34 protein-coding genes are annotated in these 42,019 nt (G+C 64.4%); 22 read left to right on the top strand and 12 right to left on the bottom strand.

Annotation, left to right across the window (positions count from 1 at the left end; translation table 11 throughout):
- The first annotated feature begins 1,091 nt into the window (after nt 1–1,091).
- Entirely contained in the window at nt 1,092–2,345 is a 1,254-nt protein-coding gene (locus VFF99_RS15580; RefSeq protein ID WP_325019472.1) for a putative Na+/H+ antiporter, read from the top strand.
- Between the two features lie 120 nt (nt 2,346–2,465).
- Entirely contained in the window at nt 2,466–3,458 is a 993-nt protein-coding gene (locus tag VFF99_RS15575; protein ID WP_325019470.1) for an SDR family oxidoreductase, read from the top strand.
- A 15-nt stretch (nt 3,459–3,473) separates the two neighbouring features.
- Here the strand turns inward: VFF99_RS15575 and VFF99_RS15570 are convergent, their stop codons facing one another.
- Nucleotides 3,474–5,270, bottom strand: a complete 1,797-nt coding sequence (locus tag VFF99_RS15570; protein WP_325019468.1) for a glycoside hydrolase family 15 protein — start codon at nt 5,268–5,270, stop codon at nt 3,474–3,476.
- Nucleotides 5,271–5,285: 15 nt separating this feature from the next.
- Nucleotides 5,286–7,823 (bottom strand): NAD-dependent epimerase/dehydratase family protein, encoded by a 2,538-nt coding sequence (locus VFF99_RS15565; RefSeq protein ID WP_325019466.1) that lies wholly within the window; start codon nt 7,821–7,823, stop codon nt 5,286–5,288.
- Between the two features lie 203 nt (nt 7,824–8,026).
- On the opposite strand from VFF99_RS15565, the gene VFF99_RS15560 reads away from it, so the two are divergent.
- On the top strand, nt 8,027–8,548 hold the full coding sequence (locus VFF99_RS15560; protein ID WP_325019464.1) for a DUF2231 domain-containing protein: 522 nt from the start codon (nt 8,027–8,029) through the stop codon (nt 8,546–8,548).
- Here the strand turns inward: VFF99_RS15560 and VFF99_RS15555 are convergent.
- A complete protein-coding gene (locus VFF99_RS15555) occupies nt 8,545–9,018 on the bottom strand; it encodes a CopD family protein (protein WP_325019462.1) in 474 nt (157 codons plus the stop codon). The two genes, VFF99_RS15560 and VFF99_RS15555, sit on opposite strands and share 4 nt — an antisense overlap.
- A 61-nt stretch (nt 9,019–9,079) precedes the next feature.
- Here VFF99_RS15555 and coxB point away from each other — a divergent pair, with 61 nt between their 5' ends.
- From coxB to VFF99_RS15465, 18 genes are all read left to right on the top strand, one after another.
- Nucleotides 9,080–10,057: a cytochrome c oxidase subunit II gene (coxB, locus tag VFF99_RS15550; RefSeq protein WP_325019460.1), complete on the top strand. Its 978-nt coding sequence runs from the start codon at nt 9,080–9,082 to the stop codon at nt 10,055–10,057.
- A complete protein-coding gene (gene ctaD / locus VFF99_RS15545; protein WP_325019458.1) occupies nt 10,057–12,546 on the top strand; it encodes a cytochrome c oxidase subunit I in 2,490 nt (829 codons plus the stop codon). Before coxB ends, ctaD begins: the two co-directional genes overlap by 1 nt.
- Before the next feature lies 1 nt (nt 12,547).
- Nucleotides 12,548–12,895 carry a hypothetical protein gene (locus VFF99_RS15540; protein ID WP_325019457.1) on the top strand — a complete coding sequence of 116 codons (348 nt, stop codon included), beginning with the start codon at nt 12,548–12,550 and terminating at the stop codon, nt 12,893–12,895.
- Complete coding sequence (locus VFF99_RS15535; protein ID WP_325019455.1) at nt 12,883–13,746, top strand: cytochrome c oxidase assembly protein; 864 nt, start codon at nt 12,883–12,885, stop codon at nt 13,744–13,746. Before VFF99_RS15540 ends, VFF99_RS15535 begins: the two co-directional genes overlap by 13 nt.
- A gap of 168 nt (nt 13,747–13,914) precedes the next feature.
- Nucleotides 13,915–15,330 carry a nodulation protein NfeD gene (locus VFF99_RS15530; RefSeq protein ID WP_325019453.1) on the top strand — a complete coding sequence of 472 codons (1,416 nt, stop codon included), beginning with the start codon at nt 13,915–13,917 and terminating at the stop codon, nt 15,328–15,330.
- A gap of 2 nt (nt 15,331–15,332) precedes the next feature.
- Nucleotides 15,333–16,121, top strand: coding sequence for a slipin family protein (locus tag VFF99_RS15525; protein ID WP_325019451.1), 789 nt, complete (start codon nt 15,333–15,335; stop codon nt 16,119–16,121).
- Entirely contained in the window at nt 16,118–16,594 is a 477-nt protein-coding gene (locus VFF99_RS15520) for a Na+/H+ antiporter subunit E (RefSeq protein ID WP_325019449.1), read from the top strand. The genes VFF99_RS15525 and VFF99_RS15520 overlap by 4 nt, the downstream gene beginning before the upstream one ends.
- Nucleotides 16,591–16,869, top strand: a complete 279-nt coding sequence (locus VFF99_RS15515; protein ID WP_325019448.1) for a cation:proton antiporter — start codon at nt 16,591–16,593, stop codon at nt 16,867–16,869. The genes VFF99_RS15520 and VFF99_RS15515 overlap by 4 nt, the downstream gene beginning before the upstream one ends.
- Nucleotides 16,856–17,167: a cation:proton antiporter gene (locus VFF99_RS15510; RefSeq protein WP_325019446.1), complete on the top strand. Its 312-nt coding sequence runs from the start codon at nt 16,856–16,858 to the stop codon at nt 17,165–17,167. The genes VFF99_RS15515 and VFF99_RS15510 overlap by 14 nt, the downstream gene beginning before the upstream one ends.
- Nucleotides 17,164–17,418, top strand: coding sequence for a DUF4040 domain-containing protein (locus tag VFF99_RS15505; RefSeq protein WP_325019444.1), 255 nt, complete (start codon nt 17,164–17,166; stop codon nt 17,416–17,418). The genes VFF99_RS15510 and VFF99_RS15505 overlap by 4 nt, the downstream gene beginning before the upstream one ends.
- A gap of 26 nt (nt 17,419–17,444) precedes the next feature.
- Nucleotides 17,445–18,104 carry an MnhB domain-containing protein gene (locus tag VFF99_RS15500; protein WP_325019442.1) on the top strand — a complete coding sequence of 220 codons (660 nt, stop codon included), beginning with the start codon at nt 17,445–17,447 and terminating at the stop codon, nt 18,102–18,104.
- Nucleotides 18,101–18,406 (top strand): NADH-quinone oxidoreductase subunit K, encoded by a 306-nt coding sequence (locus VFF99_RS15495; protein ID WP_325019440.1) that lies wholly within the window; start codon nt 18,101–18,103, stop codon nt 18,404–18,406. Before VFF99_RS15500 ends, VFF99_RS15495 begins: the two co-directional genes overlap by 4 nt.
- The gene (locus VFF99_RS15490) at nt 18,399–19,844 is read left to right on the top strand and encodes a complex I subunit 5 family protein (protein ID WP_325019438.1); all 1,446 of its coding nucleotides are present in this window, start codon (nt 18,399–18,401) and stop codon (nt 19,842–19,844) included. Before VFF99_RS15495 ends, VFF99_RS15490 begins: the two co-directional genes overlap by 8 nt.
- Nucleotides 19,841–21,352, top strand: a complete 1,512-nt coding sequence (locus VFF99_RS15485; protein WP_325019436.1) for a complex I subunit 5 family protein — start codon at nt 19,841–19,843, stop codon at nt 21,350–21,352. The genes VFF99_RS15490 and VFF99_RS15485 overlap by 4 nt, the downstream gene beginning before the upstream one ends.
- A gap of 188 nt (nt 21,353–21,540) precedes the next feature.
- Entirely contained in the window at nt 21,541–21,963 is a 423-nt protein-coding gene (locus VFF99_RS15480; RefSeq protein WP_325019435.1) for a universal stress protein, read from the top strand.
- Nucleotides 21,964–21,971: 8 nt separating this feature from the next.
- Nucleotides 21,972–22,979 (top strand): sodium:calcium antiporter, encoded by a 1,008-nt coding sequence (locus tag VFF99_RS15475; RefSeq protein WP_325019433.1) that lies wholly within the window; start codon nt 21,972–21,974, stop codon nt 22,977–22,979.
- A gap of 177 nt (nt 22,980–23,156) precedes the next feature.
- Nucleotides 23,157–24,605 (top strand): GntP family permease, encoded by a 1,449-nt coding sequence (locus tag VFF99_RS15470; RefSeq protein WP_325019431.1) that lies wholly within the window; start codon nt 23,157–23,159, stop codon nt 24,603–24,605.
- Nucleotides 24,605–25,651, top strand: coding sequence for a patatin-like phospholipase family protein (locus VFF99_RS15465; protein ID WP_325019429.1), 1,047 nt, complete (start codon nt 24,605–24,607; stop codon nt 25,649–25,651). Before VFF99_RS15470 ends, VFF99_RS15465 begins: the two co-directional genes overlap by 1 nt.
- Before the next feature lie 5 nt (nt 25,652–25,656).
- Here VFF99_RS15465 and VFF99_RS15460 read toward each other — a convergent pair whose 3' ends face one another.
- From VFF99_RS15460 to VFF99_RS15450, 3 genes are read right to left on the bottom strand one after another with little or no spacing between them, the layout of a single operon-like run.
- Nucleotides 25,657–26,493: a GGDEF domain-containing protein gene (locus VFF99_RS15460; RefSeq protein WP_325019426.1), complete on the bottom strand. Its 837-nt coding sequence runs from the start codon at nt 26,491–26,493 to the stop codon at nt 25,657–25,659.
- The gene (locus VFF99_RS15455; protein WP_325019424.1) at nt 26,490–27,065 is read right to left on the bottom strand and encodes a DUF2062 domain-containing protein; all 576 of its coding nucleotides are present in this window, start codon (nt 27,063–27,065) and stop codon (nt 26,490–26,492) included. The genes VFF99_RS15460 and VFF99_RS15455 overlap by 4 nt, the downstream gene beginning before the upstream one ends.
- A 10-nt stretch (nt 27,066–27,075) precedes the next feature.
- Entirely contained in the window at nt 27,076–27,303 is a 228-nt protein-coding gene (locus VFF99_RS15450) for a hypothetical protein (RefSeq protein WP_325019422.1), read from the bottom strand.
- 372 nt (nt 27,304–27,675) lie between these two features.
- Between VFF99_RS15450 and VFF99_RS15445 the strand changes: the two genes are divergently transcribed.
- Nucleotides 27,676–28,338, top strand: coding sequence for a DsbA family protein (locus tag VFF99_RS15445; RefSeq protein WP_325019420.1), 663 nt, complete (start codon nt 27,676–27,678; stop codon nt 28,336–28,338).
- A gap of 165 nt (nt 28,339–28,503) precedes the next feature.
- Here VFF99_RS15445 and treY read toward each other — a convergent pair whose 3' ends face one another.
- The 6 genes from treY to VFF99_RS15415 all read right to left on the bottom strand — a co-directional run.
- Nucleotides 28,504–31,299, bottom strand: a complete 2,796-nt coding sequence (treY, locus tag VFF99_RS15440; RefSeq protein WP_325019418.1) for a malto-oligosyltrehalose synthase — start codon at nt 31,297–31,299, stop codon at nt 28,504–28,506.
- 1 nt (nt 31,300) lies between these two features.
- Entirely contained in the window at nt 31,301–33,403 is a 2,103-nt protein-coding gene (malQ, locus tag VFF99_RS15435) for a 4-alpha-glucanotransferase (protein ID WP_325019416.1), read from the bottom strand.
- Nucleotides 33,400–35,190 (bottom strand): malto-oligosyltrehalose trehalohydrolase, encoded by a 1,791-nt coding sequence (treZ, locus tag VFF99_RS15430; protein WP_325019414.1) that lies wholly within the window; start codon nt 35,188–35,190, stop codon nt 33,400–33,402. The genes malQ and treZ overlap by 4 nt, the downstream gene beginning before the upstream one ends.
- On the bottom strand, nt 35,177–37,288 hold the full coding sequence (gene glgX, locus VFF99_RS15425; protein WP_325019413.1) for a glycogen debranching protein GlgX: 2,112 nt from the start codon (nt 37,286–37,288) through the stop codon (nt 35,177–35,179). The genes treZ and glgX overlap by 14 nt, the downstream gene beginning before the upstream one ends.
- The gene (glgB, locus tag VFF99_RS15420; protein WP_325019411.1) at nt 37,276–39,546 is read right to left on the bottom strand and encodes a 1,4-alpha-glucan branching protein GlgB; all 2,271 of its coding nucleotides are present in this window, start codon (nt 39,544–39,546) and stop codon (nt 37,276–37,278) included. Before glgB ends, glgX begins: the two co-directional genes overlap by 13 nt.
- Nucleotides 39,539–42,019: putative maltokinase (locus tag VFF99_RS15415; protein WP_325019409.1), on the bottom strand; the 2,481-nt coding region annotated here is incomplete at its 5' end. The genes VFF99_RS15415 and glgB, both read right to left, overlap by 8 nt.

Raw genomic sequence — 42,019 nt, 5'->3', positions numbered from 1 at the left:
TTCCACCTGTCTAAGAGCCAATATGGACGACGTCAGCGTATCGCGTGCGTTCGCGCGATCTATGCCTTGCGGCAACATAGTAATGTGACAATGACGAAAATTATTCGTGCCGTCTCGTCCTTTTCTACTATTTCACACTTTTCACGCCTTTGAATCAAGGATGACCATGGCAAGTACCGCATCGCCATGGTCGTCCCGGATTGCTGCATGGCGTGATTGGGATTCCAAACTTTTTGGCAAACGTCGGGTAATGGCCCTCACTATGAGGCCGGCAGAAACTGTAGATTCAGGCAACGGTGCCAATCACGATAATAGCCGTTAGCTTAAACGGAAGGACAGGGTCAGTACGGGAAAGATTGTCAAAGTAATTCCTGAGAACCGTCCATGCGCCCTGAAGAGCGCGGAATTTTTGTCAAACTAATTCCCGGTTGTCAAACTTAATTCCTGCCTACCAGGCGGGCGGCGTGATTGGAAACGCCATGGATTTTATTTTACATAATGCGAATTATGCGAACAAAGCTTGTAGTGGCTAAATTAGAATGTCTCGGTCTGGTTAAGCGCGCCTTCGGGCTGAAGGTCCATCTGGCGTGGTGTCCCGCCAGCGCGGCAAGCGTGGACACCGCCAATTGGCGCCGGGCGTTGCCAATATGGCCCTGTCGATCATTCGTGACCGCTATCCCGATTTCGGGCCGACGCAACAAGCTGAGACATTTGAAAATGGCCGCAGCCAGGACATCTGAAAGCAGCTTGAACAAACCTGTGCGGGCAAGCGGCTTTCTCGTCCTGACTCTGGCGTTACGTTATACTAAAGACTGGGTGCTCACACTTTCAGTGTGGCAGGTTCATGCGATGGTCGGGCCGCCTCGCGGCTTTTTTTTCGCCCATATGAATACACCCGCAGTCAGTCGTCCGATGTGCTCGACACGTCCTCCTTCCCAAGCCCGTCCCCTTCAGGTATTTCGTTCAAGCCGCGACACCTCAACCGCTCGCCGTCATGGGGTGGCGATCCAATCTTTCGCATGTGAAATGCCGCTGAGCGGACAATTTGTACTTTCATCCACAACTAATATAGAAAAAAAGGCATGTTTCTCATGGCAAATATCGACATGATCGCGGCTGCAATATTCGGTTTGGCCCTCATTCACACCTTTGCTGCGAAGTCGTTCGAACGTATTGCAGACAGGAGCCCGCGCCACGCGGGCCTGTTTCACCTGTTGGGAGAAATCGAGGTGGTCTTCGGGTTCTGGGCGTTTGTACTCATGATCATCATGGCGTTCGTGTCAGGCGCCGAACAGGCCGTCGAGTACCTGGAATCACGGCAATACACTGAGCCCTTGTTCGTTTTTGTCATTATGGTGGTGGCGGCCTCACGGCCCGTGCTCGAGGCGGTCAAGGCTTTTATCGCGGCGGCGGCCAGGCTTGCGCCGGCCGATACCTTGCTGGCGCGGGTCTGGCTTTGTTTTGCCCTTGTCCCACTCATAGGGTCGCTGATTACCGAACCGGCTGCCATGACCCTGGCAGCCCTGATGCTGGCGCCGCTCGTATTCCGGCCTGGCATCCCTGAATGGCGCAAATACGCGGCGCTAGGCGTGCTATTCGTCAACATTTCGATTGGGGGCACGCTGACGTCTTTCGCCGCTCCCCCCGTGCTGATGGTTGCCGCAACCTGGGGTTGGGACACTAGTTTCATGGTGATGAATTTCGGCTGGAAGGCTGCCATTGCCGTCGTCATCAATGCCACGGCCATCTCATGGCTACTTAGAAAACATCTGTCAGAACCCGCCGTAATTGGCGGCACCCAAGCTGAAGTTCGCATTCCACTGGTAGTGATGCTGATACATCTCCTGTTTCTTGGCGCAGTGGTCGTATTGGCGCACCATCCGGTCTTGTTTGTTGGCGTATTCTTGTTCTTCCTAGGCTATACGCAGGCCTACCCGCAATATCAGAACCCTTTGATCTTGAAAGAGGGCCTCCTGGTCGGCTTTTTCCTCGCAGGACTGGTCGTCCTGGGCGGGATGCAGCAATGGTGGCTTCAGCCCATCGTATCCGGTCTCGAACCGGTTGCCTTGTTTTTCGGCGCGCTTGCACTGACCGCCATTACCGACAACGCGGCGCTGACCTACCTGGGATCTCTGATCGAAGGGATTTCGGAACAGGCGAAGTACATGCTCGTGGCCGGCGCGGTGGCGGGAGGCGGCCTGACCGTGATCGCGAACGCGCCGAATCCGGCCGGTGTTGCGCTTCTTCGCGACGGATTCAATGACGGGAGCATAGGAATCGGGGCGTTGCTGGCCGGGGCGCTTCTGCCCACGCTCGTTGCCGCCGGCTTTCTCCTCCTGCTTTGATTTGTCCAAGCACCGGATAACATTCAATGCGCGAACTGCCCGATATGGAGCGAGTCTACTTTCCGGAAAGGCCTGTACCAGCCTCCTCTTCCAGAAAAAAACCCGTTACAGGAGAAAAAGATGGAAGTTCGATGTGTCGTGGTCACCGGGGCTTCGGGGGGAATCGGGAGGGCGACAGCAATCGCCTTCGGCCGCAAGGGGTGTCGCGTGGCACTGCTTGCGCGCAGCAGAGAGGGGTTGGCGGGCGCTGCACGCGATGTGGAAGCCGCAGGCGGTATTGCTCTTGCCCTCCCCACCGATGTCGCGGACCATACCCAGGTCGAAGCCGCCGCCGAACATGTGGAGCGCGAGTTTGGTCCCATCGATGTCTGGATCAACAATGCGATGGCCACGATCTTCTGCCCGTTCGAACAGATCACGCCTGAAGACTTCGAACGGGCGACGCAGGTGACTTATCTTGGCGCTGTCTGGGGCACGATGGCGGCGCTCAAGCGCATGCGTCCCCGCAACCGGGGCACCGTCGTGCAGGTGGGATCCGCCCTCGCCTACCGCTCGATTCCGCTGCAGGCCCCGTATTGCGGCGCCAAGGCGGCACTGCGCGGCTTCACCGACTCGCTGCGCTCGGAGCTCCATCACGACAGGAGCAAGGTACACCTGACCATGGTTCAACTGTCGGCATTCAACACGCCGCAGTTTGATTGGGGCAGGACCTGCTTTGACAGGCAGCCGCAACCGGTACCTCCGATCTTTCAACCCGAACTGGCGGCCGAAGCCATCGTCTGGGCGGCCACCCACCGGCGTCGGGAATTGTGGGTCGGCTTCCCGGCCGTCAAAGCCATTCTCGCCACGCATCTCGTCCCGGGCTTTCTTGACCGCCTGCTCGCGTCACGCGCGTACGAAGGGCAGCTGACAGACGAGTCGAATCCGCCCGGCCGCCGGGATAACTTGTACACGCCCGTTCCGGAGGACCGCGGCGCCCACGGACGCTTCGACAGGCGGGCGAAGGCAACGAGCTGGCACTACCGAATGACCATTCATCGGGGCCCCATCGCTGCGGCAGTACTGCTGGCCCTGGCTGCCAGCGGTGCGGGAGCATGGCTGGCCTGGACCTGATGAAGCCTCCTGCCGTCAATCCTCGCCTTTCAGCGCCAGCCACGCCATGACCTGCGACACATGCGTCAGGCCCTGCGGATAGTTGCCCAGCATTTGCCCCGCGTCCATGTCGTACTCCTCGGAAAACAGGCCGAGTTCGTTGCTGCAGGCCAGGCAGCGATCGTAGTACGCGCGTGCCAGATCCTTCGCACCCTGCTGCGCGAGGCAGGCGACGAGCCAGAATGTGCATGGCAGGAACATGCCCTCCGGCCCGGCCAAGCCGTCGGGGCCGCGATACCGCAGCAGCAGGCCGTCTTCCTCAAGCGTATCGCGGATGGCCTGTACGGTACGCAGCATGCGCGGGTCGTCGTAAGTCACGAAGTCGATCCGCGGCAGGATCAACAGCGCTGCATCCAGCTCGCTGCTGTCGAAGGCTTGCACGAAAATTCCCCGTCCGGCATCGACTCCGCGTTCCTCGATCGCCGCGCGAATCGCGTCGCGCGTCTTTGTCCAGTGCTCGACCGGCGCTGAGAATCCATTGGCCTGCGCGAGCTGCAGGCCCCGGTTGAGGGCGGCCCAGCACATCGCCTTGGAATGGACGTAATGCCGCGGCTCGCCGCGCACCTCCCAGATGCCGTGATCGGCTTCCTGCCAACGCCGGCAAACGGTCTGCACCACGTCGTGGAGAAAATCCCAGTAATCCGGTTCGGTCTCGTGTCCGTGGCAGTGCCATTGCCAGGCCATTTCGAGCAGTTCGCCGTAGATGTCGAGCTGTGTCTGCCCGGCGGCAGCATTGCCGATGCGGACCGGTCGCGAGCCGCGATAGCCTTCCAGCCACTGCAGCTCGGACTCGGTCAGGCGGCGCTTGCCGTCCACGCCATACATGATCTGCAACTGCTCCGCACTGCCGGCGGCGCTGCGCTGGATGAAGTCGTGGAAGCGGTCCGCTTCGGCGGCGTAGCCGAGCGTGTGCAGCACCCGGATCGTGAAGACTGAATCGCGCACCCAGCTGAACCGGTAGTCCCAGTTGCGCTCCCCGCCCGGCCATTCGGGCAGCGAGGTGGTCGGCGCCGCGATGATGGCACCGGTGGGTTCGAAAGTCATTCCCTTGAGGACGATGGCCGAGCGGACCGTATGGGCATCGACCTCGCACGGCGGGCGCATGCGTGCAGTCCAGCCCGACCACCATTCGCGCGTACTGTCGAGATGGCGGTCGATCTCCTCGGGTCGGATACCGTCTTCCGACACGGCGAGGTCAATCCGTTCCGGAAATTCGAACTGCAGGGCCAGCCGTGCCCGCTCGCCGGCACGCAGGTGAAAGCGGCAGCCAAGCGAGCCGCGCCCGGTCGTTTCCAGCGGCATGTCGGCGCGGATCAGCAGGCCTTGGTTGCTGCCGATGGCGGAATGGAGCTGCGGGCCGTGCCTGCGGATGAAAGGGAAGATCTCGCCGTAGTCGAAGCGCGGGCAGACTTCGACCAGCATTTCGACATCCCCGTGCAGTCCGTCCACGATGCGCACAAGGTCGTAGCGCGGCTCTTCCGGTGCGTCCATGGCGAGGAAATCGGTAACCTGCACCTCGCCTTCGGCAGTGCGAAAGCGTGTCTCCACGATCATCGTCCCAGGCACATATTGCCATTCCGAGGTGAACACCTTTGCCGGCGCGATGCTGCAATGACCGCCCTTTTCCCAGTCGAGCAGGCGGCCGAAGCAGGTGTCGTCGTCGAAGCGAGGCATGCAGCACCAGTCAACCGAACCGTGCCGCGATACCAGCGCGCCGCAGTGGCAGTCGCTCAATAGCGCGTAGTCTCCGATCGCCGGGTAGCGTTGCCTCATGGCGCTGCCCAACGGTCAGGCACGCGCATGTCTTGGCAAATGCACCGGTGCGCGCCAGCGTGCAATGCGGTCCCAGGCGCCGAAATGCGAGGCGACGCGTCCGAGCGGTATTGCCAGCCATACCAGCATGAGGCCGAAAAACACCGATGCTGCCGCTGCCACCCCCGAGTAGCCGCCGATCACCCAGGGAGAGGCGAGAAGCCAGAGGCCGAAAGCGATATTAACGAAGCGCAAAGGCCGCGCCACCTCGCCCCAGGCCATGATTGTGAACGTCACGACCAGCGCGCCGACCACATGATCGTTGTGGGCGGCAAGACCTTCGGTATCGAACAAAAGGCGCGTGCACATCAGCGCGATGCCGATCAGCGTGCTCAAGAACAGCGTCCATGGCACGCTGATCCCGGTGATGAACATTTCGCGCAGCACTTCGCGCGGTGATGCTTCGAAATTGTCCGAGTAATCGGCGCTGCCGCCGGCGATGGTGTCGCCGCGCAGCAGCAGGAACCACAAGGGACGGCCTTGGCGGCGGCGTGCCTTCATGAACTGCAGCGTTGCCAGGATTTCGTCGAAGGAATACGGGATCTGCAGCAGCATCGCCAGTGCGCCGATCAGGCACAGCGTGCACCAGGTGCCGATCACGATGGGCTGGATGATGATGAAGAACACGCTGACGGCACCCAACGGCACGATCAGGATGCCGAAAGCCAGCACGAGCCAGGGCATTGTGCGCCAGCGGCGCTTGTCCCCGATGATGCCGGTGAGGATCTCGAGCACGTACACGGTTGCACCCAGCCCGGCGTCCGCGACCGGCCATGCCTCCGATACCGATGAGGTGATAATGCGCTCCGTGCCGTCGCCGAAGAACGGGTCCCAGGCCGCCGGAATATGTCCGAGCTGGTAGGCAGCCAGATAGCGGGAAATGAACAGCCCGACGAAAGCCAGGATGATGATGGGCAGACGGTTGGTCCATCCCGAGGGGGTGTAATCCCAGCCGGGAGGCGTGTCGGGACCGGTCACGCGCGCGATGGGATTGATGCCGGGGGCAACGGGGATGGCGACTGCGAAGGCGATCACCAGCGCGCCCACGAGCGTGTCGTTGGCATAGGCTGCGGCGCTCGGCGTCCAGAACAGCAGCGGCGCAAACAGCAGCCACAAGCCCAGGCCGGCGACCGTCCAGCGCGCCCATCCGGCGTCGCGTGACAGCGAAACCAGCGCAAACGCCACGATCAGCACACCCGTGATGACTTCACTCATGGTCATCCAGGTATCCGAGTACAGCATGCCGCGCCCAGTGGGCGTGATCGGGTCGATCGGCACCATCCAGTTCTGCGCCAGGCCGAACACCCAGGGACTGCTGATCAGCCAGAGTCCGAGCGCCATGTTGGCGAAGTGGCACCACAGCGTCTGGTTGTGTTCGAAGCGGTCGAGCGCCTGGTAATCCGCGATGGCGGCGGGGCTTGGCGCGTTTTCGTCACGGGTCTCTTCCATCCACAGCGGTAGCGGAATCTTGTTGCGCTTGTACCAGCCTGCCGGGTCGCTGCGCAACTCGCCGATCATTACTGGCAGCGACTGCCGCAGGCGATGCTGTGGATGCCAGTCCAGTAGCCGTTCTGCGCGCGCGATGTCCAGCTCGTAGTGCTCGTCGGCCAGCGCGACCATGAAGGGCTTGATGAAAGGCTCAACCCCGCGATCGATCGCATCCGGGACGACATCCTCCATCTTGTCCTGCAGCCAGGCGCCGGTTGCCGCCACCGGCTTGGGAATCTGCCGCGTCTCCCACGGCTGGCCGTGGACAAGACGGCCGATCAGGTTTTGCAGGGCTTCATAGCTTTCCGTGACCGGCTCGCCGATCAACAACGCGGCTTCTTCCGGCAGCCGGCCGCGCCGGTCGACGGCTGCGCGCATCGCCTGGGCAACGTCGTCTATATGCACGAAGGACTGGCCGTGGGAGGCATCGCCGGGAAAGACGCGGCTGAGCATCTGACGCTCGTAGATGCGCTGGATCTGATTGGCCAGCGAAGGGACCTCGCACTGATCCGTGTAGACACCGGCAATGCGCATGATGAGCGCCGGGATCTTTCCGCGTTCCCCGGCCACCATGCGTTCCGCATCGAGCTTGGATTGCGGATATGGCCAGGCCGGTTTCAACGGGGAATCCTCGTTGATCGGCTGCCCCGGTTCCGTCGGCGCATGCACGAGCATGGTGCTGGCATAGATGAACTGTTCGACGTCGAACGCTTGCAGCGCCTGCAGCAGGCGCCGCGTGCCCTTGACGTTGACTTCGTCGTACATCGGATGCGGCTCACCTGAGAAGTCGTAAAAGGCGGCAAGGTGGATTACTGACGCAATATGCTGCCCGTATCGTGCGCGCAACGCCTCGCATCCTTGCGCGAGCGCCTCGTCCGACGTGATATCGACGTTGATGCAATTGTCGCCGCGACACTTGCGTTCGAATCCAACGACGGTGTAGCTGTCTTTCAGCGCGGCGGCGATGACGCTCCCGATGCGTCCCTCCGCCCCGGTGATGAGCACCACGGGTTTTTGAGAAGCCATCCTGTCCTCCTGGGAATACTCGAGAAACTCAGGCAGGATGCATGCCATTTCCCCCATTGACGCGTACACCGGGCGCAGGCGTTTCCTTCTTTTTGATCGTGCAAGAAAATCCTGCAAGCGACTGCAGGATTTACACACTTCCGTTGCAGGAACGCTCCTCTTGTCCGGATGTCAATTGAACATCCTCCTTACACAACCGCGTGATGAAAGCCCCCCTGCTCACCCAGCCGCCCGAAAGCACACCGAGCTACATAGCCATCGCCGGCCATCCGATCCATCCCATGCTGATCACCTTTCCAGTCGCCTACCTGATGGCCGCGCTGGCGAGCGATCTCGGCTACTGGTGGACCGCCGATCCCTTCTGGGCCCGCGCTTCTCTCTGGCTTACAGGTGGCGGCTTGGTCATGGGGCTGCTCGCCGCGCTCGCCGGGGCCCTGGATTTTCTGCTGGTCAGGGAGATCCGCCGCCACGTGACAAGCTGGAGCCATTTCCTGATGGCAGTGATGATGCTGTCGATCGCGGGTGCGAACTGGTGGCTGAGGCTTCCCGACCCGGAGGCTGGTGTCATGCCCTGGGGAATTGTCTTGTCGGCGGCGACGGCGTTCGCACTGAGCATTGCAGGATGGTTGGGCGGAAAACTGGTGTTCGAGCACAAGGTCGGCACCGGGGAGGAGGAGGAAGCGGAGGATGAGGTCGAGACGGAGGTGGTCGTTCTCGAACGTTAGAAGGGCTTGGCCGTCACCAGCGTCACCACGCCCGCAACCAGCAGGGCCGGCAACAGCGGCAGCAACCGGTATACCAGAAGACGGCGCTGCACATGCTTGCGCCGGAAGGCATCCATCAGCGCGCCGCAGTACACGTGGAACAGCACCATCAGCAGCACGAGCAGCAGCTTGACATGCAGCCAGCCGCCGCTGAATCCGCGCAGAAAGATCAAGGCCATTCCTGCCGCCACCGCGAGCAAGGCGCTCGGCGTCATGATGAGCGAATAGAGGCTTCGCTGCATGGCGATCGCGTTCGCCCGCGTGCGCCGGTCCTCCCTGCTTGCCTCGCGGACAAGCAAGTGCGGAAAGTAGACCAGGCTGGCCGACCACATCAGCAGGAAGACGATATGGATGGCCAGGATGAGCTGCATCAAATTCACGAGCGTCGCTTCCTTCGGCATGCGGATTGCATGTGTCGGCCGCGTGGACATGCCAGCTCCCGCACGCCGAAACACCAATAACGAACCGGTGCACATGCCAGCCTCTCCTGAATTGAGCAAGAACCGAACCATACTGGCCGCGGCAGCGCTGCTCCTGTGCGGATGCGAGGGCGTCCAGTCCGCGCTGGAACCTGCCGGACCGCACGCCGCGAGCATCGCGCGCATCTGGTGGGCCATGTTCTGGGGCGCCTGTGCGGTACTGCTGCTGGTGACCTCACTGGCCCTGTACGCCTTCATCCGCTCTCCGCAACGCCGCGAGCGGACGCGGCCCGACAGGATCATTCTCGCCGGCGGCGTCGCCCTGCCGGTCGTCACGCTCACCGCCCTGCTCGCCTACGGCGTGCACGCGATGGCCTCGCTGCGGACGCTTGCCGAAGACGCCATCGAAATCGAGGTCGTGGGAAACCGCTGGTGGTGGGATGTGCATTACCTGGGCGAGGATGGCGAGGTGATCCGTACCGCGAATGAGATCCGTGTTCCGGCCGGGCGCGCGGTGCTGCTGTCCCTGCGCAGCAACGATGTGATCCACAGTTTCTGGGTACCGTCGCTGGCAGGCAAGATGGATCTGATCCCGGGCCGGACGAACCGGCTGATCATCCAGGCCGACAGGCCCGGGGTGTACCGAGGACAGTGTGCGGAGTACTGCGGCGCGCAGCACGCGCGGATGGGCATGCATGTTATTGCGGAACGGCCGGCGGATTTTTCAGTCTGGCTCGACCGCCAGCGGGCCCCGGCAACGGTGCCGGGCGACGAGAGCATGCTGCGCGGCCGCCAGGCGTTCGTGCAGCGTTGCGCCGGCTGCCACACGGTACGGGGAACGAGCGAAGCACGCAGCGCAGGGCCGGACCTCACGCATCTTGCATCACGCGAGTTCATTGGCGCGGGCACGCTGCCCAACAACCGCGAGAACCTGCTCGCCTTCATCGCGCGCACCCAGGAACTCAAGCCCGGCAGCGCAATGCCTTCGCAGGGCGATCTCGATCCAGTGGCGCTCGAATCGATCGTCGCCTACCTGGAGAGCCTGCACTGATGGCGGCGCTGCACGACCGGCTGGAGCTCATCTGGGCCAACGCGCCCGGCTGGGGCGCATTGGCCGCGGTCAACCATACCACGCTGGGCCTGCGCTTCATCGTTACCGGCTTCGTCTTCTTCCTGATCGGCGGCGTGTTGGCCATGCTGATCCGCAGCCAGCTCGCCTTTCCCGGCAACGACCTGCTCGATCATCGTGCCTACGCGCAGGCGTTCACCATGCATGGCACGACGATGATGTTCTTTTTTGCCGTGCCCATCATGGAGGGCTTTGCCGCCTACCTGATACCGAAAATGATCGGTGCGCGCGATCTTATCTTCCCGCGGCTTTCGGCTTTTGGTTACTGGTGCTACCTGTTCGGCGGCATGCTCCTGTTCTCCAGCTTCCTTGTCGGCGCAGTCCCGGACGGCGGGTGGTTCATGTACGTGCCGCTCAACAGCAAGATGTTTTCGCCGGGACTCCATGTCGACTTCTGGCTGCTGGGCGTGACCTTCGCCGAGATCTCGGCCGTGGCAGCCGGCATCGAGCTGATCGTCTCCATCCTCAAGACCCGGACGCCCGGCATGGCTCTGCATCGCATGCCCCTGTACGCGTGGTACATCCTGGTCACCGCATTCATGATCGTGTTCGGCTTTCCCCCGCTGATCCTCGGCAGCATCCTGCTGGAACTGGAGCGGGCCTTCCTGCTGCCGTTCTATGACGTCGCGCGCGGCGGCGATCCGCTGCTCTGGCAGCACCTGTTCTGGATCTTCGGCCATCCCGAGGTCTACATCATTTTTCTTCCGGCCGCCGGACTGGTCACCACCATGCTTCCGACCTTCGTGCAGCGGCCGATCGCCGGCTATGCCTGGGTGGTGCTGGCCGTGATTGCGACTGGCTTCATCAGCTTCGGCCTGTGGGTGCACCACATGTTCACCGTCGGCATTCCCTTGTTGTCACTGGCCTTCTTTTCCGCAGCCAGCATGGCCGTCGCGGTCCCGACCGGCATTCAAGTGTTCGCCTGGATCGCGACGCTGTGGAGCGGCAAGCCGGCGCTGCACACACCGATGCTCTACATCCTCGGCTTCCTGTTCATCTTCGTCCTCGGCGGCCTGACAGGCGTGATGGTGGCGATGGTGCCCTTCGACTGGCAGGTGCATGACACCCACTTCGTTGTTGCGCACCTGCACTATGTGCTGTTCGGCGGCATGGTCTTTCCGCTGTTTGCCGCGCTGTACTACTGGCTGCCGCTGTTCTCGGCGCGCGCGCCGTCGGCACATCTGAGCCGTTCGGTGTTCTGGATGATCTTCCTGGGATTCAATCTGACCTTCCTGCCGATGCACCTGACCGGGCTGCTCGGCATGCCGCGGCGGGTCTACACCTATGCGCCCGAACTCGGCGTGGATGTGTTGAACCTCGTCTCGACAGTGGGCGGCTTCCTTTCGGCCGCCGGCGTCGGCATGTTCGTGGTTGACGTGGTCCTGCATTTTCTGCACGGACGGCGCGCACCGCCGAACATGTGGAACGCATCGACGCTGGAGTGGGCGATTTCCACGCCCGTGCCGCCCTACACGTTCGTCTCCCAGGGGCGTGTAGAGGATCGCGAGCCGCTGTGGAAGGATCCCCTGCTGGCGGCACGCATCGCGCAAGGCCGGGGCTATCTCGGACAACCCGCCGTCGCGCGGCGCGAGACGCTGGTGACGGGCACTGTGCACGCTGAACCGGAATCCGTCGCCATCCTTCCGGGCAATACCTACGTGCCTCTGGTTGCGGCACTATTCACCGGCCTGTTCTTCATCGGCTTCCTGGCCAAGCTGTACTGGCTGTCAGCGATCGGCGCGGCGCTCGCCGTCGGTGCGCTGACCGTATGGGCCTGGCGCGGCGAGGACGCCAGTGTCGAAGATACCGTGGCGACGGGCGAAAGTCTGCGCCTTCCCTGCCACTACGCGACCCGCCAGCCGCCCGGTTGGTGGGGCACGCTGATTGCGCTGCTTGCCGATGCGACCCTGTTCCTTTCGCTCCTGTTTGCCTACTTCTACCTGTGGACGGTGTCGCCGGCGTGGCCGCCGGAAGGCTTCGGCGGTGCGGGCCTGCTGTGGCCGTCCCTTGCGCTCATCGCCTTGCTGGCCAGCAGCGCGGCATTGCAATGGGGCGAAACCGGCAACCGGCAAGGGCGGCGCGGCCGATTGCAGGCAGGCTTTCTCCTGGCCATGGGACTTGCCCTCGCCTTCGTCGTACTGCAGGCCGCGGCACTGGCCGGGGGCGCGCCTTCGGCAACCGCCCACGCGTACCGCGCTCTGATGTTCACCATCACCGGATTCCAGTTCGTGCACGTCGCCATCGCCATCCTGATGGCGGGCTTTACGCTGTTGCGCGCGCGGCGCGGCATGATCTCTCCGCGCAGGCCCGTGGTGCCCCGGGTGGCGGCGCTGTTCTGGCATTACACGGTGCTCCAATGGCTGGGGGGTTTTGCCACACTACATCTCTTCCCGCTGATCGCAGGAGGCTGACATGCGCAATCCCTTCACCCGGAACCATCTCCTGAGCCTGATTGCCGCGCCGCTCATCTGGGCGGCGCACTTCCTGGCGTGCTATCTCTTCGTGTCAATCGCCTGTGCGCTCGCCGTGCCCGGTGCGCGCACGGGCATTGCGGCAGCGACCACGCTTGCCCTGGCATTGATCGCCGTCTCGGCGTGGTCGAACTACCGTAAATGGTCGGCGGTTCGACGTTCGAATGCGCCGGATGCGCCCACGCATGCCTTCTTCGCCCTCAACGCCATGATGCTCGCGGCGATGTCCGCGCTGGCCCTGTCCTGGGTGGCCTTCCCCGCGCTCATGCTGCCGGTATGCGCCGCCTGATCTTCGCCGGAGTCCTTGCCGGTCTTGCGCCCCGCCTCGCGCGGGCACACGGCAGCGAGGCACATGGATGGTGGTCGTTCGACCCGTGGGTCTGGATACCCTTGGCAGTCGCGGTCACGCTGTATCTGCGCGGCCTGGTTGTGCTACGCCGGAAAGGCGTACCCATGTCAGTCACCCGGCCTCCGGCGCTGGCCGGTTTTGCGGGCGGCTGCGCAACGCTCTTCGCCGCGCTCATCTGGCCGCTCGATGCACTCGGCGAAACCAGCTTCGCCGCCCACATGGCGCAACATATGCTACTGATCGCCGTCGCCGCGCCCCTGCTGGCGATTGCCCGTCCTGCCCCTGTCCTCTTGGCCGCCCTCCCCGCGCGCGTGCGGCGGTTCAATGGCGCACTCGGCCCGCTGTACGGCCTGCTGCGTGTGTTGGCGAGGCCACGCGTCGCCTTCGCCGTGCACGGCGTTCTCGTATGGCTATGGCATGCACCGCTGCTGTTCGAACTGGCGTTGCGCTGGCGCTGGGTGCATGTGCTTGAGCACGCCGCCTTCCTGGGCAGCGCCGTGCTGTTCTGGAGTGCCATGCAACGCGCCGCCCGGAGCGGCGGAGAAGGATGCGGCACGGCAGTGCTGCTGACGCTCGGCACCCTGATGCATACCGGCCTGCTCGGTGCCCTGCTCACGTTTTCGCCGCGCCTGCTGTATCCGGAGTACGAAGGCCGAACGGCCCTTGGCCTGTCCGCCATCGAAGACCAGCAGCTTGCCGGTCTGCTGATGTGGATTCCGGGGAGCATGGTATACCTCGCCGCCGGCCTGTGCTTCGTTGCCGTCTGGCTGCGAAAGCCGGCCATGCACTAGGCCCGATGGAAAAAATTTCATGTGCAATTCTTACCGCCCGTGCGCAATTTGTACCCCCGCCCACCCGGACGCCCCTCTCCGCTCCCTTGCACACGGTGTGGCACGAGGCTTGCACCGCATGGCTGCTTGAAACATGGCGGCATCTCCCGAAAAACGACACCGGACACCATGCCCAAGATCCCGGCCAGGAACGCTGTGCTGCGCGCGGCAGCGGCCCTCCTTGTGTTCCTGTTCGCCTGCACATGCCGGGCGGCACCGGCACCGCTTACGCTGCTGACAATCGACGGGCCGATCGGGCCTGCCAATGCGGACTACGTCGCGCGCGGCATACAGCGTGCGGCCGCCAACGGCAGCCAGCTGGTCATCCTGCAGATGGATACACCGGGCGGACTGGATACGTCGATGCGCACGATCATCAAGGCCGTCCTCGGCTCGCCGGTACCGGTCGCCGGCTTCGTCGCCCCCGGTGGCGCCCGTGCCGCCAGCGCCGGCACCTATATCCTGTACGCCAGCCATATTGCTGCGATGGCACCCGGCACCAATCTCGGTGCGGCGACCCCGGTCCAGGTTGGCGCACCCGGTGCGGAACCGGGCCGTACGAAGGAGCGGCCGCGCGGCAGGGACGAAGCGTCTGACAAGAAATCGGGACAAGGCGACAAGACCGATTCGCCGGATGCCGCCACCAGCGAGCCCACGACCCGTAAGCAGGTCAACGACGCTGCGGCCTATATACGCGGATTGGCGCAGATGCGCGGCCGCAATGCCGACTGGGCAGAACGCGCGGTGCGCGAATCCGTCAGCCTGCCGGCGGAGGAAGCGGTGAAGATGCGCGTCGCCGATGTCATGGCTGCGGACGTGCGCGCCCTTGCCGCTGCGCTCGACGGGCGGCGCATCACCGTCCTCGGCCAGGAAAAGGTGCTGCAGACCCGCGATGCACCCGTCACGGACGTGCAGCCTGACTGGCGCGCACAGCTGCTTGCCGTCATCACCAATCCGAGCGTCGCGCTGCTGCTGATGACCATTGGCATCTATGGGCTGTTCTTCGAGTTCATGAATCCGGGAATGGCTGTGCCCGGGGTAGTCGGCGCCATCTGCCTGCTGCTGGCGATGTATGCCCTCCAGCTGTTGCCGGTGAACTATGCGGGCATCGCCCTGATCCTGCTCGGCCTTGCCTTCATGGTGGCGGAGGCCTTCCTGCCGAGCTTCGGCGTGCTCGGGCTGGGCGGGATTGCGGCCTTCGTCACCGGCGCGGTGATTCTGATCGACACGGAAATGCCGGGCTTTGGCATACCCATCCCCCTGATCGTCGGCACAGCGGTAGTTAGCGCCGTGCTCGTCGCCGCCATCACCATCGTCGCCCTCAAGACCCGGCGGCGGCCGGTGGCCGCGACAGGCAATCCGGCAGGAGCCGTCGCGGAAGTGGTCAGCGTGTCGCACGGGGAAAACTGGGTAAGGCTGCAAGGCGAGATCTGGCGCGCGGAGAGCACGTCGCCCTTGCATGCCGCGCAAAAAGTGCGCGTGGTCGGGCGCAAGGGACTGGTTCTGGAAGTCGTTCCCAACGGGAGTCGCACACAAGGAGAATGAATATGTACTTCGATCTCGGTTTCGGATTCGGCGGCCTGCTGCTCATTGCGGCCATATTCTTCCTCGCCTCGGCCATCCGCGTGCTGCGCGAGTATGAACGCGGGGTGGTGTTCCAGCTCGGGCGTTTCTGGGGCGTGAAGGGCCCGGGTCTGATCATCGTCATCCCCGTGCTGCAGCAGATGGTGCGGGTGGACCTGCGCACTATCGTGCTGGACGTGCCGACACAGGACGTGATCTCGCGCGACAACGTCTCCGTCAAGGTCAACGCAGTGATCTACTTCCGCGTCGTCGAGCCGGACAAGGCGATCATCCAGGTCGCGAATTTTTTCGAGGCCACCAGCCAGCTCGCGCAAACGACGCTGCGCGCCGTTCTGGGCAAACACGAGCTCGACGACATGCTGGCCGAGCGCGAACGACTCAACATGGACATCCAGCAGGTGCTGGATCAGCAGACCGATGCCTGGGGAATCAAGGTCGCCAATGTCGAGATCAAGCACGTCGACCTCGACGAATCGATGGTGCGGGCGATCGCACGGCAGGCCGAGGCCGAGCGTGAGCGCCGCGCCAAGGTGATCCACGCCGAAGGCGAGCTGCAGGCCTCCGAGAAACTGATGCAGGCGGCCAATGTGCTGGCGCAGCAGTCCGGCGCGATGCAGCTGCGCTATATGCAGACCCTGTCAGCCATCACCGGCGACAAATCAAACACGATCGTCTTTCCCTTGCCGATCGACCTGTTGACGGGACTGGTAGACCGCGCGGGAACCGGGCAGGACCGGCAGCGCGGACAATGAAGACGCGTGCGTTTTTCCTGCGGACGCTGTTCTATGGCGCCCTGTGGTGGGTGATGACGGAAGGTTCGCCGGATGGCTTGGCGCTGGGCGCGTCGTGCGCGGGACTGGCGGCGCTGCTGAGCCTGCAGTTGCATCCGCCCACGCCCCGTCGGCTGAAGATTGCGGGGATACCGGGTTTCGTCCAGTTCTTCATCGTACGCTCCATCCGCGGCGGTGCGCAGGTCGCCGCCACCGCGCTCAAACCCCGTCTCGAGCTGCGTCCCGGCATTCTCGACATTCCCCTTCGCCTGCGCGATGAACCCGACCAACTGTTCCTGGCCGGAGTGCTCAATCTCATGCCCGGAACATTGGCCGCCGGACTGGACCAAGGCCGGCTGCAACTGCATGTGCTGGACCGGTACGCCCCCATCCAGGACGAAGTGCGCGAAGCGGAAGCAAGGGTGGCCGGCCTGTTCGGCGTGGAGCTGTCATGACTGCCCTGTCCCTGTCCCTGGCCCTGTTTCTCCTCGCCAACCTGCTCGCAGCACTGCTATTGGTGGTGCGCGGGCCCACCTCGGCGGACCGCCTGCTGGCGGCACTGCTGTTTGGCACGACGGGGACAACGGTGCTCCTGCTGCTGGCGCGCGGACACGGGCCGCTGGTAGACGTGGCACTGGTGTTTGCGCTGCTGGCGGCAATCACCGGCGCCGCCTTTGCCCAGCGCGCCTGGCGCAGGAAATCGGGAGCGAACGAACATGAGCATCATTGACTGGATCAGCGCAGCTTGCCTGCTCGCGGGGGCCGGATTCTTCTTCGCAGGCACGGTGGCCTTGCTGCGATTCCCTGATGTCTACACGCGCCTGCATGCGCTGGCCAAGGCCGACAACCTCGGGCTGGGTTTCATGCTGCTCGGCCTGCTTCCGTACGCCGGCGGTACGGCCGCAGCGCTCAAGCTGGTGCTGGTCTGGCTGCTGGTACTGGCCGCCAGCGCGTCGGTCAGCTTCCTGATCGCCCGGCGTGCCAGGCGGCGCAAGATCCCGCCTTGGACCAGCCAGGAGAATGCATGATCGCGCTCGCTTTCGACCTGCTGCTTGCAGCCTCTTTGCTCTGGGCCGCATTCCGTGCCCTGACTACCCTGGACCTCTTTCGCGCAGTGGTCATGTTCATCGTCTTCGGCCTGCTCATGGCACTGGCCTGGGCGCGGCTGGATGCGCCCGATCTCGCCTTGGCCGAGGCCGCTATCGGCGCCGGGCTCGCCGGGGCGCTGCTGTTCGATTCGGTCGGACACTTGCGCGCGCGCGGCAGGAGCAGGCCATGACGCGGGGGACGGGAAGATTCCGGAAAATGCTGGTCAGCGTCGGATGCGCCTCCCTTGCCGGCGCGGCGGTGTTTGCGGTCATGGCGCTTCCGGAACCGGCAGTACGCCTCGCCGGCCCGGTCGAGGCGAATATGGACCGGAGCGGAGTGACGCATCCCGTGACCGCGGTACTGCTCAACTTCCGCGGTTACGACACGCTGCTCGAAATCGCCGTCCTGTTGCTGGCGCTGCTTGGTGTGGCGGCGGCTGGCGGCAGTGAGAAGATCGGATTGCGCCGCCTGCCGTCCGCACCGCATGCCTTCCTGCAATCGCTCACCCGGTTGATGGCGCCGCTGATGGTGCTGGCTGCCGGCTACCTGTTGTGGGCAGGATCGCACCGCCCCGGAGGCGCATTTCAGGCAGCTGCCGTGCTGGCAGCGGGCATCGTGCTGCTCTTTCTTGCCGGATTGCTGCCCGAACGCCTGCAATCGGACCGTCTGCTCAGGGTGGGTATGGTCGCCGGCTTCCTGGTCTTCCTCGCCGTGGCCGCTTTTCCCCTTGCCGGAGGTGCACTGCTCCAGTATCCGGTGCCGCTCGCCGGCGCACTGATCCTGCTGATCGAATCGGGTCTCACGATCTCCCTGGCCCTCATCCTCTCCGGCCTGTTCCTGCGGCTGCCGGATGAATTCGAAGAGGAGGAAGAATGACGCCGGGACTGCTCTTCGCGCTGACGGGCATTGCACTGTTTTCCTCCGGGGTGGCCGGCCTTATCCTGCAAACGCATCTGCTGCGCAAGATCATCGCCTTCAATGTAATGGGAAGCGGCGCCTTCCTGGTGCTCGTGGGCCTGGCCCAGCGCAGCGGCGAACCCGACCCGGTGTCGCAGGCGATGGTATTGACGGGCATCGTCGTATCGATCGCGGCGACGGCGCTGGCGCTCGCCCTCGCGCGCCGGTTGCTGAACCTGACCGGCGAGATGCGGTTTCCTGCGGAGGGGCAGGATGATTGAAATCGAGCTTATTCCTCTCATCATCCTCGTGCCACTGCTGTGGGCAAGCCTCGCGTTTATCGCCGGGCCCGCGCATGGCTGGAAGCTGGCGCTGGGCGGCAGCACCCTCCAGCTTGTGCTGGCGTGGCGTCTGGCGGCGGAGGTAGGAGGAGGTGCGGACCGGGTGCACGTGCCGGGCGGCTGGGAAGCGCCGCTGGGCATCGCACTATCGGCCGACGGGTTGGCCGCGGTGATGCTGTTGTTGGCACAAGGCGTTGCCTTGCCTCTGGCTTTCTATGCCCGCGCCTATTTCGCGCGCCATCCGGAAGGCGCGCACACCTTCTGGCCGCTGACGGGCTTTCTGCTCGCCGCAATGAACGCGCTCTTCCTGTCCGCCGATATCTTCAACCTGTATGTCACGCTGGAACTGGTCGGACTGGCGGCCGTGGGGCTTGTCGCGTCCGGTGGCGCAGGCTCTGTCGCCGCCGCCTTGCGTTACCTGCTGGCGACGCTGCTGGGCTCCGGCTCCTACCTGCTCGGCGTCGCCCTGCTCTACGGCGCTTACGGCACTGTCACACTGCCGGAACTGGCATCGCAGGTGACAGAGGCGTCGCCGCCGGTCGCCATGCTGGCGGCCGGACTGATGCTGGCCGGCATGGCTGTCAAGACGGCGCTGTTCCCCTTTCACTTTTGGCTGCCCCCGGCGCACGGCGGCGCGCCCTCGCCCGTGTCGGCCCTGCTGTCGGCGCTGGTGATCAAGGCCTCCTTCTATCTCGCAGCGCGCCTTTGGCTGGCCCTGTTCTTGCCGCTGGCCACACCTTCCTGGGGCCAGGTGATCGGCGTGCTCGGCGCTGCGGCCATCTTCTGGGGTTCATTCATGGCCTTGCGGCAGGCCCGGCTAAAAATGCTGATTGCCTATTCCACGGTGGCCCAAGTGGGTTACCTGTTCCTGTTCTTTCCGCTGGCCACACATACCGAGCCTGCCGCCGCACAAAGCGCGCTGCAGGGCGTTACGCTGCAGGCGCTCGCTCACGGGCTGGCCAAAGCGGCGATGTTTGCGGCGGCGGGGGCAGTCATTCTGTCCACGGGGCATGACCGCATCATGCAGCTCGGCGGCATTACGGCACACATGCCGGTGACAGTCTTCACGCTAGCCATCGCCGGCGTGTCGCTGATGGGCCTGCCCCCGTCGGCAGGCTTTCTCGCCAAGTGGCTGTTGATCGACAGCGCCATCGTGAGCGGCCAGTGGTGGTGGATCGTCGTCATGATCGCCGGCGGCCTGCTGACGGCCGCCTATGTCTTCAAGGTGCTGCGTCACGCCTTCCTGCGCGCCGAACAGAGCGAGGTCTACAAGCCCTTGCCGCGCCTCGTCGAATGGCCGGGTTTCCTGCTGGCGGTGGCAAGCCTGGCACTGGGCCTGCGCGCGGCGGAGTTGTTGAACGTACTGGGCACGCCATGACCTGGAATGACGCTCTCCCCCTGCTGGTACTGAGCAGTTCCTTGTTGCCGGGGTTTATCATCTTCAACCTGCCCGAGGAGCGCCGGGGCATGCGCACCGCGCTCAACCTGGCCGGAGCAGGCCTCAAGCTGGTCTTCATCGCCTTCATGCTCTGGGGTGTCGCACGCGGGGAGCGCTACGAATTCCGCTACGCCATCGTGCCGGGCCTGGAACTGGTGCTGCGTGCGGACGCACTCGCGATGCTGTTCGTCACGTTGTCGGCGGCGCTGTGGTTCCTCACGACCTTGTACGCGATCGGCTACCTGGAAGGATCGCCGCACCGCAGCCGTTTCTTTGGATTCTTCAGCCTGTGTGTAACCGCTACCGTCGGCGTGGCGATGGCGGGCAATCTGTTCAGTTTTTTCTTTTTTTACGAGCTGCTGACGCTGTCCACCTATCCGCTGGTTGTGCATCGGGGGAAGGCGTCCACGATGAAGGCCGGGAACATCTATCTCGCCTACACACTCGCAGGCGGGGCGGTGCTGCTGACGGGCGTGGTGTGGCTGTACGGCTTGCTCGGCCGTGTCGAGTTCGTGCCCGGCGGCTCGGTGTCGGTGCTCGGCCCGGCTTATGCTGACCAGTTACGGCTGGTGTTCGGCCTGCTGGTTGCCGGGGTTGGTGTGAAGGCGGCGCTCGTGCCGCTGCATGGATGGCTGCCGAAGGCGATGGTTGCCCCTGCGCCGGTATCGGCACTGCTGCATGCGGTCGCCGTCGTGAAAGCCGGAGCCTTCGGTATTGTCCGCATCGTTTACGAGGTGTACGGTGCGGACTTCACCCACGGGCTGGGCTTGTCGGCGCCGCTGGCCGTCCTGGCCGGCATCACCATCCTGTGGGGCTCCCTGCGCGCACTGTTCCAGGATGACCTCAAGCGGCGGCTTGCCTACTCGACTGTGAGCCAGGTGTCCTACATCGTGCTCGGCGTCGCTCTGGTCGGTCCGATAGGAACGATAGGCGGGCTGGTTCACCTTGTCCACCAGGGCATCATGAAGATCACTCTGTTCTTTTGCGCCGGCAATTACGCCGAGACGCTGGGGATTCACAAGGTCAGCGAAATGAATGGCGCCGGACGGCGCATGCCGTTGACCACGCTGGCCTTCAGTGTGGGCGCCCTCGGAATGATGAGCGCGCCGTTCACCGCCGGCTATGTCAGCAAGCATTACCTGACCGAAGGCGCCGCAGTTGCAGGCGCACCATGGGCCGAATGGGTCCTGCTGGCGTCGAGTGTGCTCAACGCGGCCTATTTCCTGCCTATTCTGTACCGCGCCTGGTTCAAGCGGCAGGAGGATGCGTGGCCGGAAGAATCGATCCCGCGCCGCGGCTGGCTGGAAACGAATGGCCTCCTGCTTGCCCCGCCGCTGGTGAGTGCTGTTGCCGTCCTTGCCGCGGGCAGCTTGTCGGAACATCCGTGGAGCCCGCTATCCTGGGCCAAGCTGATCGCGGAACGGCAGTATGTGAGCGTGGAACGATAAGCCGGGCGAATCGCTGAAACGCTTCGGATTTTACTCAGAACCTGTGGGCATCACGTCGTTCCAACAGACGCACGCAAGGAAAGACCGGCATCTTTGCCCCAGATCAAATTTCCCGCGCGTATATATGCATTAGGCTCACATTGTCGTCAGCCGAGTCAGTTTGACTTGCCTACAGGAAGGGAAAGACCATGCCTAATATCCTAGTTCCGTTTGACGGATCCGATAGCGCACTCCGTGCGGTACGCCACGCCGCCCGTTTGGCAAAACTGATTGCCGGAACGCAGATCGAATTGCTCCATGTACTCGATCCGGTACTCGTGGGTGAACACACGGTGATATCGACGCAAGATATCCGTCGCATCCAGGATGAAGAGGCCGCACGCGTGCTGCAGCCCGCTCGTGAGGTGCTCGATGCGGAAGGCATTCCGTATATGGCGCATCACCGTTGCGGCGCGCCGGCTGGCGAGATTGCTCAGCAGGTGTACGAATCGAAGTGCGACGCTGTCGTAATGGGCACGCGCGGCCTCGGGCCGATCGCCAGCATCATGATCGGATCGGTGGCGACCCGGGTGATCCATCTGGTGGACGTTCCTGTCACCCTCATCAAATAAGCGGACCGATGCTGTCGGTCTGGTCCGAGTTCGGACTCTGCGCCGCATTGATCGCTTTCGCAGGACGGCGTCTTTCTTATTACGGCGACGTGATTGCGGACAAGACCGGACTGTCCGGCAACTGGATCGGCATGATCCTGCTCGCGTCCGTCACATCGCTGCCTGAACTGGTGACGGGCATCAGTGCCGTGACGCTCGCGGATGCGCCCGAGCTTGCGGTAGGCAATGTGCTCGGCAGTTGCATGGTCAACCTGTCCATGCTGGCCGTGATCGACTTCCTGCATCGCCGCGAATCCTTCTATCGGCGCGCCAGCCGCGCGCACATCCTGTCGGCGGGCTTTGGGATCGTCTCGCTTGCTTTTGTCGGCATCGGCATCCTGCTCGGCTCGACGACGCCGCGTGCGGCCGTCGGCCATATCAGTGTGCAGGCGCTAGTGATCTTCGTCCTGTACGGCGTCGCGATTCGCACGGTGCTTGTTTTCGAGAGGGAACAGATCCGCGAATTCGCCGCGGACGTTGCGGACCGTTATCCTGACCTGAGCCTGGGCCGGGCTGTGCGCGGCTACCTGCTGGCAGCCGTTATCGTTGTCTGCGCCGGCTTGTGGCTGCCCTTCATCGGTACGCGCCTGTCCGATGTGATGAACTGGCACGGCTCCTTTGTCGGCACGCTCCTGATGGCCGCTGCGACGACATTACCCGAACTTGCAGTGACGGTTTCCGCGATCCGGATTGGGGCGCTCGACATGGCCATCGCCAACCTCCTGGGCAGCAACCTGTTCAATGTCACGATTCTCGCGGTCGATGACTTGTTCTATCTGAAAGGCCCGATCTTCGCGCAGATCACGCCAGTCCAGGCATTTTCCGCCTTTTCCGGCTGCCTGATGACCGGACTGGCGGTCATCGGCCTGAGCTGCCGCCCTGGCGTACGCCTGCTCAGCGCGGTCGGATGGATCAGCCTCTGCCTGATTTTTGTCTATGTGCTGAATGCCTGGGTGCTGTTCCATTTTGGGGGATAGCATGGGTCTTGGGTATCATGGGGAGTATGAAATGTCGCTCTTTCAACATCTGCGAGTTGCAATGGATTGCTCACTGCATCGCGCGACACTGATTACCCTTGTAGGGCCTGACAGCGGAACGCTGCCAGGCAGGGAACGTCCCTTCCCCGGATCACGATACCCACTCCTGGAGCACGCATGACCGGTATCACCGCAATCCTCGTATCGCTCGTGCTTCTGATGTTTCTGGCCTACCGCGGCGTGAGCGTGCTGCTGCTTGCCCCGCTACTCGCAGCGCTCGCCGCCTTTCTCAGCCAGGATGTGCCGGTGCTGGCCGGTTACACCCAGGTGTTCATGAAAGCGCTGGGAAACTTTATCGTCCTTTACTTCCCGCTGTTCCTGCTCGGCGCAATCTTCGGCAAGCTGATGGAAGCATCCGGGGCGGCAGGTGCGATCGCGGACTGGATCGTTGCCCGTCTGGGCCGAGAACGTGCCGTACTTGCTGTCGTCCTCGCGTGTGCCGTGCTGACTTATGGCGGCGTATCGCTGTTCGTTGTCGCCTTCGGCATCTATCCCGTTGCTTCGGCGCTGTTCCGGCAAGCTGACGTGCCCAAGCGGCTGATCCCCGCCAGCATCGCCCTTGGCGCCTTTACCTTCACGATGACTGCGCTTCCCGGTACACCCGCCATCCAGAACGCAATCCCGATGCCCTTCTTCAAAACGACACCCTTCGCCGCGCCCGGTCTCGGGGTCATTGCCGGACTTGTCATGCTCGCCTTCGGCATGGTCTGGCTGCTCTACCGGGCGCGCCGCGCGGCGAAAGCCGCCGAGGGATATGGCGAGCCGGAGGAAACGCCGCTACAGCAACCGGACAAGACCTTGCGCCCCTTGGCCCAGGGCGAAGGATACGACCTCGTTGAGGTCGGCACGCAGGGTGCCGGCAGGCCGGGAATCGCCGTTGCCTTGTTTCCGATCCTGCTGGTGGTTGCGCTCAACTACGTTTTCTCCCGCCACCTTTTCCCCGCGCTCGACACCGGCTATCTGGCCTTGCCGCAGTACGGCGCGACGGCCCTCGACCAGCTCATCGGCCTCTGGTCCATCATCTGCGCGCTGCTCCTGTCGAACCTTGCCATCCTCGTGCTGAACCTGCGCCGGCTTCCGGGCGTCACAGGCACGCTCGACGACGGTGCAAGCGCATCCGCCCTGCCTATCTTCAATACGGCTTCCCTCGTCGGCTTCGGCGCGGTGATCGCCTCGCTTCCAGCGTTTGCCATGATCCGTGACGCCGTGCTTCATATCGCTCCCGGAAATCCGCTGATATCACTGTCCATCGCCGTCAACATCCTCGCCGGCATCACCGGTTCCGCTTCGGGCGGGATGAGCATCGCCCTGCAGACGCTCGGCGCGAGCTATCTCGACATGGCGCGCCAGACCGGCACCTCCCCGGAACTGTTGCACCGCGTTGCTGCCATCGCCACCGGCGGCCTTGACTCGCTGCCGCATAACGGCGCGGTCATCACCTTGCTGTCGATCTGCAAGCTCGGCCATCGCCAGGCCTATCCGGATATCTTCATGGTGGCCGTTGTCGGCCCGCTGGCGGCGCTCGCCGTGGTCGTGCTGCTTGCCACCTGGGTGGGAGCGTTCTGATGGCCAAACCGATTTCCATCGATCTCGCGTTGCAAGGAGGCGGCGCACACGGGGCATTCACCTGGGGCGTGCTGGACAGAATCCTGGAAGACGGCCGGCTGCGCATCGACGGCATCAGCGGCACCAGTGCCGGCGCGATGAATGCAGTTGTCCTCGCCGACGGATATTCCCGTGGCGGCGGGCCGGATGGTGCCCGCAAGGCGTTGCGGCATTTCTGGCGTGCCGTCAGCAGGATAACGCGCCTGAGTCCGCTCCAGCGCTCGCCGCTGGACCACCTGATGGGCAACTGGACGCTTGACAGCTCTCCCGGCTATCTGGCGCTCCAGATGGCGGGAGCGTTTGTCTCTCCCTACCAGTTCAACCCGTTCAACATCAATCCCCTGCGGGATCTTGTGCACCGCCTGGTCGACTTCGACCGGGTGCGTTCTTGCGAAGCCCTGCATGTCTTCATCTCTGCGACCAATGTCCGCACCGGCAAGGCGCGCATCTTCCGCCGCGGGGAGCTCGACGCAGACCGTGTCATGGCCTCGGCCTGTCTGCCACAGCTTTTCCACGCCGTCGAAATCGATGGCGAGGCGTTCTGGGACGGCGGCTACATGGGCAATCCGGCGCTGTTTCCCCTCGTCGATGAGACCGATGCGCACGACCTGATCATCGTCCAGATCAATCCGATCGTACGCGAGGACCTGCCGCACAGCGCAACGGAAATCATGAACCGGCTGAATGAAATCACCTTCAATGCCAGCCTTGTGCGGGAGATCAGCTCGATCCTGTTGCTCAAGAAGCTGATCGACGAGGAACATGTCACGCGTGTCCGCTACACCGACATGCGGCTGCACAAGGTCAGCGCCGATGCAGAACTGATGGGCCTGAGCGTGTCGAGCAAGTTGAACGCCGAATGGGGCTTCCTTGAATACCTGCATCGGGTCGGCTATCGTGCCGCCAACGAATGGCTTGACATGAATTTTTCCAGCCTCGGCCACACATCCACCCTGGACCTGGCATCGATCTATTTCGCCGAAATGAGCGACAAGCGCAGCCGATAGCCCTTTCAATGCGGGCGCAGCAGGATGCCGTTCTTTCCTTGCCGCTTGACCTCGTACATCACCGCGTCGGCTGCGGCAAGCGCCTTGTCCGCATCCTGCGGCGATTCATTGAAACAGACGATGCCGATGCTGAAGCCCACAGGCCAATCATGCTGACGCATCGCTGTGTCGAGGCCGCGTTTCATGAAGCTCGCGGCATGTTCTGCCGCATCCGCCGCCGTCTCGCGCAGCAGGACCGCGAACTCGTCGCCGCCCAGACGTCCCACCGCGTCGACGTTGCGCAGTTCCGCCCGGAGCACCCGCCCGATTTCCGCAAGTAACAAATCCCCGGCATGATGGCCGAGCGTGTCGTTGACCTGCTTGAAGTTGTCGCAGTCGAAATAGGCGAGCGAGAACGGGTGGTCATAGCGGCGATGGCGATCAATCTCGGTTTGCAGCTGTTCGCGGAACCCGGCCTTGTTCAGGCAGCCGGTCAGCGCATCGGTTTTCGATTGACGACGCACCACATCATAGGACTCGCGCAGCTTCGCCTGGACATACACCATCACCGATATGGCGGCGAAATCGCTGACAAGATCGAGGTAACGGTACGCCAGGTTGCTGAGAAACGGAGCCGCGTCTGCAATCGTCAGCGCCGAGATCGTGGCCATCAGGGCGGCAAAGAAGTACCCCCACCGGGCTCCCGCAAACCAGGTCACGATCAGCACAGGGATGATGTGCACGATCAACAGGCTGATTTCGAACCCGGCCGCCGCATCGAGCACCGCCACAAGGCCAGTGCCGAGGAATCCGGCGAGAATCGCCCGATCGGGAGAGACGTGCGGTATTGCTGCAAATCTCATGGCTGGCGCACGCCGCGCTGCCTGCGTCGCATCCAGCTCAATCGTACGTGGAGGTGCCAGAGCGCGCTTACGCCCACGTAGCCGACGATCGCAGCCGAAGCCGCAAGGACGGCCAGGCCGGTCATGAGGGGAAAGCCGACACTGTGCAGCCACTCAGCCAGTTGCGGTATCCAGCCGTCGACTTCGCCCTGTTGCACAGCCATCGCATGTTCGACTTCGGCGTCGATTGCCGTTTCCGAAGGGATGGGTTCACTTCCGGTCAGGACGTCCCCCAGCCGGTACGCGAGATAATAGATCGGAGGAAAGGTCAGTGGATTGGACACCAGGGTGCACAACGCCGCCACCGGCAGGTTGACACGCAGGAAGATCGCCGCGATTGCCGCGAGAAATATTTGGGCGAACGGTACCAGGATGCCGAAGAACAAGCCCGTTGCCACACCTCCCGCGACTGAACGGCGATTGAATTGCCACAGAAAGTGATGATGCAGGTAAGGCGCGAATGGCTTGAGGAAGGGCTTGTCACGCAAGCTCTCCGCAGTCGGCAAGCGCCGCATGAAACGCTGGAACTGCATTACCGCTGTACTACTGCAGCAATGGACGGAACGCCCGATCGTCGCCGACGGTCCCCAGTTCGGCAAGCTGCTCCTGCGCAGCGCGCTCAAGCGTATCGTCCAGGACGTCCTCGGGAACGGCAGGCAGGAGTTTCTGCAATTCCGGTTCCGGCATCAATTGCGTCCCCTCCGGATCCCACTGGTTGTACACATGGGTCACCATTTTCCAGATCGAACCCTGGGTTTCACTCAAACTCATGTCGGCCTCCGTCGAAAACGCCCCGGTTGGACAGCGCCATTTCCACCAAGTTTTTGGTATCACGCTTTTCCAGTCGGGAATAGCGAACCTGAGGGCGCTCTCGATCGGCATCTGGTCCCGAAATCTAGAACTAATTTTTCAACATTTCCTTAGACTTCACTTTACAAAAATCGTACAAACGTTGGACGTTGACGGGAGTTCTACTTCTTCAACAAGTCGCAGTTTTAGTTCTGCCCGCTTCGGCCGGCTGCACGTCGCCACATAAGGGCTGACCGGCGGAGATCGATGCGAAAAAGGGCTGCCTTTCCTTCTGCCGCACCTGCCGCGCCTGCCGCCATCCGCGCTTTGCTATCCAGATCACCAGGTGAACTCATGTCGCAGTTGCAGTTTATTGTCAGGACGATGTTGGTTTTGCTCATCGCCTTCACGGGCGCCGATTACCTGGCGCAGAACGTGCCGGCCAGGGTTGAGGCCGACGGCTGGGCGAGGAAGCGGGATGCCCTGGTGCGCTTTTATACGCCGTCCGTCGGCCGCGCCGATGCGCCGGTGCATATCGTCATATTCATGGATCCGGCGTCCGAAATCTGCCGGGTCTTCTACCCGCTGGTCAGGGAAATGCGCGAGGCCGACCCGGACCGGATCCGCCTGACCGTGCGAAGCGCTGTTGTCGTGGGTGATATGGACAAAGTGCTGGAGATCCTCGAGGCGGCGCGCAGGCAAGGCAAGTTCTGGGAAGTGCTGGAAGGCTTGCTGCACGCGCAGCCGGTATGGGTGAAGAAGGACGAAATCCGTCCGGACGCGGCCTGGAAAGTCGTCGAGAACCTGGATATTGGACTGGATATGCCGCGCGCCCGGGCCGATGCCGCCTCAAGGGATGTTTTCCTGACCATTCGCCGGGACAAGGGGGATACGGCACGCATGGTGGTGAAGGAGCCGGCGGTGTTCTTCGTGAACGGAAAGCGTTTGCCGCGACCCGGCGTCGAGTCCTTGAAGAAGCTTGTCGCCGAATCGATGGACAAGGCTGTTTCTGGTTAGTCCGGCGCGTGAAGGAAAGCTTTAAACAGGCTTTTTGAAAAGAATAACGTATCTCACTGATTAAAAACGGATATCGGCATCCTTCCTGGCGATTTCCTGCGAAGCAGCGAAAAGTTCGCGCACTAGATGCGATAGATCACGCAAGTGATTGTATTTCCGTGATATTTAACCTTCCATCAATATCGCAACAGGTAGATGTGCCAGCGCTTCGGCGAGCATCAGCTTTCCGGCCCCGATCTTCACGCGCAGGCCGGAGTAGATCTCCTTCCATGTCGAATCCGCCACGCCGGGGATTTGTACCGCCGTGTCCTGCCAGCGCGCCACCGGGACGATGGGCGTGCCGTCCTGGGCGAGGATGCGGACCGGCAGGTGCGTCGTGACGACGATGGCGGTGCGGTCCGGCAGCCGCCGGGCAAAGGCGACGGCGTGCCCGGCCAGCGGCCCGGTCAGTTCGAGCGGGACGTATTCACCGCGGGCGAACAGTTCCGGGTCTTGCGCGCGCGCCTGCAAGGTGCGCCGGATGATCTGCTGCTTCACGCGCCCGTCCTGCCAGCCATCGATGCCGATCGCGGGCGCCCCGTCCTCCAGGCCATGCATGCGGCTGGCGTAGTCGACGGGACGCCGGTTGTCCGGATCGACCAGGCTGAAGTCCCAGAAATCGGTTCCCTGGTACAGGTCCGGCACGCCGGGCGAGGTCATGCGCAGCATGGTCTGGGCCAGGCTGTTGACGACGCCCGCCGGCGTCAGGCTGTCGACGCAGGCGGCGAGTTCGGCCAGGAAGCGGTTTTCCGGGCTGACATCGAGGATGCCGTACAGGAAACGGCGGCAGGCTTGCTCGTATTCTTCGTTCGGCAGCACCCAGCCGCTGACCTGCTTGGCTTCGCGCAGCGCCTTGGTCTGCCATTGTTCCAGCCGTTCGGCGAAGGCACGCACACCCTCCCTGTCGCCCGGCTGCAGGCCGATCGGCCAGGCGCCGGCCAGCATCTGGTACAGCATCAGCTCGTCGGCGGGCTGGGGGGCCGAGACGGCTCCGCCCTCTCCCGCTGTTTCGCTGTGCAGCGCGGCGTTGAGCTGCATCCAGCGCGTGACCATGGTGTTCCATTCCGACGGGATTTCGCTCAGCGCGGCAATCCGGGCGCGCACGTCCTCGCCGCGCTTGTGGTCGTGGGTGGCGGTGGCCAGCATGGAATTCGGAAAGTACGCGGCGCGTTCCATGTTGGCCGCGTGGAATTCCTCCGGGCTGCAGGCGAACTGGCTGGGGTCCGAGCCGACTTCGTTGCGGGAAAGCAGCCGGCCGTAGCGGTAGAACGCCGTGTCTTCCACCGATTTCGCGGCCAGCGGCGGGGTGAGCTGCTGGAAGCGGGTGATGGCGCGCTGGTGCAGGTGGCGCACGCGGGGATTGGCGGCGTCGCGGGGCGCATCGCCGCCCAGCCAGTGGGCGAGCACGTCCAGCAGCGGGGTCTCGGTGCGGTCGACGCTTTGCCGAGCCTGTTCCAGCGCCCTGTCGATGACCTCCTGGTCCAGCTCGTCGCGGCCGTTGGCGTCGGCATAGGTGCGGTAGACCGGGAAATGCACCAGCAATTCGGTAAACACCCGGCGGATCGCGCCCAGCGAAAAATCGCGGGTGCGCAGGTCGGTGCGGGCCACGGCATGGAGGGCACGGGCGGCCGCCTCGAATTCTCCCGCCAGGTTGTTGGCCAGCAGCTGGCGGCGGGCTTGCCGCACTTCGGCCTGGAAGTCGAGGTCGTGACCGGTCAGCGCGCGCCACATGTCGGCCAGCGGCGCGTCGCCGGCTGGATCGTGCAGCAAGGCGCCGACCCGGTCCATGAAGTCGTAGCCGCTGGTGCCGTCGATTTCCCAGTTCTGTCGCAAATGCTCGCGATGGGCGAGGATTTTTTCGACGACGATATAGGCCGGCGCGGGCGCCAGCTCGGGCGGGCGCTGCGAGCTCAGGGCTTGCAGGCGGCGGCGCAGCTTGCGGCAGTAGGCGCCGGGGTCGGCGAGGCCGTCCACGTGGTCGATGCGCACGCCGTCGATCAGGCCTTCTGTGTAAAGGCGGAAGATCATGGCGTGCGTGGCTTCGAAGACGTCGTCCTGTTCGACCCGCACGCCGGCAAGGTCGGTCACTTCGAAGAAGCGCCGCCAGTTGATGCTGTCCGCGGCGCAGCGCCACCAGGAAAGCCGGTAGTGCTGCCGCTCGAGCAGCGCATGCAAGGCTTCCAGCCCTTGTGGTGAGGCGGCGGAAAAGCCGGCCAGCGCCTGTTCGATGCCGGCGCGGCCTTCGGGCGTCATGCCGGCATCGCGCAGCAGTCCGGAGCCGATGTCGGCGTTGTGCTGGGTGATGGCGCCGCCCTCGCCCGCTTTTTCCTCGAAAGTGGCAATGGCGGAAGCGAGCCGCTCGGAGCCGGCGGCGTGCAGGATGCCGGCGTATTCCGAGGGCGATACCGGGAAGCGGTGCCCGTAATAGGCAATGAAGAACTTGCCGCGCGTGTCGTCGAACTGGAGCGTGATTTCACCGTCGGCGATCGCATCGCCGTAGGGTTTGCCGAGGAATGGCGCGAGCACCTTGCCGCGCAGGGTTTCGTCGGCCGGACTCCAGTCGATGTCGAACCAGCGGGCGTAGGGACTGCCCTCGCCCCACTCCAGCACATGCTGCCACCACGGGTTTTCCGGGCCCACGCCCATGTGGTTGGGCACGATGTCGAGGATCAGGCCCATGCCGTGCTCGCGTACGCGCGCCACCAGCCGGCGCAGGCCCTCCTCGCCGCCGAGCTCGGGATTGATACGGGTCGGATCGACGATGTCGTAGCCATGCGTCGAGCCGCTGCGGGCGGTGAGGATGGGCGAGGAATAGAGATGGCTGATGCCCAGCGCCGCGTAATACGGCACTACTTCGGCAGCCTGGTCGAAGTTGAAATCCTTGTGCAGTTGCAGTCTGGCGGTTGCGCGCGGGATGGCCATGTCAGCGGTTTCCTTTCGCGGAACGTGTCTTGTTCATGGACTCCAGCCGCGCACGCACCTCGGCCTGGTCCAGCACGCTGTCCACCGGCTGCGGCAGGCGACGGCGCCAGTTGGGGTGGGTATCGATGGTGCCCGGCAGGTTGGGCTGTTCCGGCAGACCGAGCGCATCTTCCACCGGCAGCATGGCCAGCGGCGCCGGCGTGGCGGCGATGAAGCCGGCGGCGGCGTCGACCACGCGGCCGGCTTCATCGGACGGCGGCATCTCGCCCTGCGCGCACCCCGCCCCTGCCAGCGCCTGCCAGAGGGATGATCGTTCGCGGGTGCGGTCGTGCAGCGCGTCGCTTTCGGTCTGGCCGGGCATGTGCAGGTCGAGCCGGGTGCGCCAGGCGATGTCGCGCCCCTGCCACCAGCCGGCAATGGTCGGCAGGTCATGCGTCGTGGTGGTGGCGATGGCGTGGGCGGGCCATTCGTCCGGCCGGAAGAAGCGGCCGTGGTGCTGCTGGAACAGGAGCACGCGGATGCCGAGCAGGCCGGCCTGCGCCAGCAACTGGTCGTAGCCCTCGGGCACCGTGCCAAGGTCTTCGCCGATCACGATGGCGCGGTTGCGCCAGGATTCCAGCGCGATCAGACGCATCAGGTCGTGCACCGGGTATTGCAGGTAGGCGCCGTGTTCCGGCGATTCGCCGTCCGGCACCAGCCACAGGCGGTTCAGGCCGAGCACATGATCGATGCGTGCGCCGCCGGCGTAGGCGAAGATGGCGCGCAGCATCTCGATGTAGGCGCCGAATCCCTTGGCTTTCATCGCGTGCGGCGAGAATGCGCCCAGGCCCCAGCTCTGGCCGCGTGTGTTGAGGACATCCGGCGGCGCGCCGACCGAGAGGCCGTTGATGATCTCTGCCTGCCGGCTCCATGCCTGGCTGCCGCCGTTGTCCGCGCCCACGGCGAGGTCGGTGATGAGGCCGATCGGCATGCCGGCATCGCGGGCGGCTTTCTGCGCGCCGCCGAGTCCGCGCGCGGCCTGCCACTGCAGGAATTCGTGGAAACGCACCTCCGCCTCGTGATGCCGCGCAAAGTCGGCGACGGCCGCGCCGCGCGGATCGCGCAAACCTTCCGGCCATTCCTTCCAGTAACCGCTTTCGCCGTTGGCGAGTTGCCAGCCGTGGAGCGCTTCAAAGCGCGCATGGTCCTGCAGCGCCTCGCCGCCGTGCTGGCGGAAGTCATCGAAGTCACGGTTCCCGCCGGCGGCCAGCATCCGGTCATGCAGGCGCCGCAACAGCGCCAAGCGGATCTGGGCCGAGCCGGGCCAGTCGATCAGTTCCGCCTCTTCCATTGCCGCATAGCGGGCGGGTACGTCCGGTCCCAGGGCGGCCAGTTCGGCCAGCATGGCATCGCGTCCGAGCACCGCGGCGGGGTCGATGTGCTGCGCGTTGAGGAACAGCCGGCTCGACGGGCCGTAGGGGCTGAAGCGGTTGACGTCGGCGCTGAACATCGCGTGCACCGGACTGATGGCGAGGGCGGATGCGCCATGCGCCGCGGCGGAACGGGCCAGCGCGGACAAGGCGGAAAAATCGCCGATCCCGCCGTCGCCCGGCCTGCGCAGCGAATAGAGCTGCACGCCCAGGCCCCACAACCGTGGCTGCTCGTCGGGCCGGCGAAGCGCGTCGGCCACGCCGAAACATTTCGGCGGCGCGATGGCCAGCGTGGTGACGTGGCCGCCGACACGCAGGGTGTGGTAGCCGTAATGGTCGATGGCGGGCAGCTCCACGCCGTGCGAGGTATCGGCGGGCAGGCGGCCGTCGAGGTGGCGGCCGGATTCCAGTTCGATGCGCCACGCCTGCCCGGCGAGATGCGGCGCCGGCGGCAGGTGCAGCGGACGGCCGGCCACGCTCGTAAACAGAGGCGGCAGTCCACCGCCGCCATTGAGCTGCGCCAGCCGCGCATGGCTGGCCCGGCAGTCGTCCTCGCTTGCACAGGGGAAGCCAAGCCGTTCGAGGATGCGCCGCAGCGCGTCCGGTGCGACGCGCATCGGCTGGCCGAAGGCGTTGGTCCATTCATGCGCCAGGCCTGCGGCCCGCGCCAGGTTCAGGATGTGTTCATCGTTCATGCGGAAGGCTCCAGCACAGCGAGGAAGGCACGGCCGGGAAGTTCGTTGCGTGTGATCGCGTCCTCCACGCCGTCCGTCGCGAAAAGAAGGGTTCCGCCCTGCCCGTCGGCCAGACGGTCATAGGCGATAGTGACACCGGAGGTCCCAAGGTTGATCGCCAGCATCAGCACTTTTCCGTCGCCCATCCGCCAGCGCGCCTTCACCGCGGCGGGGGCGATGATTTCCGTGCCGAGCGACGCCGCGCCTTCGAGGCGGGGCACGATGTGCGTGCGGCGGATCGCCAGCAGGGAGGCGATCCATTCGCGCCACGATTGGGCCACCGTCGGATCGGCTTGCGGGATCGACTGCTGGAAGGTCTCTTCGGCGTTCGGGTCCGGAATCCGCTCACGCTGCCCCGGGTCGGAAAAGGCCGCGAAGCGGGCGAATTCCTGGCGGCGTCCGTTGCGCACCGCGTCCGCCAGTTCCTGCGTGAGGTGGCTGGTGAAATACAGGAAGGGCTGCGTTGCACCGACCTCCTCGCCCATGAACAGCATCGGGATGTGCGGCGACAGCAGTTGCAGCGCCATCGCCGCCCGCAGCGCATGCGGATTCGCCAGCGCCGTCAGCCGTTCGCCGAAGGCGCGGTTGCCGATCTGGTCATGGTTTTGCAGGAACATCACAAAGGATGTCGGCGGCAGGTGTCCGCTCGGCTCGCCGCGCGGCGCGCCGCCTGCATACAGCGAGGCTTCGCCCTGGTAGATGAAGCCTTCCGACAGCCCGCGCGCCAGCTTTTCCGCCCACTGGTTGATGTAGCCCGCGTAATAGCCTTCGCGCTCGCCGGTGAGCATCACATGCAGGATGTGGTGCATGTCGTCGTTCCATTGCGCGTCGTACAGATGCGATGGTGCGCGTTCCAGCAGGCGGGCGCTGTTGTCGTCATTTTCCAGCACCAGGTGCACATGGCGGCCGGGCGGCATCGCGGCCCGGATACGCTGCGCCATTTCAACCAGCCAGTCCTTGTCGCTGATGGCATGCACAGCGTCGAAGCGCAGGCCGTCGAAACGGAATTCGTCCAGCCAGTAGATCGCGTTCTCGATAAAGAAGTCGCGTACCGGCCGTTGCCGGAAATCGATCGCCTGCCCCCAGGGCGTATGGATGTCGTCCCGGAAAAACTGCGGTGCGTAGGTGCCGAGGTAATTGCCGTCCGGCCCGAAATGGTTGTAGACCACATCGAGGAAGACCATCATGTCCAGCTCGTGCGCGGCGTCGACCAGGGCCTTGAGCTGGTCCGGCGTGCCGTAGGCGGCGTCAGGCGCGTACGGCAGCACACCGTCGTAGCCCCAGTTGCGCGGACCGGGGAAGTCGGCCACGGGCATGAGTTCGATCGCCGTGATGCCAAGGTCGGCCAGCGCAGGCAATTGCTGCATCACGCCCTCGAAGCCGCCCAGCGCGCCGGCGTGCAATTCAACCAGCACGGTTTCATGCCAGGGCCGTCCGGTCCAGTCCTTGCGCTTCCACTGGTAGCTGTCCGGATTGCAGACGACGCTGGCATCGTGCACGTCGCCGGCCTGGGCGCGTGATGCGGGATCGGGCACGGCGAGATCGCCGGAAATGCGGAACTTGTAGCGTGCGCCGGCGCCGGCAGCGGCCTCGGCCTCGAACCAGCCGTCGGCGAGCCGGTTCATGGGAACGGGCGGCATGCTCTCGATCTCGACGCTGACCGCTTCCCTGCCCGGCGCCCACAGGCGGAAAAGGGTGCGGTCGGGCGCCAGCAGGCGGGCGCCGAAGGATGGGTTAAATGATGACATTGTCGGTAACCAGTAAGACCGCACTGTGTGCGGAAACGATGAGCCTGCCTTCGACGGGCATGCCGTCGGCCTCCGGATCGGCGGCATCCACCGCGATCGTCCATGGCATGTCCGGCTTGGGCAGGATGAATTCGCGATCCATCGAAAAGGCGTTGAGCAGCAGCAAGGAGGCGGAGAGCTGACCTGCCCGCAGTTCCTGGCCGATGCGCCGCAGCGCCAGCAGGCGGCCTTCGCTGAAATGCCAGCGCTCCTGCGTCATTTCGGCGCCGGTTTCGTCGAACCAGCTGATTTCCGGAATCCGATGCAGCGTGCGCAGGTTGGCCGCCAGGAAACGCGTGCTGCGCAGCCGCGGCAGGATACGGCGGGCGGCGATGCAGCGGCGGGTGAACTCAAGCAAGGTCTTGCCTTCGCCGGTGTCGATGAGACTCCAGTCGAACCAGGAAATTTCCGAATCCTGGCAATACGGATTGTTGTTGCCCTGCTGCGTGCGCCCGAATTCGTCGCCGCCCAGCAGCATCGGCGTGCCGTGCGAAAACAGTAGCGTCATCAGCATGGCCCGCTTGACCTTTTGGCGCGTGGCGCGGACCTTGGGATCGTCGGTGGGCCCTTCCACGCCCCAGTTGGCGCTGCGGTTTTCATTGCTGCCGTCGCGGTTGTCTTCCAGGTTGGCTTCGTTGTGCTTGCGGCTGTAGCTCACCAGGTCCTGCAGCGTGAAGCCGTCGTGCGCGGTGACGAAGTTCACCGAGGACCAGGAACGCCGCCTCCGGTGGTTGAACAGGTCGGCCGAGCCCATCAGCCGGCTCGCGATGGCGCCGCGCACGCCGGAATCGCCGCGCCAGAAGCGGCGCACGTCGTCGCGGAAGCGGTCGTTCCATTCGGCCAGCCCGGGCGGATGGTTGCCGACCTGGTAGCCGCCGGGGCCGACGTCCCAGGGCTCGGAAATCAGCTTTCTCGGGGCCAGCACCGGGTCTTGCAGCAGCGCGTCGAAGAAGCCGGAGCCGGGGTCGAAGCCGTAGCTTTCCCGGCCCAGCGTTGCCCCGAGGTCGAAGCGGAAACCGTCGACGTGGAATTCCTGCACCCAATAGCGCAGCGAATCCATCACCATCTGGATCACGCGCGGATGCGACATGTTCACCGTGTTGCCGCAGCCGGTATCGTTGACGTGGTGGCGCGGATAGTCGCGGTCGAGCCGGTAGTAGCTGGCGTTGTCCAGGCCGCGGAAACACAGCGTGGGACCGAGCTCGCTTTCTTCGCAGGTGTGGTTGTAGACCACGTCCAGGATCACCTCGATGCCTGCCGCATGCAAGGCGCGTACCGCATGCCGCATTTCATCCGGCGATCCGGTGGACAGGTAGCGCGGCTCGGGCGTGAAGAAATTGAGCGTGTTGTATCCCCAGTAGTTGAGGAGGCCCTGGTTGACCAGCCGGCGATCATGCAGGATCGCATGCACGGGCAGCAGCTCCACCGCCGTCACGCCCAGGCGCACGAGATAGTCGATGACCCAGGGATTGGCGAGGCCGGCGAAGGTGCCGCGCTCCTGCTCGGGCACCTTGTCCAGGCGCATGGTCAGGCCGCGTACGTGCGTCTCGTAGATGACGGTCTTTTCCCACGGCACCTGGGGATGGCGGTCGCCGTGCCAGTTGAACGTCGATTCCGTCACCACGCACTTGGGCATCGATGGCGCGCTGTCGCGGTGGTCGAAGGACAGGTCGGTGCGCGGCGAGTTGATGCGGTAGCCGTACAGGCTGTCGGCCCAGCGCACATGCCCGTGCAATTGGCGCGCGTAGGGATCGAGCAGCAGTTTGTTTGGATTGAAGCGGTGGCCGCTCTCCGGCTGGTACGGGCCGTAGGCACGGTAACCGTACAGCGCGCCTGGATGCACGCCGGGGATGTAGCCGTGCCAGATCTCATTGGTACAGTGCGGCAGGGAACAGCGCGCGACTTCGTGCTTTCCCGCCGGGTCGAAGAAGCAGATCTCCATCTTTGCCGCATTCGCGGAGAAAACGGCAAAGTTGGTACCGATACCGTCGTAGGTGGCTCCCAGCGGGTACGGCGACCCCGGCTGGACGGGGGCAAGCGGCAGGCTCAGCGGCGCCATGTGCGCAAGGGTTTGAGCACGACCGTCGCGAGCGGCGGCAGCCGCAGCATGAGCGACTGCTCCATGCCGTGCGCGGGCTCGGCATCGGCGTCGATGCGCTCGTCGCTGCCCTTGCCGCTGCCCTTGCCGCTTCCGCCGTAGACCGTGGCGTCGCTGTTGAGCACTTCGGTCCAGCTGCCGCCTTCCGGGACGCCGACGCGGTATTGCTCGCGCGGCACCGGCGTCATGTTCATCACCACCAGCAGAGGCGGGTCACCCTGCTCGCCTCGCCGCAGATATGCGAACACGCTGTTGCTGCTGTCGTCGCCGATCACCCAGGCAAAGCCCTCGGGGCTGTGATCGAGCCGGTGCAGCGCGGGTTCGGCCGCATACAGCCGGTTCAGGTCGCGCAGCAGGCGTTGCATGCCGCGATGCGGCGGGTTGTCGAGCAGGCTCCAGTCGGGCGAGCCGTCGTGGTTCCATTCCAGCGGCTGGGCGATCTCGCAGCCCATGAACAGCAGTTTCTTGCCGGGATGGGTCCACATGAAGGCGAGATAGGCGCGCAAGTTGGCCATTTTCTGCCAGCCGTCGCCGGGCATCTTGTTGAGCAGCGAGCCCTTGCCGTGCACCACCTCGTCATGCGAGATCGGCAGGATGAAGCGTTCCGAGAACGCATAGATCAGCCCGAAGGTCAGGTCGTGGTGATGGTGCCGGCGGTGGATCGGATCGGTGCTCATGTAGCGCAGCGTGTCGTGCATCCATCCCATGTTCCACTTGTGCGTGAATCCCAGGCCGCCCTCTTCCACCGGCGCGGAAACGCCCGGCCAGGCGGTGGATTCCTCGGCGATCATCAGCGCGCCGGGGCAGCGCTGCGCAACGACCTGGTTCAGGTTGCGCAGGAAGGCGACGGCTTCCAGGTTTTCGCGTCCGCCGTGGACATTGGGCACCCATTCGCCGGCCTTGCGGCTGTAGTCGCGGTACAGCATGGACGCCACCGCATCCACCCGCAGGCCGTCCACGTGGAAATGCTCCAGCCATTCCAGCGCGCTGGCGATCAGGAAGGCGCACACTTCGTTGCGGCCGAGGTTGTAGATGAGCGTGTTCCAGTCCTGGTGGTAGCCTTCGCGCGGGTCCTGGTGCTCGTACAGCGCGGTGCCGTCGAAGCGCGCGAGCCCATGCGGATCCGAGGGGAAATGCGCCGGCACCCAGTCGAGGATGACGCCGATGCCTTCCGCATGGCAGCGGTCGACGAAGGCGGCGAACCCGGCCGGCGAGCCGAAGCGCGCGGTCGGCGCGAACAGGCCCAGCGGCTGATAGCCCCAGGAGCCGCCGAACGGATGCTCCATGACCGGCAGGAATTCGATATGCGTGAAGCCCATGCCCTTGGCATACGGAATCAGGCGATCGCCGAGCTCGTGCCAGTTCAGGCTGCGGCCGTCTTCTTCCAGGATGCGCAGCCAGGAACCTGCGTGCACTTCATAGATCGACATCGGCGCGTTGGCTCCCTGCCGTTGCGCGCGGCTGGCCATCCAGGCATCGTCGGTCCAGCGGAACGGCATGTCCGAGGGCACCACGGACACTGTCGACGGCGGCATCTCGGAAGCGCGGGCGACCGGGTCGGCCTTGAGCGGCAGCACATTGCCGTCGATGCCGACGATTTCATACTGGTAGCGCGCACCGCTGCGCAGGCGCGGGATGAACAGTTCCCACACGCCGGCCTCGAAGCGCAGCCGCATCGGATGGCGCCGTCCGTCCCACAGGTTGAAATCGCCCACGACGGACACGCGCCGGGCGTTCGGCGCCCACACCGCAAAGCGGGTGCCGGCCACGCCGTCGATCGTCATCGGGATCGCGCCGAGACAGCGGCCCAGTTCGCGGTGAGTGCCCTCGCGCAGCAGGTGCATGTCCAGCTCGCCCAGCAGCAGCGGAAAACGGTACGGGTCCTCGGTGTACTGCACATGCTCGCCGCCGGAAGCGGTCGGCCAGGTGATGCGCAGCAGGTAATCCTGGCCGGGCGAAAGCGTGGGCGCGCCGCTCACGAACAGCCCGGTCTGGTTGACGTTGTAGAGCGACTCCAGCAGCACGCCGGCCGCATCGTTGCCCGGCTCGCGGCTAACGACATCGACCGCCAGCGCGCCCGGCTGGAAGCTGCGGACCACCATGCGCTCGCCGGCCCGGTGCGGGCCGAACAGCGCGAACGGATCCGTCAACTGTCCATGGACGACGGCGTCGATCGTCCTCTGGTCGACGACGGTCAGTTCCTCGGTGTGCTCAACCATTCGACGGTTCTCCTTCTGAAACGCTTAGCAGTTCATCCGCGATCTTTGCCAGTCCGTTCATCGGCACCGGTAGCCATGTCGGCCGGTTCGCCGCTTCGTAACAGACCTCGTAGGCGGCCTTTTCCAGCACGAACAGCTGCAGCAGGCTGCCCTCCGCCTCCGGCGAGACCTGGAAGGCGCCGTTGTAGGCGGCGGCACGATAGGCATCGAGGAAGACGGACTGGGAGGTCGGGGCGAAGCGGCGGATGATGTCCTGCTTGCGCAGTTCGCCGGCTTCGTCGAGATCGGCCGGCCCGGCGATGTTGGCAAAGGCGGCGGCGTAGTCGAACGAACGCAGCAGCCCGGCCACGTCGCGCAGCGGGCTGGACTTCTCGCGCCGTTGCTCCAGCGGCTTGGCCGGTTCGCCTTCGAAATCGACGATGTAGACATCGCCGTGCGCCACCAGCACCTGGCCGAGGTGGAAATCGCCGTGGATGCGGGTGCGCAGCGTGCCGACGCCGGCGGCGGCCAGCGCATCGAGCCGGTCCAGGAGCTGGTCGCGCTGGCTTAGCAGGCGCGCGGCGCGGCGCGACTCGGCTTCGTTGGTCCATTCGGTCTTGCCTTGCAGGGCGGTGAAGGCAGCTTCGAGCTGCTTGCGGGCGCACTGCGCCCACAGCTCGGCGTCGTCCGCAGTCGCCACTTCGGGCGCGAAGTCCGGGTTGTCGCTTGCGGACGAGAGCGCGGTGTGCATCTCGCCCAGGCGCTTGCCGAGGTTGCTCGCCAGGCTGAGCATTTCGTCCTGCGGATGCGAAATATCCTGGGTCGTTTCCGCCGCGGCCGCCGGCTCGGGAATCGCCACCTGCTGCACCCAGCGGGCCAGCGTGTCCAGCACCCATTCCCAGGCATCGCCCTGGTTATGGATGAATTCCTGCACCATGATCATGGTGTAGCGCGTGCCGTCGGTGGCGATGCGCGTGACTTCGCCGTACATGCACGGCGCATTGGCATAGCCGAGCGAGGTGAGGTAGCGCCCCATCTCCGCTTCCGGATGCACGCCTGGCAAGAGACGGCGGATCACCTTCAACACCAGCTTGTCCTCGATGATCAGCGAGCTGTTCGACTGCTCGGCCGACAGCCGCCGGATCGGGGGTTCGGCGCTCAGTTCCACGGCGTCGATTTTCCCGGTGGGCAGGAAGTGCACCTCACCGTCGCCCGAGGGCAGCTTTGCGCGTGCCCGCAGCTGTTCGATGATCACGAAGGAGAAGGAATCGAGCACCCAGGCATCGGTGAGCAGGCCCACGTAGCGGCCGCGCCGCGCGCGGGCGAGCGCGAGCTGCTGCGGCATCGCGGTGACGATGTCTTCCTCCCGGATATAGCCCAGCGGCAGCAGGTAACGGTTGGTGCCGCCGGTCGTCACGGTTTCGACTTCCGCCAGCATCGACGGCATCACATGCGGACGGGCCGTCGCGCCCGGCAGCAAGGTGGCGAGCGCGATGCGCGCGGTCTTCAGTTTTTCCTGCTTGCCGGCATACCAGCGCCGCTTGGGCAGGTAGACCGGCAGCGCCTCGTTCTCCAGGATATTGCGGCGCGGGGTTTCCAGCACTTCGGCGATGCCGTTGCGCAAAACCAGGGTCGCCAGTTCGGGCAGCGGCTCCGGGCCCGGGACGTGCCAGGGGGGCATACGCTCTTCGGGCGCGAGCAGGAACCAGTAGAAGCCGTACGGCGGCAGCGTCAGCAGGTAAGGCAGTTTGCCGATCGGCGGGAAGGCGGAGCCGCCGAGCATCTCGATCGGCACCCGGCTGGCATAGCTCGACAGGTCGAGTTCGACCGCCTGCGCCGAGCGCGAGACATTGGTCACGCAAAGGATGGTTTCGGTTTCCCCGTCGCATTCGTACTCGCGCATGTAGGCGAGGATGCGGCGATTGGCCGGGTACAGCAGCGTGAACTTGCCGCGGCTGAACGCGCAATGCTGCTTGCGCACCGAGAGCAGGCGGCGCATCCAGTTGAGCATCGAGTAAGGATCGGCGCTCTGTGCTTCCACGTTGACCGCCTGGAAACCGTAGATCGGGTCCTGGATGGGCGGCAGCACCAGCCGCGCGGGATCGGCACGCGAAAAGCCGCCGTTGCGATCGGACGTCCATTGCATCGGCGTGCGCACGCCGTCGCGGTCGCCGAGGTGGATGTTGTCGCCCATGCCGATCTCGTCGCCGTAATAAATGACGGGCGTGCCCGGCATGGAGAGCAGGAAGCTGTTCAGCAGTTCGGTGCGGCGGCGGTCGCGTTCCAGCAGCGGCGCCAGGCGGCGGCGGATGCCGAGGTTGATGCGGGCACGCTTTTCCGAGGCGTAGTAGTTCCAGAGGTAATCGCGCTCCTTGTCGGTCACCATTTCCAGCGTCAGCTCGTCATGGTTGCGCAGGAAGATCGCCCACTGGCAGGCGTCCGGGATTTCCGGCGTCTGGCGCAGGATGTCGGCGATCGGGAAACGGTCTTCCTG

Origin of the sequence: Noviherbaspirillum sp., assembly GCF_035654295.1 — a bacterium.
GTDB lineage: Bacteria > Pseudomonadota > Gammaproteobacteria > Burkholderiales > Burkholderiaceae_D > Noviherbaspirillum.
Note: the sequence above shows the minus strand (reverse complement) of the source record. Positions and strands in the feature narration are given on the sequence as shown.

Coding starts and splice junctions, on each gene's coding strand:
- VFF99_RS15515 (WP_325019448.1), top strand. CDS start 16,591: ATGACTGCCCTGTCCCTGTCCCTGGCCCTGTTTCTCCTCGCCAACCTG.
- VFF99_RS15570 (WP_325019468.1), bottom strand. CDS start 5,270: ATGAGGCAACGCTACCCGGCGATCGGAGACTACGCGCTATTGAGCGAC.
- glgB (WP_325019411.1), bottom strand. CDS start 39,546: ATGGTTGAGCACACCGAGGAACTGACCGTCGTCGACCAGAGGACGATC.
- VFF99_RS15500 (WP_325019442.1), top strand. CDS start 17,445: ATGCTGGTCAGCGTCGGATGCGCCTCCCTTGCCGGCGCGGCGGTGTTT.
- VFF99_RS15470 (WP_325019431.1), top strand. CDS start 23,157: ATGACCGGTATCACCGCAATCCTCGTATCGCTCGTGCTTCTGATGTTT.
- VFF99_RS15530 (WP_325019453.1), top strand. CDS start 13,915: ATGCCCAAGATCCCGGCCAGGAACGCTGTGCTGCGCGCGGCAGCGGCC.
- VFF99_RS15510 (WP_325019446.1), top strand. CDS start 16,856: ATGAGCATCATTGACTGGATCAGCGCAGCTTGCCTGCTCGCGGGGGCC.
- VFF99_RS15580 (WP_325019472.1), top strand. CDS start 1,092: ATGGCAAATATCGACATGATCGCGGCTGCAATATTCGGTTTGGCCCTC.
- treZ (WP_325019414.1), bottom strand. CDS start 35,190: ATGTCATCATTTAACCCATCCTTCGGCGCCCGCCTGCTGGCGCCCGAC.
- treY (WP_325019418.1), bottom strand. CDS start 31,299: ATGGCCATCCCGCGCGCAACCGCCAGACTGCAACTGCACAAGGATTTC.
- VFF99_RS15465 (WP_325019429.1), top strand. CDS start 24,605: ATGGCCAAACCGATTTCCATCGATCTCGCGTTGCAAGGAGGCGGCGCA.
- VFF99_RS15555 (WP_325019462.1), bottom strand. CDS start 9,018: ATGTCCACGCGGCCGACACATGCAATCCGCATGCCGAAGGAAGCGACG.
- glgX (WP_325019413.1), bottom strand. CDS start 37,288: ATGGCGCCGCTGAGCCTGCCGCTTGCCCCCGTCCAGCCGGGGTCGCCG.
- VFF99_RS15485 (WP_325019436.1), top strand. CDS start 19,841: ATGACCTGGAATGACGCTCTCCCCCTGCTGGTACTGAGCAGTTCCTTG.
- VFF99_RS15455 (WP_325019424.1), bottom strand. CDS start 27,065: ATGCAGTTCCAGCGTTTCATGCGGCGCTTGCCGACTGCGGAGAGCTTG.
- VFF99_RS15535 (WP_325019455.1), top strand. CDS start 12,883: ATGCGCCGCCTGATCTTCGCCGGAGTCCTTGCCGGTCTTGCGCCCCGC.
- VFF99_RS15495 (WP_325019440.1), top strand. CDS start 18,101: ATGACGCCGGGACTGCTCTTCGCGCTGACGGGCATTGCACTGTTTTCC.
- ctaD (WP_325019458.1), top strand. CDS start 10,057: ATGGCGGCGCTGCACGACCGGCTGGAGCTCATCTGGGCCAACGCGCCC.
- VFF99_RS15480 (WP_325019435.1), top strand. CDS start 21,541: ATGCCTAATATCCTAGTTCCGTTTGACGGATCCGATAGCGCACTCCGT.
- VFF99_RS15540 (WP_325019457.1), top strand. CDS start 12,548: ATGCGCAATCCCTTCACCCGGAACCATCTCCTGAGCCTGATTGCCGCG.
- VFF99_RS15520 (WP_325019449.1), top strand. CDS start 16,118: ATGAAGACGCGTGCGTTTTTCCTGCGGACGCTGTTCTATGGCGCCCTG.
- VFF99_RS15445 (WP_325019420.1), top strand. CDS start 27,676: ATGTCGCAGTTGCAGTTTATTGTCAGGACGATGTTGGTTTTGCTCATC.
- VFF99_RS15525 (WP_325019451.1), top strand. CDS start 15,333: ATGTACTTCGATCTCGGTTTCGGATTCGGCGGCCTGCTGCTCATTGCG.
- VFF99_RS15505 (WP_325019444.1), top strand. CDS start 17,164: ATGATCGCGCTCGCTTTCGACCTGCTGCTTGCAGCCTCTTTGCTCTGG.
- VFF99_RS15460 (WP_325019426.1), bottom strand. CDS start 26,493: ATGAGATTTGCAGCAATACCGCACGTCTCTCCCGATCGGGCGATTCTC.
- VFF99_RS15575 (WP_325019470.1), top strand. CDS start 2,466: ATGGAAGTTCGATGTGTCGTGGTCACCGGGGCTTCGGGGGGAATCGGG.
- VFF99_RS15450 (WP_325019422.1), bottom strand. CDS start 27,303: ATGAGTTTGAGTGAAACCCAGGGTTCGATCTGGAAAATGGTGACCCAT.
- VFF99_RS15490 (WP_325019438.1), top strand. CDS start 18,399: ATGATTGAAATCGAGCTTATTCCTCTCATCATCCTCGTGCCACTGCTG.
- VFF99_RS15560 (WP_325019464.1), top strand. CDS start 8,027: ATGAAAGCCCCCCTGCTCACCCAGCCGCCCGAAAGCACACCGAGCTAC.
- malQ (WP_325019416.1), bottom strand. CDS start 33,403: ATGAACGATGAACACATCCTGAACCTGGCGCGGGCCGCAGGCCTGGCG.
- VFF99_RS15475 (WP_325019433.1), top strand. CDS start 21,972: ATGCTGTCGGTCTGGTCCGAGTTCGGACTCTGCGCCGCATTGATCGCT.
- VFF99_RS15565 (WP_325019466.1), bottom strand. CDS start 7,823: ATGGCTTCTCAAAAACCCGTGGTGCTCATCACCGGGGCGGAGGGACGC.